Here is a 57,671-nt window from a genome sequence, read left to right on the forward strand (position 1 = left end):
CCACCATCTCCCGGGCCCCGTGGGCGAACCCCCCCCCCCGGTGATGGGGCCCGCCCCCGCGCACCACGGGCAAGCGGACGCGACCCCGGATGGTTTCTCACCGACATGGGGCTCGCCGGTGAAACCCGGCGAGCCCCTGTCGGTTCGGTGTCGAACGATCAGCTCTTGAAGGCGTCGACCAGCTTCTTGTAGAGGTCGGTGAAGCGCTTGCGCGCGGCCTTCTGCTCCGGGTTGAGGCCATCGGACGCCTCGGGGGAGTAGATCACCAGGTGGGCCTCATCGGTCGGATCGTCGGGCATCAGGTCGATGATCTGGGTGCCGCGGTTGTCGCCCGCCGGCATCCCGAAGTCGGTGTCCTTCAGCGCGTTGATCTCCTCGCGCGCGGCCGAGATCACGTCGGCGGCAACCTTTCCGGTCACCTGCTTGGGCGCGGTCTCGGGTTTACGGTCCTTGCTCACCGCGTCGGGCATGTGCACGGCCTTGCCGTCGGCGAACACCTGCAGGACCGGACGCAGGTCGGTGCGCTGTGACCAGCCGTCGGGGATCGTGGTCAGGCTCACCAACGGTAGTGGCGCCGGATCGGCATGGGCGAGTGCGCTCGCGCCGCTCAGGGCGAGAGCGCAGACGAGCAGTCCGGTCATGGTCGGGCGCATGGGTTCCCCTCGATCGAAAGACAGTGCCTGGTATCGCGTTCGAGGCGTCAGCGTATCCCGGGCGGGTTGTCGAGGTCACGCGCGGAATAGGTGTCGCACGCCTGCACCGACCCGGTCCGGTAGCCGACGAGGAACCACTTCTGTCGCTGTTCGGAGGATCCGTGGGTCCACGACTCGGGATTGACGCCGCGACCGGCCGAGCGCTGGATACGGTCGTCACCCACGGCATTGGCCGCCGACAGCGCGTCGCGAATGTCGTTGTCGGACAGGGGCTTCAGGAAGGGCTGTCCGCCGCCCGGTGAGGGCTGCTTGTCGGCGAAGTTGGCCCAGATACCGGCGTAGCAGTCGGCCTGCAGCTCGGTGCGGACCGCGCCCGAGGTCGCACCCTGCGGATCGCGCTGAGCCTTGCCGATATCGCCGAGCTGGTTCTGGATGTGGTGGCCGACCTCGTGCGCGACCACGTACTCCTGCGCCAGCGGTCCCGCGCTCGCGCCGAAGCGGTCGGTGAGTTCCTGGAAGAAGGCGGTGTCGAAATAGGCGGTCTGGTCGGCGGGGCAGTAGAACGGGCCGACATCACTGGTGGCGTTGCCGCAGCCGGTGCTCACGCCGCCGGTGAACAGCACCAGCTCGGGCTCCACGTACTGCTTGCCGGTCTGCTTGGGCAGCTGCACCGACCACACCGCGTCCAGGCTCTGCGCGGTGGCCACCACCCGGCAGTCGACGTACTTGTTCGCATCGGCGCCGGTCTTGCAGTGGGTCGGCGTTCCCGCGGTCCCCGGCTGTGCCTGCTGCCCGCTCTGCGCGCCGGTGAAGTTGCCGAGCACCGTCCCCGGATCGCCGCCGAGGAGCAACGTGATCACCAGCAGGATCAGACCGCCCGCGCCGCCGCCGAGGGCGAGTTTGCCGCCCATGCCGGGTCCGCCGCCCGACGAAGCCCGGCCGGGATCGATCTGCATACCTTCGTTGAAGGTCATCGCGGTACTCGCCTTCGCTCGGTTGTCCAGCTGTCTCACAGCGCGATTCACCGTCGGCGGGAGCGGCGACGGCGGACAGGTGTCACAAGCTTGACACGGTGAGGAAGATATCGGTTTTCATCCGGGCACCGTGTCTCACTACGATGGCAGTGCACGCGGTCATCTGCGCCGGTGCGACAAGTCCGTGAAAGTCTGTCGAAAGGAATACCGTGCTGCGCACCCACTTGGCTGGTTCGCTGCGAGGCGAGCACGCCGGTCAGACCGTCACCCTCACCGGCTGGGTGGCGAGGCGTCGTGACCACGGTGGTGTGACCTTCATCGATCTGCGCGACGCCTCGGGCGTCTCGCAGGTGGTCTTCCGCGAGGGCGAGGCGGCCGAGCAGGCCCACAAGCTGCGCGCGGAATACTGTGTGCAGGTCACCGGTGTGGTGGAACGGCGTCCCGACGGCAACGAGAACCCGGAGCTGCCGACCGGGCAGATCGAGGTCGACGCCAAGGAACTGGTCGTGCTCAACGAGAGCGCGCCGCTGCCGTTCCAGCTCGACGAGACCCCCGGCGACGAGGCCCGCCTCAAGTACCGCTACCTGGACCTGCGCCGCGAAGGCCCCGGCCACGCCATCCGCCTGCGCTCCAAGGTCAACGCCGCGGCTCGCGACGTGCTGGCCAACCATGACTTCGTCGAGGTCGAGACCCCGACGCTCACCCGCTCGACTCCCGAGGGCGCCCGCGACTTCCTGGTTCCCGCGCGCTTGCAGCCGGGTAGCTTCTACGCCCTGCCGCAGAGCCCGCAGCTGTTCAAGCAGCTGCTGATGGTCGGCGGCATCGAGCGGTACTACCAGATCGCGCGCTGCTACCGCGACGAGGACTTCCGCGCCGACCGTCAGCCCGAGTTCACCCAGCTCGACATCGAGATGAGCTTCGTGCGCCAGGAAGACGTGATCCTGCTGGCCGAGGACATCCTGACCTCGCTGTGGAAGCTGGTCGGCCACGAGATCGTCACCCCGATCCCGCACATGACCTACGCCGAGGCGATGCGGCGCTACGGCTCCGACAAGCCCGACCTGCGCTTCGGCGTGGAGATCACCGAGCTCACCGACTACTTCAAGGACACCACATTCCGCGTGTTCCAGTCGGAGTACGTCGGCGCGGTCGTGATGCCCGGTGGCGCGAGCCAGCCGCGACGTCAGCTCGACGCCTGGCAGGACTGGGCCAAGCAGCGCGGCGCCAAGGGCCTGGCCTACATCCTGATCAACGAAGACGGCACCCTGGGTGGCCCGGTCGCCAAGAACCTGACCGACGCCGAGCGCGACGGCTTGGCCAAGCAGGTCGGTGCCGAGCCGGGTGACTGCGTGTTCTTCGCGGCCGGTGCGGTGAAGTCGAGCCGTGCCTTGCTCGGTGCCGCCCGCGGCGAGATCGCCCGCAAGTGCGACCTCATCGACCCGAACGCCTGGGCCTTCGTCTGGATCGTCGACGCCCCGATGTTCGAGCCCACCGCCGACGCCACCGCCAGCGGCGACGTGGCCCTCGGCTACTCGGCCTGGACCGCGGTGCACCACGCCTTCACCTCGCCGAAGCCGGAGTCGATCGACACCTTCGACACCGACCCCGGTGCGGCGCTGGCCTACGCCTACGACATCGTCTGCAACGGCAACGAGATCGGCGGCGGTTCCATCCGTATCCACCGCCGCGACGTGCAGGAACGCGTGTTCAAGGTGATGGGCATCGACCACGCCGAGGCCCAGGAGAAGTTCGGCTTCCTGCTCGATGCCTTCTCCTTCGGCGCCCCGCCCATGGGCGGCATCGCCTTCGGCTGGGACCGCATCACCGCGCTGCTGGCGGGCGAGGACTCGATTCGCGAGGTGATCGCGTTCCCGAAGACCGGTGGCGGCGTCGACCCGCTCACCGACGCACCCGCGCAGATCACCGCGCAGCAGCGCAAGGAAGCGGGCATCGACGCCAAGCCCGAGGCCAAGGGCAAGGGCGACGCCGCCGACGCGCCGAAAGTTGTTGCGGCCGAGAAATAGCGGCCATCGGAGGTAGCCCGGTACCTTCTGGTCAGTTCCCGATCGCGACGGCGGGACCGATCAGGAGGACACCGGGTGCTACATCTGCGAGTGATCAGCCCGCCCGAGCAGACCGACGCCCTGGTGCGGGTGCTCGAACACGACGCCGGTGTCACTCATCTGACGGTGGCGCGCGGGATCGCCCTCGACCCGCCGGGCGATCTGGTCCAGGCCGATGTGGCGCGCGAGGCGGGCAACAAGGTCCTCGCCGATGTGAAGGCGCTCGGCATCGTTCACACCGGCGGGATCACGCTGGAACCGATCACGGCGGTGCTGTCCGACGCCGCCGATCGCGCGGTCCACGCCGCGCCGGGCGACCCGAGCGACGCGGTCGTCTGGGAGCAGCTGCTCAAGGAGACGCACGAGGAGTCCTCGCTCAACGCCACCTTTGTCGCGTTTCTGACGATCGCCTGTCTGCTGGCCTCGATCGGTGTGGCGACCAACTCGCCGGTCACCATTGTCGGCGCGATGGTGGTGGGTCCGGAGTTCGGGCCGCTGGCAGCGCTGTCGGTCGCGCTGGTACGCCGTAACTGGCGGCTGGCCCGGCGTTCAGTACTCGCGCTCGCCGTGGCCTTCCCGGTGGCGATGGTGATCACGCTCGGCGCGACCCTGGTGTGGCAGCAGCTGGGCTGGATCACCACCAAGGGTGTCATCGACGCGCACAATGTCGACTTCATCTACGAGGTGGGGCCGTTCTCGCTGGTCGTGGCGCTGCTCGCCGGTGCGGCAGGGATGCTGTCGCTGGTCACCGCGAAGTCGGCGGCCCTGATCGGGGTGTTCATCTCGGTCACCACCGTGCCTGCCGCGGGCTACGCGGTGGTGGCGGCGACGATCGGTCAGTGGCATCGCGCGTTCGAATCGGTCGGTCAGCTCGCGGTGAACCTGCTCGGCATCGTCGTGGCCGGGGTGATCGTCCTCGAGTTGCGACCCCGGGCGGGGGACACCGACGGTCCGGTCGGGCGATTCAAGCGGGCCATCGGCATGCGGTCCGCACTCGACCGCTGACCTCAGACGCGGGCGACCGGTCCTGCCGTCAGCATCCGGTAGGAGTAGGTGACCGCGATGACGCACACCGGCCCCGCGACGAACAGGCCGAGCCCGCACAGTATCGCGCCGACGAGGGTGACCAGCGTGATGGTGAGCGCCAGCAGCAGCGCCGCCCACAGGTTCGCCAGCACCAGTTGCGCGCTCGCCTTGATCGCTTCCACCGGACCGTAGTCCTGATCGATCACGAAGTGCATCGAGAACATGCACAGGAACCCGGCGACGATGCCGGGCAGCAGGCACAGCGTCGACGCGAGCAGCGTGACGGTGAAAGCGAGCAGCGAGGTGAGCAGGACATTGCCCGCGTTCACGAACCGGAAGTACGACCCGAAAGCCGGTGGGTATCCGTCGGTTTCGTAGAGCGCGCCGCGCACCATCGCCGCCTGCAGCAGCCACAGTGCGACGATCACCATCAGGAACAGCAACAGCACGCTGAACGGCGATGTCGGTTCGACGATCTGGACCACGGCGACGAAGCCGAGATAGATCAGCACGCCCACCGCGGTGACGCCGAGCCACGGACCCGGATTGGCTCGGAATCGTTCCCAGCCGTAGCTCAGCGAACGGCCGATATCGAGGGCTTGTGCTCCCGAATGGTAGTAACCGGGCGTCTGCCCGCCACCGCCCTGCGACACGCCGGATGCGGGGTATACCGGATTCTCCGGTTTCGCCTGGGGGACCGCGTAACCGGAGCCCGTGCCCGCGGGCCCGTACTGCGGTGTGGGCCCGCCGCGTCCGGCAATCGGTGGCGGCGGCTCGACCGGCTCCTGCCCGTACTGGGCGGCGCCGGGCCCCTCGAATTGCGGATAGCCTGCGCCACCGGCCATTCCGTGCCTGCTCGGCCCCGGACCGGGAGCCGGTGGCTGCCCGGTGCCCTCATGTCGGCCCGTCGGGCCGGCGAACTGTCCGCCACCGCCCGGAACAGGCGACCCGCCCGGCGAATCGCTCGATGCGGCGTACGGAGTGTCGGTCACTGTGATAGACCTTTCGACTCAACCGGTTTGCGGTGTGGCGCACAGCAGTTCACGATGAGAAAACCCGAAGACCGGCTGATGTGTCAAGCGAACAGGCACACACGCGCAACCTCGGCGCCAACACGCCGAGCGACGCGGAAAGGTTGTCCAACCGCTCGCTAGAAGTGACCGGGTACGAGTAGCTTGAGAGGCGATGACCGCACTATTGGCCGAACGCGCCGCCGACGTCGTGTCCGCAGCACAACAGTTGCTCACAAAGCGAATGGGTGCTCCGGTAAAGCTGAGTGATCCGATGGAGCTCAGCGGCAGTGGTAGGACGACAGTCCTACGCGTGCGTGTTGCGGAAAACGCATTTTCGTTGCCGCGCACCCTGATCGTGAAGCAGGTGCGCGGTTCCAGTCCTGACCGCCGCACCGGTGGTCTGGCGCCCGGCGTCGCCAGCATCGACGCCGCGTTCCTGCGCGAGGCGGTGTCCTACCAGTTCACCACCGCGCTGAGTCGCGAACAGCGCCCCGGAGCCTTCCTGATCGCCCACAGCGTTCCCGACCGGCTCCTCGTGCTGTCGGACCTCGGCGAGAACGCCTTACTCACCTCGGTGCTGCAGGCACGTGTCGAGCCGGGCACCCGCAACTCGCTGATGGCGTTCGCGCAGGCGCTCGGCCGGATGCACGCCGCGACCGTCGGCCGCGAACCCGACTTCGTCGCCCTGATGCGCCGGGTCGACTCGGCGCATCGTGTCGACGGGATCGCCCAGCAGGCGCAGGCCGCCATCGCCGAGGTCCCGGGTCTGCTCGAAGCCGAGTTCGGCATCGAGGTGCCCGGGGAGATCGCCGAACGCATCGTGCACGGCAACCGCCTGTTCACCGGCGGCCGCTATCGCGCGTTCAGCCCGTCGGACCTGTGCCCCGACAACGTGATCATGAACGAGGAAGGCGCGCGGTTCCTCGACTACGAATGGGGCGGTTTCCGCGACGCCACCCTCGACATCGCCTACGCGCTGGTCTCCTTCCCCGGCTGCCTGTGCGATTTCGAACTCTCGCGCAGCCGTGCCAAGGAGATGGTCGAGGCCTGGCGTTCGGCCGTGGTCGGTGTGTGGCCGTCGCTGGCCGACGACACCGTTCTGGCCGAACGAATCCTCGAGGCCCGGCTGATCTGGGTCTGGCTGTCGACGTACTGGTTCCTGCCCGCCGACCACGCCCGCATCGCCACCGCGCGTGAGCACGGGCTGTCGGTGCCGCGCTCGGAGGCACTGATCAACCGGTGGTCGGCGCTGGCCGAGGACGCGAGGATGACCGGCGACGACGCGGTCGGCGACTTCGCCGAACAGGTCTCGGCGATGCTCGAAGAGCGCTGGTCGGAGTAGCGCCGCCGAGCGGGCTCCCCATTTCCCGGCGCGACACGAGTACCGTCGGCAGGGATCTGAGGAGTTGGGAGCAGCCGTGCCGATACCGGTCACCGTCACAGTCGTCCGCAAGCAGTGGTTGACCCCGCACCTGGTGCGGGTGGTCGGCACGGTCTCGGACGGATTCAGCCCTAACGGGTTCACCGATGCCTACGTGAAGTTGATCTTTCCGGCGCCGGGCGTCGACTACCCCGAGCCGTTCGATCTCGACACCGTGCGCGCGACGCTGGGCCCGGAGAGCCAGCCCGTGCTGCGCACCTACACCGTGCGGTCCTTCGATCCGCAACGGCGCGAGATCAGCATCGACTTCGTGGTGCACGGCGACGAAGGCATCGCCGGGCCTTGGGCGCGCTCGGTGGAGCCGGGCGCGCGGTTCTGGTTGAACGGACCCGGCGGTGCGTTCGCGCCCGACCCGGCGGCCGACTGGTACCTGTTCGCCGGCGACGAGTCGGCGCTGCCCGCCATCGCGGCCGCGGTCGAGGCACTACCCGCCGGTGTGCCCGCCCTGGTGTTCGTCGAGGTGGGCGGCACCGAAGACGAGATCGCCCTCGACTCGCCCGCCGACCTGCGCCTGCACTGGGTGCATCGCGGGGTGTCCTCGGACCGGATCACCGACGACCTCGCCGGGGCGCACTCGCCACTGGTGGCCGCGGTGCGCGCGGCCGAGTGGCTGCCGGGTCAGGTTCAGGCGTTCGTGCACGGGGAGGCCGAGGCCGTGATGCGGCAGCTGCGCCCCTACCTGCGTAAGGAACGTGACGTCGCGCCGAAATGGCTCTCGATCTCGGGGTATTGGCGGCGCGGCCGCACCGAGGAGGGCTTCCGCGAGTGGAAGCGGGAGCTGGCGGCCGAAGGCGCCTGACCCGGAGTTGCCCTGTGCCGGTCAGCTCGTCAGCGCGACGAGTTTGCCACGCAGATGGGCGCGTTCGACCGCGTTGTCGGTGAGCAGCAACGCCGACTCGTAGGCGGCGATCGCCTCCTCGGTGCGCCCGAGATCGGTGAGGAAAGCGGCGCGGGCGGCGTCGAGATAGCCGTAGGTCGCCAGCGCCGGTTCCGCGCCGAGCGGATCCAGTAGGGCCAGCGCCTGTGCCGGATCGCCGGCGAGGCCGACCGCGATGGCGTGATTGAGCAGCGCGACCGGCGACGCCGAATCGCGCAGCAACAGCCGATACAGGCCGATGATCTCTCGCCAGTCGGTGTCGGCCCACGTGGGCGCCTCGTCGTGGACGGCGGCGATCGCGGCCTGCAAGGTATACCGGTCGGTATGTGGCAGAGCGTGTTTCACCAGCGCGATGCCCTCGACGATGGCCGCGCGGTCCCAGCGCTCGCGGTCCTGGTATTCGAGCGTGCACAGATTGCCGTCGTCGTCGACGCGCGCTGCCCGGCGGGCGTCGGTCAGCAGGATCAGCGCCAGCAGCCCGGTCACGGACGGGTCGTCGGGGACCAGCGCGTGCATCATCCTGGCCAGCTGCAGCGACCGGTCGACGAGATCGGCACGGACCAGCACCTCACCCGCCGGCGCGGTATGGCCGGTGGTGAACAGCAGATGGATCACCGCGCAGATGGAATCGAGGCGCTGCGGCAGTTCCCGCACCGAGGGCACCCGATACGGGATGGCCGCGACCGCGACCTTCTTCTTGGCTCGGGTGATGCGCGCGGCCATCGTCGACTCGCTCACCAGGAACGCGCGAGCCACCTCGGCGGTGGTGACACCGCAGACCAGCCGCAGGGTCAGCGCGACCTGGGCCTGTGGTGCGAGCGCGGGGTGACAGCAGGTGCTGATCAGCCGCAACCGGTCGTCGGGGATCGCAGGGTCGTCCAGGTCGGCCAGCGCCAGATCGGCGGTGTCGGCGACCGGCTCGTCGACGACGAGCTGGGGCAGCGCCCGCCGGAACGTGCTGTCGCGGCGTAGCAGGTCGAGGCCCCGGCGTCGCGCCACCGTCGTCAGCCAGGCGCCGGGCTTGGCCGGGACACCGTCGCTCGCCCACACGGTGAGGGCCGTCGCGTAGGCATCCTGGACGCATTCTTCGGCGAGGTCGAAATCGCGGACCAGCCGCACCGTCGCGGCGAGCACGAAGGCCCATTCACGACGGTGCGCCTGCTCGACGGCCGCGGCCGCCACCGTGGTCACGACTGTGGGTAGACCTGGATCGGGCGAACCTCGACGCCACCGGTGGGGGCAGGCACCTGCGCGGCGATCGCGATCGCGGCATCCAGGTCGGGCGCCTCCAGCAAGTAGTAGCCGCCGAGCGCTTCCTTCGCCTCGGCGAACGGCCCGTCGGTGATGACGACCTCGCCGTTGGCGTCGTGGCGGATCGTGGTGGCGGTCGCGGTGGGCTGCAACGCCTGCCCACCGAGATTGGCGTCACCGGCGATCTGCTGGAAGGTGCGATGCGCGGCGAGCATGTCGTCGAACTCGGCGGGGGAGTACGCGGCGTAGGCGGCTTCGTCGCCGTAGATCAGGACCAGGTACTGGCTCATGATGTGCTCCTTCGGGTGTGGGCTGCCCGCTCGTCGGGTGCCGTACTCACTCGACGAGCGGCCACGGGTGTAATCGACAACCCTGTCCGAAGAATTGTGCGCCGATTTCCGCGGCGTCGCGGCGAACCCCGGTCAGGGCATCGGAGCCGGCCGCGGTTCGAGCCGACCGCCCGCCGGAACGGCGAACGACGCGCCGTGGCGCACGCCCGTCGCGGGATCGGTGACATCGGCGACGTAGAACCAGTCCATCTGCGTCTGCGTCGCGGTCACCTCGAGCACGCCGAAACCGTGTGAGTCGAGCTCGACGTAACGCAGGTGGTGGTTGGCCGCCTTGATGGCCTCTTCCGCCGGTACCGACGCGGTCCGGGCGGGCATCTTGAGCAGGTCGCCGACACTCGAGGAGGTGACCGACGGGATCACGAACTCCGCGCCGACAGTCGGTCCGCCCGGGTAGTTCGCGGCGTTCACCGGCAGGTCGGCGGCCCAGGAGGTGTGGATGTCGCCGGTGAGGAACACGACGTCGCCCACTTCGTTGTCGGCGATCGCCCGGAACAGCGTGGTGCGGTCGGCGGTGTAGCCGTCCCACTGGTCGCCGTTGACGGTGATGCCGCCCTGCGGAATGCCGAGTGCCTCGGTGATCGCCTGGGTGGTGGCCGCTTCCAGCGGCGGGAACACCAGCGGCGCGACCATCACCGAATTGCCGACCAGCTTCCAGCGGGTGGGGGAGGAGGTGAGTCCCGCGGTGAGCCACTCCATCTGGGCGCGGCCGGTGATGGTGCGCGACGGGTCGTCGGCGTGCCGCCAGCCCCCACCCGGCCCCGCCTCCTCGTCACGGTAGGTGCGCAGATCCAGCATCGACAGTTCCGCCAGCGTGCCGAATCGCAGGCGGCGGTAGATCTGCACCTGGCCGTCGGCGCGCGTGGCGCGCACCGGCATCCACTCCAGGTAGGCGCGGGTGGACGCGGCCTTACGGTCGGCCCAGGGGCCTTCGGTGGCGGGGTCGTGGTTCTCCGCGCCCTCGCGCCAGGAGTTGTCGGCCGACTCGTGGTCGTCCCAGGTGCAGATGAACGGCACTCCCGCGTGCAGGGCCATCAGGTCGGGATCGGTCTTGTACTGGCCGTGGCGGGTGCGGTAGTCGGTGAGGGTGACGATCTCGTTCGCCGGGTCGTGTGCGCGGACCGCGCCGTTGCGGCCGGTGTACTTGCCACGGCCGTACTCGTAGATGTAGTCGCCGAGGTGCACGATCGCGTCGAGATCGGTGCGCGCGGCCAGGTGCCGGTAGGAGCCGAACCAGCCTGCTTCCCAGTTGGCGCAGGAGACCAGGCCGAGGCGGAGGCGGTCGACCTCGCTGTCCGGTGCGGGCGCTGTTCTGGTGCGGCCGACGGGTGAGGTCTCGCCGAGCGCGGTGAAACGGTAGAAGTAGTCCTGACCGGGGGTGAGGCCGGTCGCGTCGACCTTGACGGTGTGGTCGGTGTCGGCCGAGGCGGTGACGGTGCCGGATGCGGCGAGCGTGCCGAAGCCGGCGTCGGTGGCGATCTCCCAGCGCACCGCTGCCGCGTCGCCGAGGCCGGAACCGGGAGCGGCGTCCTCGGCGACCGTGACCCGGGTCCACAGGATGACCGCGCTCGGTAGCGGATCGCCGGACGCGACGCCGTGCCGGAAGACAGCACCCGCGGCGTGCGCGGGCGCCGCGGTGCCCAGCACCGCGACCGCCGCGACCGCCGTGGAACCGGCGAACAGGGTGCGGCGGGCGAACCCGACCGGCTGGGAGGTTACGGCGCTGTTGTTTTCGACCACGATCAGCGATCACAGCCCACGAAACGCTCCGGCGCAAGTCGACCCGAGGATTGTTGGTCAACTGTCCATCTGCGTGGAAGGTCCTGGTCGATCTGCGGGGGTCGGTTGGTGCGCTTCGCAGTACATGTCCGAGGGCCTCGGTACCCTGCACAACGTGAGCGACAGCCTTTTCGACGTGCCCGGTGGCGAACACGCGTCCGCCGACTCCGGCGCCGACGCGGCGTTCCGGCGCGACTCCGGCGCGCCGCTCGCCGTTCGCATGCGCCCGGCGAACCTGGACGAGGTGATCGGCCAGACGCATCTGCTCGGTCCCGGGTCTCCGCTGCGCCGGCTCGTCGAAGGGTCCGGTGCGGCATCGGTGCTGCTCTACGGGCCGCCCGGCACCGGAAAGACCACGCTGGCCTCGTTGCTCTCGCAAGCCACCGGCCGTCGATTCGAAGCGCTGTCGGCGCTGTCGGCCGGCGTGAAGGAGGTGCGGGCGGTGATCGACCTCGCCCGGCGCAGGCTCGCCGCGGGCGAGCAGACCGTGCTGTTCATCGACGAGATCCATCGCTTCTCCAAGACCCAGCAGGACGCGCTGCTGGCCGCCGTCGAGAACCGGGTCGTGTTGCTGGTCGGCGCGACCACCGAGAACCCCTCGTTCTCCGTCGTGTCCCCGTTGCTGTCGCGCTCGCTCGTCCTGCAACTGCAACCGCTCACTCCCGACGACATCCGCGCGGTCCTCGCCCGCGCGATCAGCGACCCGCGCGGTCTCGCCGACGCCTACACCGTCAGCGACGAGGCGATCGAGCACATCGTGCGGATCGCGGGCGGCGACGCTCGCCGCGCGCTCACCGCCTTGGAGGCGTCGGCCGAGTCGGCGACCGAGGGCGCCGTCGACCTGGAAACGGTCGAGGCGACCGTCGACAAGGCCGCCGTCCGCTACGACCGCGCGGGCGACCAGCACTACGACGTGATCAGCGCGTTCATCAAGTCCATTCGCGGCTCCGATGTCGACGCCGCCGTGCACTATCTGGCGCGCATGCTCGCCGCGGGCGAGGACCCCCGCTTCATCGCGCGCCGCTTGATGATCCACGCGAGCGAGGACATCGGCATGGCCGACCCGATGGCCCTGCAGACCGCGACCGCGGCCGCCCAGGTCGTCCAGCAGGTCGGCCTCCCCGAATGCAAACTCGCCCTGGCGCAGGCCACCATCCATCTCGCGACCGCCCCGAAATCCGGTGCGGTGACCACCGCGATCGGCACGGCGATGGCCGATGTCTCGCGCGGCAAGGCCGGTGCCGTGCCGCCGTACCTGCGCGACGGTCACTACGCGGGCGCCGCCCTGCTGGGCAACGCCCAGGGCTACAAGTTCCCGCACAAGTACCGCGAGGGCGTCGTGGCCCAGCAGTACCCACCCGACGAACTGGTCGGCACCGACTACTACCTGCCCACCGACCACGGCAACGAACGCACGATCGCCCCGCGTCTGGAAAAGTTGCGCCGCATCATCCGCGGCAAGTGAGGCGGGGTGCGGTCAGTCGAGCGTGAACGGAGCGGCGCCACCGACCGACCACACCCTGCGCAGTCGCCCGCCGACCGCTTCGAAGATGTCGATCCCGCCGTGCGCGGGAATGTCGTCGTGCGCTGAATGCCAACGGACGGCGAATGTTCCGGTGCCGGTGGCATCGAGACCGCCGGCCGCGTCGGAATCGACGACGAACCCGACGTCCGGTCGCTGTGCCCGATATTCGGTGACGAACGAGGCGAACGCCGCGGGCCCGCGCAGCGCGTCGGTGATGTCGCGGGTCGGCGAGGCGAACCGGATGCTGAAGTCGTCGGTGAGCAACGCCGTCGCGACTGCGGTGCTGCCGTTCCACAGCTCGGTCCAGGTCGCGGCGAGCTGATCGGCGGTGACGGTCGTGGTTGTCATGGACTGCTCCTTCGAGTCGGGCCGCGGCGGGTGCGGCGGCCTGCGCCATCCAGAATTCAGTCGTTGCGCGACAACGGTGTGTCGGTGATCGCGGTCACATCGATGAGCGTGCCGAAGCCCGTCGGGATCGTCGACAGGTCCACCTCGCGTTCGGGACTCGCCTCGTCCAGTACGTACGCGGCGAGCACCCGATCGAGTCGAAATCCCCGCAGTCCCGTCCGCATCCGGCACCAGGCGTACAGAAACCACTCGTCGCCCGCCAGGAAGGCCAGCGGTTCCACTTCCCGCGAAGTGGTCACGCCCTCGCGGTCGGCGTAGTCCAAGCGCAGCACCCGCCGCCGGATCACCGCGTCGAGAATCGCGGGCGAGACCGCTCTCGCCGGATCCACCGGCAGCAACCGGATCCGCTCCACCAGTGCGGTAGCGCGCACCCGGTCCTGTTCGGGCAGCACCGCCACGATCTTGTGTACCGCCGAAGCCGCCGCCGCGGCGAACGGCGTACCGGCCAACCGTGGCAACGCCACCGCGAGGGCAGTGGCCTCGGCCGTCGTCAGACTCACCGGAGCGAGCGTCCGATGCCGATCGAGCGCGTACCCGCCCGCGCGCCCGGGCACGGTCATGATCGGCACCCCGGCCTGGGCCAATGCGGCAAGATCGCGTTCGATCGTGCGGGTCGACACCTCGAAGCGGGCCGCGAGTTGCCGGGCGGTCCGCGGCCGCGGGCTGTAGGCCCGCAGTTCCTCGGCGAGTGCGTAGAGCCGCTCGGTTTTCGTCACGGCGCGATTGTCGTCGATCCGCCGTCTCAGCGGCGTGGCGTGGACCACCCCGGTCGATTCAAAACAACGCGCACCGGCCCGGTAGGCTGGGTATTTGTGCAGACCCACGAGATTCGACGACGGTTCCTGGACCATTTCGTCCGTGCCGGACACACCGAGGTCCCCAGTGCTTCGCTGATCCTGGCCGACCCCAACCTGTTGTTCGTCAACGCAGGCATGGTCCAGTTCGTTCCGTATTTCCTCGGTCAGCAGACCCCGCCGTACGCCACCGCGACCAGCGTGCAGAAGTGCGTGCGCACCCTCGACATCGAGAACGTCGGCATCACCACCCGCCACAACACGTTCTTCCAGATGGCGGGCAACTTCAGCTTCGGCGACTACTTCAAGCGTGAAGCCATCACGCTGGCCTGGACGTTGCTCACCGACAGCGTCGAGGACGGCGGCTACGGTTTCGATCCCGAGCGCCTATGGGTCACCGTCTACCTCGACGACGACGAGGCCGAGCGGATGTGGCTCGAGATGGGCGTGCCCGCCGACCGCATCCAGCGTCGCGGCATGGCCGACAACTACTGGTCGATGGGCATCCCCGGCCCGTGTGGCCCGTGTTCGGAGATCTACTACGACCGCGGCCCCGAATACGGCGTCGAGGGCGGCCCCGAGGCCGACGAGGACCGCTACATCGAGATCTGGAATCTCGTGTTCATGCAGAACGAGCGCGGCGCCGGCATCTCCAAGGACAACTTCGAGATCCTCGGCCCGCTGCCCAAGCAGAACATCGACACCGGCATGGGCGTCGAGCGGGTCGCGTTCCTGCTCCAGGGCGTGGACAACGTCTACGAGACCGACCTGATGCGCCCGATCATCGACAAGGCCGAGGAACTCACCGGCCGCTCCTACGGCGTCGACCACACCGACGACGTGCGCTTCCGTGTGATCGCCGACCACGCCCGTACCGCCGCGATGCTCATCGCCGACGGCGTGAACCCCGGCAACGACGGCCGCGGGTATGTGCTGCGCCGCCTGCTGCGCCGCATCGTGCGTTCGGCACGCCTGCTCGGCGCCGAGAAGCCGGTGATGGCCGAGCTGATCAAGGTCGTCACCGACCTGATGGCGCCGTCCTACCCCGAGCTGGCCACCGACTTCTCGCGCATCGAGACCGTGTCGGTCGGCGAGGAGATGGCGTTCCTCAAGACCCTCAACACCGGCGAGACCCTGTTCGACAACGCCGCCACCGCGGTGAAGTCCAAGGGCGGCAAGCAGATCACCGGCTCCGACGCGTTCGCCCTGCACGACACCTACGGCTTCCCGATCGACCTCACTCTCGAAATGGCCGCCGAGGCGGGCCTGTCCGTGGACGAGGACGGTTTCCGCTCGCTCATGGCCGAGCAGCGCAAGCGCGCCAAGGACGACGCCCAGGCTCGCAAGCACGCCCACGCCGACCTCACCGTCTACAAGGAACTGGTCGACCGTGGCGCCACCGAGTTCACCGGGTTCGACGAGCTGACCTCCGAGGCCACTGTGCTGGCCCTGATCGCCGACGGCGTGCGCGTCCCGGTGGCCACGGCAGGCCAGGACATCGAGGTCATCCTCGATCGCAGCCCGATGTACGCCGAGTCCGGCGGTCAGATCGCCGACCGCGGCACCATCACCGCCTCGGGTCTGAAGCTGCAGGTCAACGACGTGCAGAAGATCGCCAAGAAGGTCTGGGTGCACAAGGCCACCGTCGAGTCGGGCCAGCTCACCGAGGGCGATGTCGTGCTCGCGCAAGCGGATCCGGCCTGGCGTCGCGGCGCCACCCAGGGCCACTCCGGCACGCACATGGTGCACGCCGCGCTGCGCCAGATCCTCGGCCCCAACGCCGTGCAGGCGGGTTCGCTGAACAAGCCGGGCTACCTGCGGTTCGACTTCAACTGGCAGGGCGCGCTGTCGGAGCAGCAGAAGGCCGATATCGAGGCCGTCTCCAATGACGCTGTCGGCGCGAACTTCCCGGTGAACACCTTCGTCACCGATCTGCCCAACGCCAAGAAGATGGGCGCGATGGCGCTGTTCGGCGAGAACTACGGCGACGAGGTGCGCGTCGTGGAGATCGGCGGGCCGTTCTCGATGGAGCTGTGCGGCGGCACCCACGTGGAGCACTCCTCGCAGATCGGCCCGATCACCCTGCTGGGTGAGGCCTCGGTCGGTTCCGGGGTGCGTCGCATCGAGGCCTTCGTCGGCCTCGACTCCTACAGGTACCTGGCCAAGGAGCGGGCGCTGCTGGCCGGTGTCGCGTCGTCGCTGAAGGTGCCCTCCGACGAGGTGCCAGGGCGCGTGGAGCAGCTCGTGGAGCGGCTCAAGGTGGCCGAGAAGGAACTGGAGCGCACCAAGATCGCCGCGGTGCTGTCGTCGGCGGGCACATTCGCCGAGCAGGCCGAGCGGGTCGGGTCGGTGCGTCTGGTGGCCGCCGCGGCGCCCGAGGGCGTGTCGGCCGGTGACCTGCGGACGCTGGCCACCGATATCCGTGGCCGTCTCGGCAGCGAGGCCGCCGTGGTCGTGCTGCTCGGCAACGTCGAGGGCAAGGCGCCGTTCGTGGTGACCGTGAACAAGGCCGCCCAGGATCTCGGCTTCAAGTCCGGCGATCTGGTCGCGGCCTTCGGGCCGAGTATCGCCGGGCGTGGTGGCGGCAAGCCGGAGATGGCGCAGGGCGCGGGCTCGGATCCGTCGGGCATCCCGGCCGGTTTGACCGCGGTCCGTGCCCGGGTGGCCGAACTCGCCGGCTGATGACCACCCCTGGTTCGTCCAGCGAGGAATCCGCCGACCGCCCCGACCCGGAGACCGACCCGGGCCGGGGCCGCCGGATCGCGATCGACGTCGGTAGCGTGCGCATCGGCGTCGCCTCGAGCGACCCGGACGGCATCCTCGCCACCCCCGTCGAGACCGTCGCGCGCGCCAAATCCGGTGGGCGAGCGGGCCCACCCGCCGATATCGCAAGAATTGCCGACATTGTGCGGGAATACGAAGCGGTCGAGGTGATCATCGGTCTGCCACGCACGTTGCGCGGCGAAAACGGCACCGCCGCCGCCATCGCGCGTAAGTTTGCCAAGCAGTTGCGCCGGGTGATCGACCCGATTCCGATACGCCTTTCCGACGAACGTTTGACTACGGTGTCTGCTGCACGTGCGCTGCGCGACAGTGGAGTTCGCGCACGTGGCCAGCGGCAGATGATCGATCAGGCGGCAGCCGTGTCGATTCTGCAAGGATGGTTGGACGAGCGGAGTTCGGTGTTGAAGGACGCAGCAGATACGGCGAGGGTCGGAGACGATGCATGACCGACCGATGGACCAGAGCCGAGGAACGCTACCGGGCACGGGAAGCTGATCGGCGCTACCCCCGCCGCGACGACTGGGGGCTCGATCCCCGCACCGTGCGCGAGGACGCGGCGCCGGATCGCGGCGAGTGGGACGAGGACGGCACCGACGTCATCCCGCGCTACGAGGACGAGGTCTACGACGACCAGATCCTGGACGACGTTCTCGAACCGGAACCCGAGCCGGAGCCGGTCGTTGCGCCGCGTCGCGTCGGGCAGCGCGCCCCGACGGCCGAGCGTGGCCGTCCTCGCGCGGGGTCCGGCCGGAACAAGCCGCCCGGCCGGAACAAGCCGTCGGGACGCGCCAAATCACGGATCGCCTCGCGGAAGGCGGCCGAGCGCAAGAAGCGCCGCCGCAATATGTGGGTGATCGCGGCCGTGTTCGTCGTGCTGGTCGTCTCCGCCGCCGGTTTCGCCGGGTACAAACTGATGGGCAGTCTCGCGCCCGCCGAGGATTTCGCGGGCCCGCCCGGCGAACTCGTGGTGGTCCAGGTGCATTCCGGTGACACCGCCACTCAGATCGCCGACACCATGAAGGAAAAGGGTGTCGTCGCCAGTTCGGAAGCGTTCTACGAAGCGGCCGTGCGCAATTCGAACATGAACAGCGTGCAGCCCGGGTATTACGCGGTCCAGAAGAACAGCCCCGCCGCACACGCGGTGACCTCGCTGGTGTCGAAGGGCTCGCGCGTCGGCAACGTCGTGATCTCGGAGGGGCGTCAGCTGCACAACCGGCGCGACGTCCACACCGGCGCCCCCACGGAAGGCATCTACACCAAGATCGCCGCCGCCAGTTGCCTCGGCGCCGGTTCCGCCGCCAAGTGCGTCACCTACGAGCAACTCGATGCCGCCGGCGCCAGTGCCGACCTGGCCGCTCTCGGCGTGCCCGACTGGGCCAAGGCGTCGGTCGCGGCCGCCCCCGACCGGCGCAGGCAGCTCGACGGGCTGATCTCCGCGGGCACCCTGGATTTCGATCCCAGCGGCGGGGCGGTGCAGATCCTGCGTCAGCTGATCACCGCGAGCGCGGCGCTCTACGAATCCACCGGGTTGTTGCGTTCGGGCGCCGAAACCCAGCTCAATCCTTATCAGACGTTGATCGCGGCGTCGTTGGTCGAACGCGAAGCGCTGGCGCCGGACATGCCGAAGGTCGCGCGGGTCATCGTCAACCGGTTGCGGATCGACCAGCCGTTGCAGTTCGACTCGACGGTGAACTATTCGCTGGAGGAGACCGAGGTCGCCACCACCGACTCCGACCGCAACACCGTCACGCCGTGGAACACCTACGCGATGTCGGGCCTGCCCGCCAATCCGATCTCCGCACCCTCGCTCAAAGCCCTGCAGGCGATGGAGAATCCGGAGCCGGGGAAGTGGCTGTACTTCGTCACGATCGACAAGAAGGGCACCACCCTGTTCACCGAGAGCTACTCCGAGCACCTGCGCAATATCGTGAAGGCCGAGCAGAGCGGCATTCTCGACAGTGGGCGCTGAGATGGGTCGCAAGGCCGCTGTCCTCGGTCAGCCGATCGCGCATTCGCGCTCGCCCCAGCTGCACCTGGCCGCTTACCGCGCGCTGGGCCTCGACTGGAGTTACGAGCGGATCGAATGCGACGCCGCGCGGCTGCCCGGGCTGGTCGGTGAGCTGGGCCCGGAATGGGTCGGGCTGTCGGTGACGATGCCGGGCAAGGAAGCGGCGCTGGCGGTGGCCGCCGAGCGCACCGAGCGCGCGGTGCTGGTCGGCTCGGCCAATACCCTCGTGCGCGTCGATGCCGGGTGGTCGGCGGACTGCACCGATGTCGACGGCGTACTCGGTGCGCTGCGCGGTGGTGGTGTCTCGACGATCGACGAGGCTGTCGTGCTCGGTGCCGGCGGAACGGCCAGGCCCGCGTTGCTTGCCCTGTCCGAACTCGGGGCGAAGAAGGTCACGGTGATCGCCCGTGATGCCGGACGGGCGCGCAGCGCACTGGAATTGGCGGACCGTCTCGGCCTGCGGGCCACGGTCGTGCCGCTGGACGGGGAGCAGGTGCGCGCGGTGTGCGCGTCGGCCGGAGCGGTGGTGAGCACGGTGCCCGCCGAGGCGGCCGCAGTGATCGCATCAGATGTAGCCGTGGCACCGGTCGTGCTCGACGCGATCTACAACCCGTGGCCGACCCCCCTCGCAACGGCGGTCGAGGCCGCCGGGCACACGGTGGTCAGCGGCCTGCAGATGTTGCTGAATCAGGCATATGGACAGGTCGAACTGTTCACCGGTCAGCCTGCGCCGCGCGCGGCGATGGCCGCGGCGCTGGAAGCGTCCCTTCCCCAGCAGTAGGCGACGGCTCCGGTGGCTGGCGCCGAGTGCGTGCTGGATCCTCGACGTCACCGACCGATCCGTCGAATTGACACCGGTTCTAGTTTTGGCCCGCTAAGGTGTTCTTCATGACCGCTTGGGTGTTACGAGCCACCGTCCTCGGCGCGCTGGTCGTCGCCCTGCGCGTTTTGCTCGGCCTCGCCATGGCCTCCTGGCCCACGTACGGGACCTTCTGGCGCGCGGCCTGCCTGCTCGCCATCGTCGCAGTGGTTGTCGTCTGGGGCGTGCGCGACGGCCGCACGCGCGCCGACGGACTCACCGTCCGCTGGTTGGCTGCCGGGTTCGGCGCGGGCCTGGCCAGCTCGGCCGTGTGCTGGGTCCTCGATCAGGTGCCCGGAATCGAACTCGGCGACGCCGGGATCCTCTACGAACTGACCTCCGCGGCCTCGTTCATCCTGCTGCTGATCTTCCTGCCCGCGCTGGCGGGTATCGCCTTCGGCTACGCACGGTCGCGCCGTTCGAGCGAATCCGCCACCGGCGCCGCGGAACCCGAATTCGCCACCGCGAACTGAGCGGAGTCGTTCTCTCCGGAACGGCACCGGCCGGGAGGCAGACCCTCCGCCCCTGTTCGCGCCCCACCATGGTGTCGGGGCGCGAACAGGGGCCAGAGTTCGGATCTCAGAGCATGATCGGCGACGTGCCCGGGGTGGTGTCGCGGGCGATGGCCGAGTAGGCGGCGGCCAGCAGCGACGGATCAGGGCCCTCGAGTCGGCCGGGCTTGGCCAGACCGTCCAGGATCACGAAACGCAGCACACCGGATCGGGTCTTCTTGTCGGTTTGCATCGCGTCCATCAGGTGGGGGAGCGCATCGCCGTCGTAGGAGACGGGCAGGCCGACGCTTTCCAGGATGGTGCGGTGCCGATCGGCGGTGGCGTCGTCGAGACGGCCGGCCAGTCGGCCGAGTTCGGCGGCGAAGACCAAGCCGACGGACACCGCGGCGCCGTGACGCCAGCGGTAGCGCTCGCGGCGCTCCACAGCGTGGCCGAGGGTGTGGCCGTAGTTCAGGATCTCGCGCAGGCTCGATTCCTTGAGGTCGGCGGCGACCACGTCGGCCTTGACCTGGATGGCGCGGCGGATCAGTTCGGGCAGCACATCGCCGGTGGGGTCGAGGGCAGCCTCGGGATCGGCCTCGATGAGATCGAGGATCACCGGGTCGGCGATGAAACCGGCCTTGATGATCTCGGCCATGCCCGCCACGATCTCGTTGCGCGGCACCGTTTCCAGGGTCGCGAGGTCGACCAGCACGGCGCTGGGCTCGTGGAAGCTGCCCACGAGGTTCTTGCCCGCCTCGGTGTTGATGCCGGTCTTGCCGCCGACCGCGGCGTCGACCATCGCCAGCAGCGTGGTCGGCACGTGCACGATGCGCACCCCGCGCATCCAGGTGGCGGCGACGAAGCCTGCCAGGTCGGTGGCGGCGCCGCCACCGAGACTCACGATGGCGTCGTTACGGGTCAGGCCGATCCGGCCGAGCACCTCCCAGCAGAACCCGGCCACGGCCAGTTCCTTGCCGTCCTCGGCGTCGGGGATCTCGATGCGATGCGCGTCGATCCCGGTGTCGGCCAGTGCTTTACGCACCGCCTCGGCGGTTTCGGCCAGCGGCGGCTGATGGAAGATCGCCACGGTCCGCACGGCGTTGCCCGCGTTGACCGCTTCGACGAGATCGCCGAGCAGCCCGCGGCCGATGATCACCGGGTACGGGTCGGCGGTGCGAACCTGGATGATGTTCGGCTCTGTCACGTGCGCTGCTCCGATTCTTTCTGGTCATTGTTATTGCGTCGCCCGCCGCGTCGTCGCGGTTGCCCGCGTCGTCGACGTTCGTTGGCGGCGGTCCCACGATCCGCGTCACCGGATGGTCCGGCCCGCTGCACCTGTTGTGGTGCCCCGGTCCGGCTTTCCGCCGAAGGATCTGCGGTGGTCGTACTCGACGGTCCGGCCGACTCGCCACCGCGCTGGCCGGCCCGCGTCGGGGCACCTGCCTCGCGGCTCGCCGCCCGCCTGCCGCGACCGGCATTGCGACCGGCCGCCTGGCTTCCCGCGACCGAGCTGCGGCCGCCTACTCGACTACCCGGCGTGCTGCGGTTGCCCGCCCGACCCCCGGCGCCGGCAGCGCGGTTGCCTGGCTGGCTTGCGTCGGTAGTGCGGTTGCCCGGCGGGCTTTCGGCTGTACCCGCGCGGCCCTCTGATTTCGAGCTCGCGCGGCTCTCCGGGCCCTCGGCCACCGTGCCGCCGGTTTCCCGGGTGGCAACGGTGGTTGCCGGCCGGATCCGCGCACCGCCTCGGCGCGACCTGCTACGCCGGGACCGTCGACCGGCGGTCGTGCGTGACTCACTCTGCGCCGCACCCGTTGTGCGGGTGGCGCCGGTGGTGTCGTCGACTGCCGTCCGATCGGTCGCGGATTGTGTTGCCCCCGAACGGTTCCGATCATCCGGGGCGTCGCGGCGTTCGACGGCCGCCACACCCGTCTGGTCGGCACCGCTTCGGCGCGCGGCGGCGGCGCGCGCCCTGGCACGTCGCCGGTTCTTGGACCGATTGCTGCCCGTTCCGGGCCTGCCGGTGACCGAACCCGAAGCGGGCGAGGTGTTTCCGGCGTTCACACGGGGAGACGGCAGATCGGTGCGCACCGATTCGAGACCGAGCTTGGTCAGGATCATCCGCACCACCCGACCAGGACTCCGCCCGTCGGTCCGCACACGCACGGAGGCGATCTCGCGGTAGAGCGGGCGACGCTCGCGCATCAGATCCCGATACTTGGCTGCGGGGTCGACTCCGTTGAGCAGTGGACGGGTACTGCTGGCGCCGGTGCGCCGAACCCCTTCGGACACACTGATTTCCAGGTAGACCACGAGAGCGTCCCGCAGCAGGTCCCTGGTCCGTTCGGACAGCACCGAACCGCCGCCGAGGGAAACCACGCCGTCGTGCTCGAGCACGGCGCGGCGCACCACCTGTTCCTCGATCCGGCGGAACTCCGTCTCACCGTCGGTGGCGAAGATATCGGGAATCGTGCGGCCGGTATCGGCCTCGATGCCCGCGTCGGTGTCGTAGAGCTCCACCCCGAGTTCCCTGGCCAGCTTGCGCCCGATGGTCGACTTCCCCGAGCCGGGCAACCCGACCAGTACCACGCGTGCCGCCGGCGCGGTCCGGTCGTCACCGCCGGTGTCAGGAGCTCCGGGCTCGACGATCGCCGGTGAGGGGCCCGCGTCGCTCTCCGGCGCGGTCCCCTCCTGCCCCTGCTCGGTCACGGGATACGGCTGTCCGCGGGCACGTGTGGGCGGCTACCGATCCGCTTGACGTAACTGGTGATGTTGTCGACGGTCTCGGCCAGCGAGTCGCCGCCGAACTTCTCCAGCGCGGCCTGCGCCAGCACCAGGGCCACCATCGACTCCGCGACCACGGCCGCCGCGGGCACCGCGCACACGTCCGAGCGCTGGTGGATGGCGACGGCTTCCTCCCCGCTGGACATGTCGACCGTCGACAGCGCGCGCGGCACGGTCGAGATCGGTTTCATGGCGGCGCGCACCCGCAGTGCCTCGCCGTTGGTCATGCCGCCTTCGAGGCCACCCGCGCGGTTGGTCGAGCGCAGGACGCCGTCGGGGCCGGGACGCATCTCGTCGTGGGCCTGGCTGCCGCGTCGGCGCGCGGTCTCGAACCCGTCGCCCACCTCGACACCCTTGATCGCCTGGATACCCATGAGGGCGGCGGCCAGGCGCGAATCCAGACGCTGCTCACCGCTGACGAACGAGCCGAGCCCGATGGGCAGGCCGTCCACGATCACCTCGACGACGCCGCCGAGGGTGTCGCCGTCCTTCTTGGCCGCTTCGATCTCGGCGATCATGGCCGCCTCGGCGTCGGCGTCGAACGCCCGCACGGGGCTGGCGTCGATCGCGTCGAGATCGGCCGGGCCCGGCGTGATACCGGTGGTGTTGGCGGCGGTGCCGATCGACACCACATGCGAGATGACCTCGACACCGAAGGCCTGACGCAGGAAGTTGCGCGCGAGTGTGCCGGCTGCGACCCGAGCCGCGGTCTCCCGGGCGCTGGCCCGCTCGAGCACCGGACGGGCATCGTCGAAGCCGTACTTGAGCATCCCGGAGTAATCGGCGTGACCGGGGCGCGGGCGGGTGAGCGGCGCGTTACGCGCCATTCCCGCGAGTTCGGTCTCGTCGATCGGATCGGCCGACATCACTTCGGTCCACTTGGGCCACTCGGAGTTGGCGATCTCGATCGCGATCGGTCCACCCATGGTGCGGCCGTGGCGAACGCCACCGACCAGGGTGACCTTGTCGGCCTCGAATTTCATCCGGGCGCCGCGCCCGTAACCGAGCCGGCGGCGGGCGAGCTGTGCGGAGACATCGTCCGATGTCACCTCGACTCCGGCGACCATCCCTTCCAGGAGGGCGACGAGAGCGGGACCATGGGATTCTCCGGCAGTTATCCAGCGCAACACGCCGACTATCTTCCCATGTCGACACGTGTAGTCGGGAACGCGGGCCGACGTGACGAGCGGCACGTCGGCGCCGAGCCGGGCCGCGCGGTGGCGGCCGCCGCCCTGATCCGGCCGAACCGGCCTGTTCCGGACCGCCGGCAACACCCCGTGCCCGGGATCGTCTCGGCGCGTCGCGCCGCCGGTCATGCCAGTGCCATCGCGGTGACGGTGGCCAGGCACATCGCGGGGCCGTGTGGCACCAGCCGTCGTGCCGGTGCCGCGCGCACCTGCCGCGGACCACGACCCAGCACCGTACGCAGCCGATCACCGCCGAGCAGCACCACCGCGGCCGCGGCGGTGAGCAGTGGTGCGGCCAGCGCGGCCCACACCCAGGCGGGTGGTCCGGCGATCGCCGCGGCAGCTCCGAGCGACACCGCGAGCTTCACATCACCCGCGCCGAGTGCGGCCGGGGAGAGCAGGTGGGTGATCAGATACGGCATCGTCAACAGTGCGGCCCCGATCACCGCGGTCTCCAATTCCCCTGTCGAGAAGGCGAACAGGAACACCGCGGCCGCACCCACGCCGGTCAGCGCGTTGGGAAGGCGACGGACATGGATGTCGATGACACCCAGCAGCAGGCACCAGGCGATGAGGCAACAGAACGCGGCAGTGGTCATGGGATCGATCGTGCTGGGCCGCGACCGCCGAAAGTGGGCCGTACCCGAGAATGTGGATAACGTCCGCGCATGTGAACAATGCCGTATCCACCTCGCCCACCGACACGAAATCCTGGGCATCGCGTGCCGACGTGTCGGCCGTCGGGCGGTAGCGTTGACCCATGTGTGCTGACTACACGGCTCCCGATTACGCGGCCCGGCGCGGTGCCCTGCGGAGCCTGCTGGTGGAAAACGGTGTCGACGCGTTGCTGGTGACCGATCTGGTCAACATCCGGTACCTGACCGGCTTCACCGGATCCAATGCCGTTGTGCTGGTGCATTCGTGGGATATGCGCGGAGCCGAGGACCGCACCGTCATCGGTACCGACGGCCGGTACTCCGCTCAGGTCGCCGAACAGGTCCCCGATCTGCAGGCCGAGATCTGCCGGGCCACCGCGCGCCGCGTTCTCGAGCTGACCGGGGAATGGCAGCTCGGTCGCGTCGGCTTCGAGAGCCACGTGGTGACCGTCGATCAGCACACCTCGTTCCAGGAACTGCGCACCGGGCTGCAACTCGTCCCCACCTCGGGTCTGGTCGAACAGCTGCGCATGGTCAAGGATCCCTACGAGGTCGACCAGCTCGGCGCGGCGTGCACGGCAGCCGACAAGGCGCTGGCCACTCTGCTCGAGCGGGGCCTGCTGCGTCCGGGCCGCACCGAGAGGCAGGTCGCCCGCGACCTCGAATGGGCGATGTTCGAGCACGGTGCCGACGCGATCTCGTTCGAGACGATCGTCGCCGCGGGCGCCCATTCGGCCATCCCGCACCACCGGCCGACCGGCGCCGTCCTGGCCACCGGCGACTTCGTGAAGTTCGATTTCGGCGCGGTGGTCAACGGCTACCACTCCGACATGACCCGCACCCTGGTCCTGGGGCCCCCCGCCGACTGGCAGCGGGAGATCTACGAACTGGTCGCCCGCTCGCAACGCGCGGGCACCGAGGCGCTCAAACCCGGCGCGCAGACCAGCGAGGTCGACGCGGCGGCCCGGATGATCATCGAAGAAGCGGGGTACGGCCCGCAGTTCGTGCACGGTCTCGGTCACGGCGTCGGGCTGCAGATCCATGAAGCACCCGGAGTGGCGAAAACGAGTACCGGTACACTTTTGGCTGGTGTGGCGGTGACCGTCGAACCTGGTGTATACCTTCCCGGCCGCGGCGGGGTCCGGATCGAGGACACGCTCGTGGTGCGCGAAGCGGGCCCGGAACTGCTCACCCGCACCAGCAAGGACTTGATCGTCGTCGACTGACGTCGGCGCGCAGAACGCAGTAACCCCCAGTACGCAGTAATACGAACGAGGAGATCCGAGGACAGTGGCGGACACCAGCGACTTCAAGAACGGCCTTGTGCTGAAGATCGACGGTCAGCTCCAGCAGATCATCGAATTCCAGCACGTGAAGCCGGGCAAAGGCCCCGCGTTCGTGCGGACCAAGCTGAAGAACGTCGTGTCCGGCAAGGTTGTCGACAAGACCTTCAACGCGGGTGTCAAGGTCGAGACCGCGACCGTCGACCGTCGCGACATGACCTACCTGTACCACGACGGCACCGACTACATCTTCATGGACGGTGACACCTACGACCAGATCTCCATCCCGGAGGCCACCATCGGTGACGGTGCCCGCTTCCTGCTGGAGAACATGGGCGTGCAGGTCGCCGTGCACGAGGACGCGCCGCTGTTCGTGGAGCTTCCCGTCACCATCGAGCTGGTCGTGCAGCACACCGACATCGGCCTGCAGGGCGACCGCTCCACCGGCGGCACCAAGCCCGCCACCCTGGAGACCGGCGCCGAGGTTGCCGTTCCGCTGTTCATCAACACCGGTGACAAGCTGAAAATCGACTCGCGCGACGGCAGCTACCTCGGCCGCGTCAACGGCTGATCGTGACCGACTCCCCGGCAGACAAGAAGGGCTCGTTCAAGAAGCTCGGCGCGCGCCACAAGGCGCGCCGCCGGGCCGTGGACCTGCTGTTCGAAGCGGAGGCGCGCGATGTCGACGTCTCCGTGCTGCTCTCGGATCGCGCTGAGCTGGCGACCCGCGACCAGAGCGTGGCCCCCGTGCACGCCTACACCACCACCCTCGTCGAGGGCGTCGCCGACGATCTCGACCGGGTCGACGGCACCATCGAGGGCTACCTCCAGGACTGGACCCTGCAGCGGCTGCCCGCGGTCGACCGGGCCATTCTGCGGATCGCGGTGTGGGAACTGTTCCACGCCACCGATGTGCCCCCGGTCGTCGCGGTCGACGAGGCAGTCGAGCTGGCCAAGGAACTGTCCACCGACGACTCCCCGTCGTTCGTGAACGGCGTGCTCGGCCAGGTCGTGCAGGTGGCGCCGCAGGTCCGCGCCGCCGCGGCCGCGACGGCCGCCACGAAGGCCGCGCGCGGCGAGTCGGAGTCCTGAGGCGTGGCGCGCAAGTACCTCGTGATGGCCGAACGCACCCCGGCGTTCGACGCCTCGGTGATCGAACCGCACCGCAGCTTCCTGCAGGAACTGCTCGCTGAGGGTCAGCTCCAGGAAAGCGGCGGCTTCACCGACGGCACCGGCGGCGCCTATGTCATCCTGGCCGAAAGTCTCACCGCCGCAACGACAATCGCCCACTCCGACCCGCTGCACACCACCGGCGCCTCGGACCTGACGATCCACGAATGGGAAATCACCGTTTCGGCGTGAATCCCGTTCGCGCAGCCGCACGTTCCGAGTGAACGTGCGGCTGTTGTCGTCTTACCGCCGCGGATCTCGCACACCACCCGACGGGGCGGGACGCGACGATCGCGGGGCGGCAGTTTCGTGATCGGGGGTGCGAATCACGGTGTCGTGCAGGAGGATGCGTAGTGAGATAGTCGCGGCTGCGTACGGCCGCTGCAGTGGGGGAGAAGATGGGCGACAACCAGGCGCTGAGCAGCCGGCACATGACGAGGGCGCAATATCTCTGGGCCGCACTGGGTCTTGTGATGATCGGCGTCAGCTTGATTTCGGCACGGGGGAACATCGGCCACGTCTTCAAGGCGGAACCGGATTTCCTGCTCGGTCTGTCCTTGTCGATCAGCACGATCTTCTTCACCAAGGCGTTCTCTCGTTCGGGGATCGCGTCGGCAGTCCACCACATCCACGAACCGAGCGACCCCAATGTCGCTGCGGCACTGGATATCGCAGTCGGTCAGCGACTGCACGCCATGGGGCTGCACGAGAACATCGCACTGCTCAGCCGCGACATCGCGGTGGCGGGCAAGCGGATCAACGAGTTCTACGATCTGCAGGCGATGGATCCACGGTTTCACGCGACCGCGCCTCTGCTGCGTGTGGCGCTCACCGATATCGACGACGCGCTGGCGATTGTGAGCCGGGTCGCCGAGCGAATCGGAACAGCCGAGGTCAATCAGGTCTATCGCATTCCGGACGCGATGAAATCGCACCTCAACGATGCGCTGCGCGACGTCAGAGAAGCCTCGGCACGCCGCAACGAATCGTACGAGTCGCTGCGTGCTCAGATCGCGGGTGTGGCGGTCGACGACCTCTGGGGCGTCTTCGCGGTGCTCACCTCCGACACCCTCAAGGCGCAGCGCGATCTGGAATCGCTGGCGAGCAGGACTGTTCAGACAGTGCCCGCCGATCGGATCGCCGTCCTGCAGGGTTATCTCGATGCCTCATTGCTGCGTCTGGACAACGTGACCGAACTGATCCGTGAGCGCGGCCTCGCGGAGCCGCACACCCTGCAGATCGTGGGCCAGGACCTGCGGCGAGCTCAGGTGAAACTCGCTCGCGCACTGCAACTCGGCACCGATGAGCACGCGACCGGCGAGCAGCCTGCCGGTGAGTCGGCATCCAGCGAGCAGCCGACCACAGAACCGGGCCCCGCGGCACCGTAGAGGTGACACCCGGGAAGAGTCCGACGGCCTCCGCCGGTGGGTGTACGAGGAAACCGGCGGAGGCGCGACCGTCGCTGGGTAGGCGCGGTGTCGGGTTGTGCTCGGGGCACGAGGTGAATCCTGCTACCTCGAGTGCGCTCGAGGTCAAGCGGTTCAGCGGGGGGCGTGGACCAGTGGGGCGAGGAAGCCGGTGAGCTGGGCTGTCGAGGGTTGGCCGAGGCGGCGGCCGAGGTAGTCGGGGGCGTCGGCGGCTGCCCGGCAGCGGTCCTGGTCGGTGTTGGCCGGGTTGTCGGAATAGCGTTCGCCGAGCATGGTGGCCTTGGCGACCTCGCGTCCGGTGTGGAGTTCGTAGACGACGATCTCGTAGGTGGCGCGGAAGAGGTTGACGGTGCGCCCCACCGGTGCGCCGGGGGAGGGGCCGTACTGGCAGGTCTGCACGAGGTCGCGCAGTTCCAGCTGCTTCATGCAGGCGATGAGCTGCACGGTCGACGGGTCGTCCGGGTTCCACGCGGTCGGATCGTCCGGGTGGACCATGGTCGTGAGGTCACCGGACAGATAGATCGGGCGCGCGCCGTCGCGCTCATAGGGCGCGGCGTTCGGGAACGGCTTCTTGTCCTCGCCACACATCCGGTCGTAGTCCGACATCTCGAATCGGCTCGCCTGCACTGCCGCGATCGCGAAGAACCCGGCTCCGAACAGCGCGATGAACAGCAGCAAGGCGACACCGGGCCCGACCCGCAGGCCCCGCCTGGGCGTACTCCGCTCCCGAACGGGACGGTTGTGCCACCGCTCGCGCAGTGATGGGCCGTTCCCGCGCCGCCACGACCGCCACCTGTCCGAGAGGGTCGGCTGTCGCGTCGTTCGGTCGTGTTCGACCCAATCGGACCAGTGCTCCGGGTGTTGCTGGGGAGCTGGGGTTTCCGGGGAACGATACGACGGTGCGACGGCGGGGGTGTACGCCTGTGCAGGGGTACTCCGCGATTCGGCCTCGCGGGTCGACCCGGCGGCACCGACCATGGCAGCAGCGCCCAACGCGGCCGCTGTACCGACCGCGGGAACCGACTCGGCAGTCGGGCTTTCGTCGGCACCAGCAGGTGCGCCCGCAGGGGCCACCTCGCCCCCGGGCGTGGGTTCGTGGCGTTCGATGGTCGGTGGATCGTCGATCGCACCCGATTCATTGCCGGCGACGGATTTGCTCAGCGAGACAGTGCTTTCGGACTGACCGTCCGATGATTCGGCTACTTCGCCGGGTGCGGGCTCGTCCAGGTCGATCGTGTCGTCGTCGAAAGTCTCAGCGCGTGTGGCGCTTTCGCTCTCCGGAGCAGTGCCCTCGGCGGTTGGCTCACGCTCAGGGGTGTCGTCCCGGGACGAGTCCAGTTCGGCACTGTCGGGGGGCGAAGTCTCGTCAGTCACCTGTTCGGCGGGTTCGGCGTCGGTTGTCGGCTCGTCGGGTGGTCCGATCGCTGTGGCCGATAACGCCGCGTCGTCGGACTCGTCGACCTGCGCGCTGGTGAAACCGTCACTCGAAGAGGGGGATTCCGTTTCGCCTTCAGCGCGGGCCGACGTCGGATCCTCGGGGCGAACCGCCGTAGGGGGACGATGGGCGAGTCTGTCGATCGCGGCGAGAAATGCGGGTGTAGATGCGCGAGCCGAACCGGTCGACGCCGCAGGGGAACTCGGTGCGGTGCCGGAATCAGCTGCCCCCGAGGGGGAGCCGAGCTCCACAGCGGTCGGGGCGATGGGCCGGGAAGTGGCCGCCGGGTCGAGAGCAGCCGGAAAGCCCTGTGCTGTCAGTTCATCGGGGGAAGGCAACAGATGGCCCAGGTTCAACGCACCGAATACCCGGGTGACGTCATCGATGCTGAGCCGGACCGTGCGCCCGCTCTCGGCCTGGAAATAGTCGTGCAGCGCGCCGGCGTCGTCGCGATCGATCAGCACCGCGCGGTACCCGTCGGCGATCCTGGTTTCCTCGATGGTGATCTCGGCGCCGGGCTGGGCGACCAGCGCGATCACCGCGTTCACCCAGCCGAAGATTCCGGATTGCTGCAGCAGGCTCTTGGCCGCGAACACCTGTCGGCGCACCTGGACGAACGGGTTCGGCACCCGGACGGCGTGATAGAGCGCGGCCGGTTCGCCGTCGATGGTCCACGGCCCGTTCGGTGGGGTGGCGAGGGTGCCTTCCTGGCGGGCGGTGAATCCCTTCACCTCCACGATGGTCACGCTCTGCGGCGTGCACACCAACGCGTCGACCTCGACCGACCCGCCCCGGCTCTCCGGTACGTGACAGCGGAACACGGCGACGCCACCCGCCCGAAACGCCTGGTCACGGAGTGCCGCGCCGACGATCTGTTCCGCGCCTTCGAGTTCGCTCTCGTCCGCGACAACGACGATCACCACGACCCCCTGTGCACCTGACTGCGGACTGCTACCAGGATACGGCCTCCACTAGCCGTATCGAAACCGAATCCTGTTGCTGAGCAACGGCTTCGGCAATGTCGATTACCGATCTCACCACGGCGGCCCCGGGTTTCGTCTGCCCGCCGGTTCCGCACCGACCGGCCGAACCCATTCCACCGGCGGCTTCGTGATCTGACCTGCGACCAAGACGAGGCCGGTCGGCCGGTCTACCGCGATGAATCCGAAGGGGCGGTCGATGTTCACCGATGTGATCGTCGACCATGTCTTCTGCGGAATGCTGCCGAGGCGCATTGCCACGGCCGTGACGGCAGCCGCTTCGAAGCCTTCGGCGTCGAAGCGTGCGATGACGTCCTGACCCGCGGCATCCAGCGCCAGCGGATCCGCTGTGAGTCCGGCGAAATGGGAACCGGGAACGTTCATCGAGGCGGACAGGCCGAACATCGCAGCATGGCAGGCGAGGTCGTGCTTGTTCGCCACTTCGAACGGTGGCAATTTCAGCACCACGGAGTCGCCACCGCCGAAGGTCTCCCGTCGACTCACCGACAGGCAGGGTGCCGTCGTGCCGACAGGCAGATCTGTCCGCACGTCGACGGTCCCGTCCAGAGCTGCGAGGCCAATGGCCAGACCGTGCCGCGGATTCGCGCCGATCAGCAGGTGCACGTCGAGTTCGCCCTTGCCGGTGACGATCACCCGGGTCACTTCGTCGTCGAGTACCGACACGCTGCCGTCGGGATGGCTCGTGCGGTACAGGCCGGGTCCCCGATGTCCTTGCCACGGACCGGTTTCCGGTGTGTAGAGGATCTCGTCGAACGCCTGCACCCAGCGGGTGCGTGCCATCAGCGCGGTCGCCAGCGCGAGCGCCGTGTCCGAGGTGATCGGCACCGGAAATTTCTTGATCAACCCCCGGGTCTGCTCGTTCGCCCACGCATCGAGTGCTGCCGGATCGCCCAGCTCCCCGACCGTCCCGGCGGGCATACTGCGAACCCACTCCTCGCGCAGGGTCAGCCCCGGCCGAACCCACGCCCCGATCGCTGTCGATACCTCCCGCGAAGTATCCAGCGATTTCAGCATGTCCAGCCCCGCCGAATGGGCCTGCTCCGCCGGAACCCCCACCGCCGCGGCGAGCTCATCCCTCGCCTGTCCGGAAGCAGCCCCCGCCAACACGGCGAGTAGTGGCCACAATCCGGCCCCCGACACCACCGCGTCCCCGCTCCCGAATGTTTCGCACCACCGCCCCGTCAGCGCATTCGATGCCCGCACATGCGGCAGAAGTGAACTCCCCATCCCCGGATCCTACGACCAGCCACCGACAATCCGCCACGTCGCCGAATTCCGTCAGCCCCGGACGATCCCCAGCCAGACATAGTCCCTGGCCCGCGTGACCGCGACGAACTGCTGGCGCATGATCAAATCCTGACGCTCCCGTTCGGCGTCGGTACCCGGCGGCGCCGGCTCGACGAACGGATGGATCACCGCGCGGAAATCCAACCCCTTCGCGCGATAGACCGTGCCGACCTTGACGCCGCTGTCGGTGTCGGCGCAGCGGTACTCGACGAGCTCCTGCGCGGCGATTCCCCAGCGGCGCAATAGGCGGAGCACGGCTTCCGCTTCGGCGTTGGTGATGGTGATGATCGCGGTGTCCGACAGCGAGATGCCCTGGGCGACAATATTGTCCAGCTGGCGACGAATGTGACTGTGCAGCTCGGCCTGCGCGCAGTACTGCCGTCCGGCGTAGCCGTCGGGAAGGGCGGCGTCGGTGAGATCGAGGCTCTGCCGTTCGCTGGTATCGAGGTCCTCGACGGGTCGTGCGCCCGGCAGGCTCGCCGCGAGTCGCAGGACCTCCCGGCGGTTGCGGTAGTTCTTGGTGAGCTTCTCGCTGCGCCCGACGATATTGACTTCGGCATCGACGAATCGCCAGCCGCCCGCGTAGATCTGCTGCTGGCGGTCGCCGACGAACAGCAGAGAGTTGGGTTCGTCGCCGGTCAGCGCGTGAACCAGCCGCACGCTCTGCACGGTCATGTCCTGCATTTCGTCGACGACGACCATCGCGTACGGCTGCCGGAGGGGACGCGCGCGCAGTTCGTCGAGCGCTGCGGTGATGACATCGTTTCCGTCGAAGCATCCCCACTCGGTCCGGTACGCCTCATAGGCCTGGTACAGCTCCCACACGTGTCGGCGCTGACCGGTACGCAACGACACTCGGCGACCACGCCGATCCACCTCGGCATAGGCGGTGAACCCGGCGTCGTCGCAGGCGAGTCCACGCCCCTTGATCACCCGATCGACTTCCTCGCGCCAGTAGGGGAGCGCGGGCGAGATCTCCGCCAGTGGGCCCGCCCTGCCGACTCGCCCCCACGCGAGGTTGAAGGCTGTGTCGGCCCGCTTGAGTTCCATTCTCATCGGAATCCCGCGCTCGGTCAGGAACGCCTGCGCCCACGCGTGCAGGTTCGTGAACTCCGCCCGCCCGGCCGCATCGGGCAGCAACCGCGCGAACGCCGACTCCTGGCACGGCGGCAGGTTCTTCACCAACGTGGTGAACAGCAGCGGCCCGGTGCTGCGGCGGGCACGATGTGCCATCCGGTGTAGCGCCAGTACTGTTTTCCCCGACCCCGCCGGACCCACGATCCGTGCCGGACCGTTGTGATTGCGGGTTACCAACGCGAGCTGGGCGGGATCGAGGAAAGCCAGCCAGGTCGGGAACGGCTTGGCCAGCGCACCGGCAAGGTGGTCGGTATGTAGCGTTTCCACCTCCAGCAGGCCGTCTGTCTCGGCGGGCGGCTGCGCGGGGGCGAGCCGGGCGATCGGACGATAGTCGCGATGGCGCTGGGCGGTGTGCTCGGCGAGGTCGCCGGCCAACCGTGCGGGCATCACCGATCGCCGGCCCATCAGTGTGCGCACCGTCGCGTCGGTGACGACCACGAACCGGCCATCGCCGCCGGCACGTCGGCCCGGCGGCAGAACGAACACCAACTCGACTGTCTCCCGGACGAACTCATGGCGATTCGGTCCGATCGACACACCGGCAAACAGCTGTTCGGCCTGTGCGCGCAGCCGCCGCACCTGGTCGTCGTCCGGCAGCTCGTCGACCACGGCGAGCGCGAACACTCCACCGGGCCCGATGAGCAGCGCGTCACACCGACCAGTCGGAGCGGGCTGGGTCCGGTACACCGACAGCCGCCATCGCTGTCTACCCGCCAACAGCAACGCTGTGTAGACGCCACGCAAACGCCCGGTCAGCCCGACGACGCTCTGCGCGAGCGCCTCTTCCGCGCGCAGACGCAGGAATTCCTCATCATTACCGGACGTCATCTCGGCCACCCCCGCTTGGTCCGTAAAACTCCGTTCTTTCGAGTATCGGTGAATTACCAAGCAACAGAAAGTGTTTCGACCGAATCAGTCCAACGGACGTGGTCGGGTCACCGGACCCCGCGGGGGCGGAACTGGATGCTGATGCGGGGTCCGACGGGGCGTGCGGTCTTGGGGACCGCGTGTTCCCAGGTGCGCTGACATGCCCCGCCCATCACCAGGAGATCCCCGTGCCCGGCCGTGAACCGTACGCTCGCGCCACCGCCGCGCGGGCGTAGCAGCAGAGAGCGCGGCGCTCCGACCGAGACGATCGCGACCATCGTGTCGTGGGTGGCGCCGCGGCCGATCGTGTCGCCGTGCCAGGCGACGCTGTCGCGTCCGTCGCGGTAGAAACACAGCCCGGCCGTGCGGAACGGTTCACCGAGTTCCGCCGCGTAATGCGCGGTCAATGCCGCCCGCGCATCGACCAGAATGTGATCGGGGAGCGGGTCGTTCTCCCCGAAGAACGACACCAGCCGTGGCACGTCCACGACCCGGTCGTACATCGGCCTGCGTTCGGCGTGCCAGGGGACGCGTTCGGCCAGTCGATCGAACAGCCGGCTCGCGCCGCTCAGCCAGCCTGGCAGCACATCGACCCAGCTGGTCGCGTCGAGTGGGGTGCGCCGGATCGCCTCGATGGAACCCAGGGCAATCGCATCACCGTCGAACAGTGAACCTTGCAGGGGCAGCGACATGAGCGCCAGTCTACAACGTGTTCGAATGTATGTTCGATAGACGGCTCGTGGTGAGAGTGTCGTTCAGCGGAGTTCTTCGACCAGCCCGATGAGGACGCCGTCGGGGCCGCGCACGTAGGCGTAGCGGCAGATGTCTTCGTAGCGGGCGACCGTGCCCACGAGTTCGGCGCCGCGGGCGCGCAGGCGGTCGAGGACGTTCTCGACATCGTCGACGACGAATGTCAGGCGTGGGATGCCGGGGATGTTCACCGGCGCGTTCGGTGCGGCCAGGGTGGTCGTCGGCGAGCGGAAGGTCGAGAGCTCGACCCGGCTGTGGCCGTCGGGTGTCCGAACGACGGCCATGTCGGCTCGGACGCCCGTCAATCCGAGCAGGTCGTCTGCCCATTGCCCCCCGACTGTCGCTTCGCCCTCCAGCTCCAGGCCCAGTTCTACGAAGAACGCGACAGCAGCCGCGAGATCTTCGACCACGATGCCGACATGATCCATCCGGTGGACCGTCATGATGTTCTCCTCGGGTTCGTTGCGGCTCATTCTGGCCGGATCGTATTTTCGGACGCGCTGACGCTCGTCGTCTCGAGGCCCGTTCGGCTCTCGTATCCCTGGGACGGAGCCGCCCGAGCATTCTCGACATCCCCGGCGCATGAAGTGTCAGATCTTTCGCACAGAGCATCACGACGGCTCGGAAGCCCGGTCGACCGAGTCCGCCGAGGGCACTGTCGGCCGCCAGGTGTCGATCCCGGCAGCGGGCTCAGTCCTGCCAGCCGCTCGTGTCGAGAACCGTGTCCCACGTGTACGGCACCAATTCCGGATGACGCAGCCGGAGGATCTCGCCCGGCAGCGAGCCCGGCGGTGCCTTGCGCGGGTCGCCGACCGCCTGACGTTCGATGATGTCGGTGAGGGCCCGTGTACCGCCGAGGCGTGGATAGGAGGCGTGGACCAGGTCCGCGAATCCCGGGGGCAGATCATCGGGGCCGCCGCCGACGTCGAGGCCGATGCCGGTGACCGCGATCCAGATGGCGGCGGGTCGACGACGGCGGTACACGGGTGAGTCGCTGAGACCGGTCGTGTGCGCGGCGATGGCGTCCCAGATGATGTCGACGCGCTCATCGTCGATGCCCTGCGCTTCGAGGAACTCGGCCGCGAAATCCGCGCCGTCGATCTCGAATCGCTGTGTGCCATCGGCACGTTCGGACAGGCCGATGTCGTGCAGCGCGCAGATGAGGTACATGAGCTCCTCGTCGTAGTCCGCGCCGGGCCGCAGGCCGTGCTCGGCGGCGTGGGCGCGTCCGAACAGGAACCCGCGAATGCTGTGATGGCACACCGATGTTTCGAGGGCCTCCTTGATCAGTCGGTGGGTGTCGATCGCGAGTGGTGTGGACGGTAGTGCCAGCGAGTCGATGCCGAATGTGGTCTGTGACATGAGGTTTGCTCCTATCGGCGTGCCCGGGTTGCGTGATGCCCATCAACCTTCAGGTTGGTTGAAGCATACGCTGAGTTTCAAGGAGGCTGAAGGTTCATGGCCGCAACAGCACGGTGCCGAAAGCGGTCCTGTCCTCCAGCATTCGGTGCGCCCGCGCGGCGTCGGCGAGGGGGAGGATCGCGTCGATCACGGGTGTCAGCAGGCCCTGTGCTGTCGCCGTGAGTGCTGCCGATCGCTGCCGGGCGACTTCGCCGAGCCAGGCGGTGCCCGCGCAGCCGGTGAGCGTGAGTCCGCGCAGGATCAGCTCGGTGGCACCCAGCTGTGCGGGTGCGCCGTCGAGCCAGCCGTAGCTGAGGATTCGGCCACCCAGTGGCGTGATCAGGTCGAGCAGCGGCGTCAGCGATGCGCCCCCGATGGAATCGAACACGACGTCGACCGTGCCGTCCGCGAGGAGATCGGCCAGCTGATCCGCCCAGTCGGGCGCGGTGTGATCGAGCACCTCGTGCGCGCCGCTGTCGCGCGCGAGCCGGGCCTTCTGTTCCCCGCCCGCGGTACCGATGACGCGCACGCCCGCGGCGGCGCACAGCTGAGTGAGGCAGCTGCCGACACCGGTGGCCGTCGCTTCGACCAGGACGGTCTCGCCCGCTGCGACACCCGCCGTCCGCATCAGCGCCAGTGCCACCGACCCCGGCATGAGGATCGCGGCAGCGTGCTCGGTGGTCAGGTCGGCAGGGATCGGTGTCACCGAATCGGCGTCGGCGACAACGAGTTCGGCGTAGGCGCCGAACCCGCTGGTCGACGCGACCACCCGGGCGCCCAGCAATTCCCGATCGACGCCCGCGCCGATATCGATCACCGTGCCCGCCGCCTGGAACCCGAAGACCTCGGGCAGCGGTGCGGGAAATGGAAACGCGCCAGCGCGAACCTTGGTCTCCGGGTAGAGCACCGGCACCACCTCGGTCCGGAGGACGACCTGCCCGTCGCCCGGGCGAGGGTCGCCGACCTCGCGCACCACCAGAACGTCGGGTGTGCCGGTCCGGGTCATTACGATTGCCTGCATCAGAACTCCATAAGTTGACTGTCGGTCCAGATATTTCGAACGATATGGACCGTCGGTCAACTTGTCAACGGATCGGCGGGTGCCGAGAAAGCGGGTGCGATGACCGACCGACGTCCCACCGAACGCGCCGACGCCGCGCGCAACCGTCGAGCGATCCTCGATGCCACCGCCGCGCTGCTGGCCGAACACGGCGCGGCCGGGGTGACGATGGATCGGGTGGCCGCGGCGGCGGGCGTCGGAAAGGGCACCATCTTCCACCGGTTCGGCAGCCGCGCGGGCCTGCTCTACGAGCTCGTCGCCGAGGGCGCCGTCGCGTTGATGGCGGCGGTGTCGAGCGGCCCACCGCCACTGGGACCGGGCGCACCGGCGACCGACCGGCTACTCGCGTTCTTCGACGCGATGACGTGCATGGTCACCGACGACGTGGAACTGATCGCGGCCTATCAGGCGATGCCGCCACATCCGCGCAGCGCCGAATTCCACACGTTCTGGGCGCAGCACATCGGCACGCTCCTGCGCGAGGTCCGTCCCGATATCGACGCCGACACCGTGGGCGCGCTGTTGTTGTCGACGGTCGGCGGGGAACTCGCACAGCAACTGGCCAGGGCGGGCGAGGTCGACCGTTTGCGTGCGGCGGTCGCGGAATTGGTGCGTTCGGTGCTGCGCACCTCCTGAACGCCCCGTGCCGGAGCCGTCACCGCCGTGCTGCCGGCGGTAGTGGCCGACGCGGAAGCTGCACGGTGACGCGCAGTCCGCCGGCCGGACGCGGATCGAGTGCGAGGGTTCCACCGTGTGCTGCGGTGATGCTGTTGACGATCGCCAGGCCCAGGCCGATGCCCGCGTGGTCGGCGCGAACGCGTTCGGTGCCGCGCTGAAACGGCTCGACCAGTGTGGAAACCACCATGGGGTGCAGGACCGGGCCCGTGTTCTCGACGGTGAGCACCACCGTCTCGGGGCGCAGTCCGGTCGTGACCCACACGATGCCGCCTGCGGGCAGATTGTGGACGATCGCGTTGTGCACGAGATTCGTCGTCAGCTGCAACAGCAGGGCGTGGGAGCCGATGGTGGGGGTCACCTCGCCCGAGGTCTCCAGGATCACGCCATGTTCTTCGGCGAGGGCGAGCAGCGTTTCGGCGGCTTGTTCCGCGAGCAGGGAAAGGTCGACGTGTTCCCGGGTGAAAGACCGCTGATCGGCGCGGCTGAGCAGCAGCAATGCCTCGGTGAGGTCGATCGCCCGGGAGTTGACGGCGTGGAGGCGGTCGACCAGTTCGCCGGTGTCGTGGGTGCGGTCGTCGCGGGCCACGTCGAGCAGGGTCTGGGTGATCGCCAGCGGCGTGCGCAGTTCGTGGGAGGCGTTGGCGGCGAAGCGGCGCTGTTCGTTGACGTGTGCTTCCAGCCGGGCGAACATCACGTCGAAGGCGTCGGCGAGTTCGCGGAACTCGTCGCTGCGGCCCGGCAGCCGGATTCGGTGGGCGAGTGAGCCATTCGCGGCCGTCCGGGTGGCGGCGGTGATGCGGGTCAGCGGGGTGAGCATCCAACCGGCGAGAAACCATCCGCCCACCAGGCCGATCGCCAGCAGGAATGCCATCACGATGGTCACGAACGGCGCGAAGGAGCGCAGCAGCATGCCGCGATCGATCCAGAAATCGCCGCTGCTGGTGTAGATCCAGCCCTCGGGCAGGTACCACAGGTAATAGACACCCACGGCGGCGATGAGCAGCGAACCCACGACCATGATGAAGCCGGCGTAGCTGAGGGTGAGTTTGAGGCGAACACTCAATCCGGGCGCCCTACCCACGGTCTCGCCCGTCGCTGATGCGGTACCCGACACCGGCCACGGTGGCGATGACCCACGGTTCGCCCAGGCGTTTGCGTAGCGCGGAGACGGTGATACGCACCGCGTTGGTGAACGGGTCCGCGTTCTCGTCCCACGCCCGTTCCAGGAGTTCCTCGGCGCTCACGACACCGCCTTCGGCGGCGATGAGCACTTCGAGCACCGCGAACTGCTTCCGGGTCAGAGCGATGTAGCGGCCGTCGCGGTAGACCTCCCGGCGGAACGCGTCCAGACGCAGCCCGGCGATCTCGCGCACTGGTGGCCGGTTGTGCGCGCGCCTGCGGTCGAGCGCTCTGAGCCGGAGGACGAGTTCGCGGAGTTCGAACGGCTTGGTGAGGTAGTCGTCGGCGCCGAGCCCGAAACCGCTCGCCTTGTCGTCGAGCCGATCGGCGGCGGTGAGCATCAGGATCGGCAGACCGCTACCGGAGGCGACGATGTGTTCGGCGATCTCGTCACCGGAGGGACCCGGGATGTCACGGTCCAGGACGGCGATGTCGTAGGTGTTGACGCTCAGCAGCTCCAGCGCGGCATCGCCGTCACCCGCGATGTCGGCGGCGATCGCGTCCAGGCGCAGGCCATCGCGAATGGCGTCCGCCAGATAGGGTTCGTCCTCGACGATCAGTACACGCATAGACGCTCGATTCTCCCAGCCGGGGGATATCGTCGGCGTATCCGAAAGCGCATACGCGTCGGCAACACCATGCTGCCTTGACTGAGGGGCATGAACCACCGTGAACCGGCGATCCGCCGTCTCCGATCGACCGCCCTCGCCGCCGTTGTCATCGTCAGTGCGGCGTCTGTCGGTGTCCTCGTCTACCAGTCGTTGCCGACCATGTCCACGGTCGCACGATCCATCGACACCTTGGTCGGCGGCCACCGCGGTCCGCCCGGCGCGACGCTCTTCGACGACGGGAATCCGTCCGTGGGCAACCTCGACTCCGATCTGCTCGCCGCCCTGCGCGCCGCTGCCGCCGATGCCGCGGACGACGGGGTCGAGCTCGTCGTCAACAGTGGCTGGCGGTCGCCGGAATACCAGGAACAGCTGCTGCGCGAGGCAGTCTCGAAATACGGCTCGGAAACCGAAGCCGCTCGGTGGGTGGCAACCCCTTCCACGTCCGCTCACGTAGCGGGCGAGGCGGTCGATATCGGGCCGACCGACGGCGCGGCGTGGCTGTCCGCGCACGGCGCCGCCTACGGGTTGTGCCAGATCTACGCGAACGAACCCTGGCATTACGAACTTCGCTCCGACGCGGGGGAACTCGGCTGTCCGCCCCTGTACGCCGACCCGACCCACGATCCGAGGATGCAGCAGTGATCACGACAGCGTCGGCCCCCGTCGCAGCACGGGCCGGTCGGCCTGTGCCGACCCAGATCGTCCTCCGATTCTCCATCATCTATTTCGGCCTGCTCTGCCTGCTCCTGACCTATATCCCGTTCGCGCTGCTCGGCATCCTCGGCCGGTGGATTCGCGAATACCCGGGGCCGTGGAACATGCCCATCACCGACCCCGTCACCGGGCCGGTCGGTCGAGCGGTCTTCGGGGTCGACGCTGAGTTACACCAGGACTCCGGAGCGGGCGACCAGACCGCCGTCTGGGTACTGGTGTTCTGTCTGCTGGTCGTCGCGGCGACGGGCGCCGCGGTATGGACAGCCGTCGACCGTCGTCCCGTACCCGCCCGCGCGCTCGCCTGGTTCTCGCAGTTCCTGCGGCTGGCTCTGGGCGGGCAGATGATCGGGTTCGGGTTCGCCAAACTGATCCCTACCCAGATGCCGGCCCCCGGACTGGCTCAGCTGTTGCGGCCGTACGGCGAGATGAGCCCCGCCTCGGTGTTGTGGCTGCAGGTCGGCAGCTCGTATCCGTACGAGATGGCTCTCGGCGGGGTGGAAGTGGTGGCGGGGCTGCTGCTGTTCGTGTCCAGGACCGCAGTGCTCGGCGCCGCGTTGACACTGGCGAGTACCGCGCAGATTCTCCTGCTGAACATGACGTTCGACATACCGGAGAAACTGCTCGCCGCGCACCTGCTGCTGATCAGCGTGTTCCTGCTCGCTCCGTACCTGCGGCGCCTGACTGATGTCTTCGTGCGGGAACGCGCATGCGCGCCACTGACCCAGCCCGCGCTGTTCACCGACGCCAGGAAGAACCGACTCGCGATCTGGGCGGTGGCGGCGTTGGGCCTGTGGGTCGCGCTGGGAAGCGGCTACGACCGCTGGGTGGTCTGGCACGAACAATCCGGTGCCGCGAGCCCCAAATCCGCGCTGTACGGAATCTGGGAGGTGCGGGATTTCACCGTCGACGGGCTGCCGATCCCGCCGCTGACCACCGACGAGACACGGTGGCAGCGACTGGTTTTCGATGACCCGCAGCAAGCCGCTTACCAGCGGATGAACGGCGAACTGGTACCCGCGCACGCCCACTTCCGCCCCGACGGACACGTGGAGCTCACCTCGATGAACGCCATGGGCACGGTCGACCCCGGACCACCGTTCGCGACACTGTCCTGCGAGAAACCCACCCCGGACCGACTGCTGCTACGCGGAATACTGCACGACCGCCCGATCACGATCACCCTGGACCGCAAGGACCCCGACACCTTCACCTTGCGCAGCCGCGGATTCCACTGGGTCCAGGACTATGTGTACTTCCGCTAACGGGACAGGCTGTCCCCGTGCGGCTTTCGCTAGAATACGTCGCGGCCCTGCGATGCCGGACCCGTGGCGCGTGGGTGTTCGCGCCGAGGCGGCCGACGATCGGCGCACTCGGGGGAGGGGGTGAGACAGTGCGGCAATTCGTCAGCGGTGCCATCGGTCTACTGATGGTCGGCGCGTTACTGGTCTTCTTCCTCGGCTTCGTCCCGATAGTCGTCGGGGTGATCAAGTTGCTCGAGGACCCGGCCGCGGCTCCGATGTGCGGTGACAGGCCGATGGAACGAGGGACCGTCTGCATCGAGTCCTCCCGCACCGGCACCAGCAGCACGCCATACCGGGAGGTGCTGCGCCAACAGCGTGACAGCCACGAGATCGGGATCGGTCTGGTGAAGGGCGGCGGCGCGATGATCGGCGGAAGCCTCGTCGTCGTCTTCGCCGGCGCCTACGTGGGCGGTGTGCTGGACGCCAGATGGGCTGCCACGCAGTCGTCCCGGCGGCGTCCCCGAGCTGAAACCTTTCGACGCATACCGGCGCCGACCTCGTCGGCTGCGATCGTCGACCCAGCTGCCGAGGAGCCGAGCCCCACCCCCGCCGATTCCCGCCGGGGCGACACCATGGCGGAATTCGGACGACAGTGTGAGCGTCGAGGTGACGTCACCGAGGCTGAGAGCTGGTATCGCCAAGGCGCCGGCCTCGGCAGTGCTTCGGCCATGAACAGGCTGGGTCGCCTGCTGCACGATCGCAACGCCGCGCAGCGTTTGTTCTCGCGCTTGCTGCACCGTACTGCCACCGCGAACCGCGCAGCCGAAGCCCTGCACTGGTTCCTCGAAGCCGCCGAGGCTGGCGACACCGACGCGATGGCCGCACTCGGCGCGCTGTTCGACGAGGACGGACAGCACGAGGAGGCCGAGCGGTGGTATCGCCGAGCCATCGACGCCGGTGACCGCAGCACCATGAACAACCTCGGGATGCTGCTCTTCGACCGAGGTGACTACGCGGAAGCCGAACGCTGGTGGCGGCGTGCCGCCGCCGCGGGCAGCGCGGCGGCGCGGCAAAACCTGCAGCGGTTACCGCACCGGACCCTCGCCCCGGCCGACCGCCGCGCGTCCCCACCCACGCGGACTGCCACGCCCCGACCCACTCCCGTGCTGCCGGACAACTACCAGACACTGCTCGCCATGGTGATGGGCGATCACGCCTCCGCCGAGGGTCTGATCGAATTCGAACAGCGACAACTGCCTGATGCGAACCGCGAGAGCTGGATTCGGCAGGCCATCACACGACTGCGGCATGACCGTCAGCGCTGAGGTCGTCGAGGCCGTTCGCAGCGGATCATCGGAGTCGGGATCTCCTTGCCCCTTCTAACTTATAGCTCACCCTGGGGCTTGCGGCAAGGCCCCGGTGGTGCTGCAGAATCGCTGGGCAATGCAGGGACCAGCCACATTCGGGAGTGACCAGATGCAAGAGATGACCACCGACGTGATCGTTGTCGGGGCTGGGCCGGCCGGGTTGATGCTCGCGGGGGAATTGGGGCGGGCCGGGGTGCGTCCGCTGGTGCTCGAACGTCGTGAACAGCCGGGCACCGCGCAGAAGGCCAGTGGTCTCGGCGGGCGGATTCTGGACGTGCTGCGCTATCGAGGACTGCTCGACCGGATGACGGCGGTCAGCGGCGACCCGAGTCCGAAACCGATCTTCCCCTTCGGCGGGGTGTACCTGGACTTCACCGGCCTCGACGAAACTCCGATGCACGCCATGGCGATTCCGCAGGCGCGGGTCGAGGAACTGCTCGCCGAGGACGCCGTCGACCTAGGTGCCGAGATCCGGCGCGGACACGAAGTGGTCGCGGTGGCCCAGGACGACGACGCGGTGATCGCGGAAGTGAACGGGCCGGACGGACCGTACCGGGTGCGCGCCCGCTACCTGGTCGGCTGCGATGGCGGCCGCAGCCGGATTCGCGAACTGGCGGGAATCGGGTTCCCCGGCAGCACCTATCCGGAGGTCAACCGGCTGGCCGTGGTCGCCGTGCACGAGTCAGTGACCGTGCTCGACGACGGCGGCCTCGAGGTGCCCGGTTTCGGCCGGATCGATCCGGGCTTCACCCACACCGACACCGGGGTGTTCGCGCTGGGACGGGTCAGCTCCGAGGACCGCGTGATGTTCTTCCAGACCACCGAGAACGACGACGCCGAATACGACAACGACGAACCACTGACCATGGCCGAACTCGGCCACAGCGTCCGGCGTGTGCTGGGCGCGGAGGTTCCGCTCGGCGCGCCGACTCGCTTGTCGCGCTACCAGTTCCAGGACCGCCAGGCCGAAAACTACCGTGTGGGTAGGGTTTTCCTGGCCGGTGACGCGGCCCACCTGCTGCCCGCCACCGGTGCCGCGATGAATCTCGGCATGACCGATTCGGTGAACCTGGCCTGGAAGCTGGCCGCGGACATCCACGGTTGGGCACCGGCCGGCCTGCTCGACACCTACCACGACGAACGCCACTTCGCCGGTGGTCGCGCACTGCTGCAGACCCGCGCCCAGGCGGCACTTCGCCAGGGTCAGGACCCTGCCGCCGAGGCGCTGCGCACGGTATTCCAGGAACTGCTCTCCGACGAACCCGCGCTGCGCCGTATGGGAGCCCTCGTCGCGGGCACCGATCTGCGCTACCCGGTACCCGGAACCCCTTCGCTTACTGGCACTTTCGCTCCCGACCTGAGCCTGCACACCGACCAGGGCACCACCGCCGTCGCCGAGATCATGCGCGCCGCGCGACCGGTCTTCCTCGACCTGGCCGACCGTGCCGACCTGCGGGAGATCGTCGGGGAGTGGGCGCAGCGCGTCGACATCCACAGGGCCAAGACCGGCGATCGTCCCGCCGACGCACTCCTGATCCGCCCCGACGGTCACATCGCCTGGGCGGCGACGATCGACGAGGCGCCGGACACCGCCGCAGCTGATCTGCGCGCGGCGCTGACCAGGTGGTTCGGCGTCCGGTAGTCGCGCGAACGCGAAACTCCGCAGCTGCCGGTGTCGACTTTCCGGCAGCCACGTGACCGGTATTGCGAACCGGCCCTCGATCATTCGATCCTGGGCCGGTTCGCGTTGAAATCCGTGCCCGTCTGTGGATTACTCCTGGGATGAATGCGATCTCGACAACCGACCAGCCGGCGACGCGCGCGCTGCCCGGCTGGTCGGTGCCGATGGTGTTCATCATCGCGGCGACCTCGCAATATGTGGGTGCGGCACTCGGCGTCTTCCTGTTCGACACCACTGAGCCGTCCACTGTCGCCTGGTTGCGGGCCGCGGCGGCGGGGGTCGCGTTGCTGGCCTGGCGGCGGCCGTGGCGAACCCGCTGGACACGGCGGGGCATCGCGACGGCCGCCGGCTTCGGCATCGTCACCGTATCGATGAACATCGTGTTCTACGAGGCCATCGCGCGTATCCCGCTCGGCACCGCCGTCGCCATCGAATTCCTCGGTCCGGTCGCCGTCGCGACGCTCGGGTCGCGGCGGGCGCGCGACCTGATCGCCGTGGCGCTGGTGGCGGTCGGTGTGGTGTTGCTGGCCGGCGTGCAGTTCGACGTCGAGCCGGTCGGAGTGGGGTTCGCTCTCGCCTCGGCGGTCCTGTGGGCGGCGTACATCCTGGTCGGCAAGCGCGTCGCCGACACCGGTGACGGCCAGGATTCCCTCGCTGTCGGTATGGCGGCCGCGGCGGTGCTGCTGGCGCCGTTCGTGCTGATTCCGCAGCTGACGATCGATGCCGCGGTATTCGCCGACCCGAGGACCTGGCTGCTCGGTCTCGGCGTCGGCGTGCTGTCGAGTGCCGTGCCCTACGCGCTGGATCAGGTGGTGCTGACCGCGGTGGGACGCGCCCGATTCGCCTTGCTGCTCGCGTTGCTCCCGGCGACCGCGACCGTCGTCGGCGCGATCGCCCTCGCGCAACGCCCCACCCTGCTGGAACTCGCGGGCATCGCACTGGTCATGCTGGCATTGACGATCAGCGCCCTGCCCACCCGCCAGGCCGCGCCGGAACCGCCCGCACCGCTGTGACCGTCCGTCCCGATCATGCTCGAAACGCCGGCTCCGGGATGTGCTCCGCCAGGTGGAGTGAAGCTACGGATCCTGCCCGACACTTCATCGGAAAACACGCCGGGCGAGCTCTCGACGCGGAACTCGCACGGGGCATGTGTCAGTTTCCCTGCGCCAGGTAGTTGTAGATTTCGTGGACTTCGATGGTGGGCTGGTTGGGCATGCCTACTTCCATGCCGATGGGGCCGAGGGTGGACTCGGCGAAGCTCTGGAACTGCTCGGGGGTTTCCCACACGTCGGTGACGTGGAATCCGGTGTCGGTCTTCCTGACGAGGTGGAACAGGAGGCCGGGGCCGCCGGAGCCGCCGTGCACGAAGCCCATCTTCTCGAGGGCCTGGTCGTACTGTTCGAGGGTCGAGCCGGTGAATTCGAGTTCGACGGCAACCGCCATGACGGTCATCTCCTTGCGCGGTCGAGCGGGGTTGGAGTGACTTCGGGCCCGGCCCGACGAGCGGGGGGTCGCGATCGAACACCGTGACCCGGCGCTCCGATCGGATCACGATCGCTCTGGGCGACGGTGCGAACCCGTCGTCGCGATGTGGTGCGCGTCATAGTCTAGTCCGGGGGTCATCGAGCGACAAGCGATCTCCTCAGCCCGCCCGAGGGTCCTCGACGGTCGACCAGACCATGCCGATGCCGGAGTCGGCGGGCGCTGTGCGCGCGCGTGGTGCAGTGCTGACCAGCTCGTATCCGAGCCGCCGAGGAACAGCCGCGCTGCGGACGTTGGCCGCGTCGCAATGGACTTCGACGCGACCGATGTGGGGGAGGGCGAGCGCGACGGTGGTCAGGGCATGAGCGGCGCGCGTGATGATTCCCCGTCCGGTGTGGGCGATATGGCACCAGTAACCGATCTCCAGTGCGGCCGGGTCGATCCTGTCGTGGAGTCCGATGCCACCCGCCACCTCGCCTCTCGCGGTGAAGATCCCGTAGAGGTAGCCGCCGTCGGGCGTCGGCCAGTGTGCGGCCGAGATCTGCAGGGAACGACGTTGCCCGGCGAGCGTCGGCGGCTGCCCGGCCCATGACATCCACGGGTGCAAGTGTGCGTGCGAGGCGCTCAGCGCGGTGAACTGGCGGGTCAGATCACTGGGGCGCCACCGGCGCAGCAGCAGATCGCCCAGATCGATCCGCTGCGGGGGAGTCGACCCGGGCTGAGCGCTGGTGCTGATGGTCATGGTCGATGATTGCGGACGCAGGGGCTCGCGGGCAACGCATTTCCGGCGCTCGACGACGTGCGGTCAGTGGATCCTGGCGAGGATATCGATCGCGATATCCGTTGCGGCGGTGTGCATCTGGTCGTCGGTCAGGTCGAGATCGCCCATCATCGACAGGCTCCAGCTGATCGCGAGCAGCGCTTGCCGTGCGTGATAGACGTCCAGCGCGGCGGCGTCGGGCGCGGTCATGAGGTCGGCGAGCACGCGGAACTGGTAGCGCAGACCCGCGCCGAAACCGAGGTCGCGGAACGCGGGCTGGTTCTCGTGCCAGAACCGCACCATGTCACGGCCGAGACTGTGCAGCAGCGCGCTGTAGCGGCGCAGGATCTGCTCGGCGCGTTCGGAACCCGGCGGTGCCTGTTCGGCCCAGGTGACGATGTCGTCGATGCCACGGCGCAGATCGTCGGACAGGCTGACGACGATGTCTTCCTTGGTCCGGAAGTGGTAGTACAGCGCGGCTTTGGTCACACCGAGCCGCTCGGCGATCTCGCGCAGCGAGGTCTTCTCGTACCCGCGCTCGGAGAACAGTTCCATCGCCACCGTGCGAATGCGTTCCCTGGTGTCACTACGACGTCCGTCCACGAGGCTTTCCTTTGCTTGACGACCGGCTAGGGGGAGCCTACCGTCGGATCATGACCGAGATCACTAGCCGGTCGGCAAGTTAGTTTGAAGGAGGGGCAGATGACACACGTGAACGCACCTACCGCAGGGGTGGCGCTGACAGCGATCGGCGTCGCGCTGATCCGTGAGCGGGAGTCGCGCAGGCCGGATCGGCTCTACGCCGACCCGCTCGCTACGGAGTTCGTCGACGCGGCGCGGCGTGACTTCACCCGCACCGGGGAAGGCGCCGCGAAATGGGAGCGAGTCGAGGCCGTGGCCGAACAGTTCTTCGCGGGAAGATCCGTCGGGGTCCGTCTGGTCGACGACCGGGTGACCGAGGCCGTCGCCGCCGGATGCAGGCAGATCGTTCTGCTCGGCGCCGGTCTGGACACCCGCGCGTTCCGGATGGGTCTGCCCGCCGACGTCACCGTCTACGAACTGGACCTGCCCGAGCTGTTCGCCTTCAAGGAGCCGGTACTGCGCGCAGCGCGAGCCACGCCGACCACGCAACGACACGTCCTGTCGATCGACCTGCGCACCGACTGGGCTGTTCCGCTGCGCGAGCGGGGATTTCGGCCCGAGCTGCCGACTCACTGGATCGACGAGGGCGCGCTCCCGTACCTCCCACCCGAGGATCATCTCCGCACGGTGGCGACGCTGACGACGCTGTCCGCGCCCGGCAGCCGATTCGGTCTCAGCCGGTTCGCGGTCGATCCCGAGGCTCCGCCCTACGCAGAATTGCGTCGACTCGTCGGCGGTGACGACGCCGGTATGCCGCCGCTGGACGCCGGGCGCCCGGGGGAGCAGTGGCTCCTCGGGCACGGCTGGCACACCCGGTTCCGCGCTTGGGACGACATGATCGTTCCCCTCGGCAGAGACGTGGCGGTGAACGACCCGAAGGTCGGCGTCGTGCTCGCCGAGCGGGTGTGACGGAAGGCAACCATGTCGCGTCGGGGCGGCGGTGGTTGTGGAGGTCGCTCCGGCGACGTGAACACCATCACCGACCGCCCGCCTCGGGGCGGTCACCGCGAGCCCGCGTGAGGGTGAAACATACGCGCTCGCTGCACTTTCGGCGTGCCTGTGAGCACGGACACGGCAGCGGTCGCCCACCGGCGCTCCGTGGTCGCGCTCACAGGTGGGCCTACCTGGTCAAAGGCACCTCGCGGCGCTGATAGGCTGACGGGCGAGTTAGGCATCCTTTAACGGACCGTCCGGTGAGGCGGGGAAGGAGGTCGGCATGGCTGTGCCCGAACGGGCGGCCAAAACCGGCGCGGGCGAAACATCGCAGCGGCACACCCCCGAGTGGGTGGCGGCCGGACGCGAGCTGTTGTCGCCATCGGACGTCACCAGGACCGTAGCGCGTATCGCGCATCAGATCATCGAGAAGACCGCCTTGGATTCCGGCGACGCCGACGCACCGCGGGTGGTTCTCATGGGAATCCCGACGCGCGGCACCACCCTGGCCAACCGGCTGGCGGACAAGATCGAGGAATTCTCCGGTGTGCGTCCCGCCCTCGGCTCCCTCGACATCACGCTGTACCGCGACGACCTGCGCAGTCGCCCGCACCGCCCGCTCGAACGCACCTCGGTGCCCGACGGCGGTATCGAGAACTCCCTGGTGGTTCTCGTCGACGACGTGCTGTTCTCCGGCAGGACGGTCCGCTCCGCCCTCGACGGCCTGCGCGACCTCGGCCGCCCCCGCGCCGTGCAGCTGGCCGTGCTCATCGACCGCGGCCACCGCGAACTGCCGATCCGCGCCGACTACGTGGGCAAGAACGTGCCGACCTCGCGCGCCGAGGACATCTCGGTGCTGATGGTCGAGCACGACGGTCGCGACGGTGTGTATCTGCATCAGGAAGGTCAAGAGCAGTGAGGGAGCGTAGCGACCGAACCATGAACACAGCCATCCAATGGTTCACGCCGGAGCCGAGCGTCAGCGAGGTGGGGGCGTGAAGCATTTGCTGACGGTTGCCGACCTGGATCGCGGCACCGCCACCGAACTCCTCGACGAGGCCGAGCGCTTCGAACAGGCCCTGCTCGGCCGCGAGGTGAAGAAGCTGCCGACCCTGCGCGGGCGCACCGTGATGACGGTGTTCTACGAGAACTCCACCCGGACCCGCGTGTCCTTCGAGGTCGCGGGCAAGTGGATGAGCGCCGATGTGATCAACGTGAGTGCGTCGAGTTCCTCTGTGTCCAAGGGTGAATCGCTGCGCGACACCGCCCTCACCCTGCACGCGGCGGGCGCCGACGCGCTGATCGTGCGCCACCCGGCCTCGGGTGCCGCGCACCAGATCGCGCGCTGGATGGAGCAGTGGGCGCGCGAGGAGAACCGCGTCGCCCCGTCGATCATCAACGCGGGCGACGGCACCCACCAGCACCCCACCCAGGCCCTGCTCGACGCCCTCACCCTGCGCCAGCGCCTCGGCGACGTCGAGGGCAAGCGGATCGTGCTGGTCGGCGACATCCTGCACAGCCGGGTCGCCCGCTCGAACGTCTCCCTGCTCAACACCCTCGGTGCCGAAGTGGTCCTGGTGGCGCCGCGCACGCTGCTGCCGGTCGGCGTGGAGGCCTGGCCCTGCCGGGTCTCGTCCTCGCTGGACGCGGAACTGCCCGGCGCCGACGCGGTGATGATGCTGCGGGTGCAGGCGGAGCGGATGAACGGCGGGTTCTTCCCGTCGGCCCGCGAATATTCGATCAATTACGGACTGTCCGAGCGCAGGCTCGCCCTGCTCGGCGACGACGCGGTGGTCCTGCACCCCGGCCCGATGCTGCGCGGTATGGAAATCGCCTTCGCGGTCGCGGATTCGCCGAAGTCCGCTGTGCTGCAGCAGGTCTCGAACGGAGTGCACATGCGGATGGCCGTGTTGTTCCGGCTGCTCGTCGGTCAGGAGGAAACGGTATGAGTGAGCTGCTGATCAAGAACGTCAAGCCCTACGGTGAAGGCGACCCCGTCGACGTCCTGGTGCGCGACACCCGCATCGCCGATATCGGCACCGGTCTGACGGCGTCCGACGATGCCGAGGTGATCGAGGGCAACGGCCAGATCCTGCTGCCCGGCTTCGTCGACCTGCACACGCACCTGCGGGAACCCGGCCGCGAAGACACCGAGACCATCGAAACCGGTTCCGCCGCCGCCGCACTGGGCGGTTACACCGCGGTGTTCGCGATGGCCAACACCAGCCCGGTCGCCGACTCGGTCGTCATCACCGACCACGTGTGGCGCCGCGGCCAGGAAGTCGGCCTCGTCGACGTGTTTCCGGTCGGTGCCGTCACGGTCGGCCTCCAGGGCAAACAGCTCGCCGAGATGGGCACCATGGCCGCCGGTATCGGCCAGGTCAGGATGTTCTCCGACGACGGCCACTGCGTCGACGACCCGCTGATCATGCGTCGCGCCCTCGAATACGCGAACTCGCTGGGAGTGCTCATCGCCCAGCATGCCGAGGAACCGCGCCTGACCAAGAACGCCATCGCGCACGAAGGCCCCAACGCCGCGCGCCTCGGACTGCACGGCTGGCCGCGCGCCGCCGAGGAGTCGATCGTCGCGCGTGACGCACTGCTGGCCCGCGACGCGAACGCCCGCGTGCACATCTGCCACGCCTCCACCGCGGGCACCGTCGAACTGGTGAAATGGGCCAAGTCCCAGGGCATCTCGATCACCGCCGAGGTCACCCCGCACCACCTGCTGCTCGATGATTCGCGCCTGGAGACCTACGACGCGGTCAACAAGGTGAACCCGCCGCTGCGCGAATCCACCGACGTGGCAGCCCTGCGCCAGGCCCTGGCCGACGGCATCATCGACTGTGTCGCCACCGATCACGCTCCGCACGCCGAACAGGACAAGTGCTGCGAATTCGCGGCCGCCCGCCCCGGCATGCTCGGCCTCGAGACGGCGCTGTCGATCATCGTGCAGACGATGGTCGAGCCCGGCCTGCTGGACTGGCGCGGCGTCGCGAAGGTGATGAGCGAGAAGCCGGCCGCGATCGTCGGCCTCGACGACCACGGCCGCCCGATCGCGGTCGGCGAGCCGGCCAACCTCACGCTGATCGACCCCGACGCCGAGTGGACGGTGCGCGGCGCCGAGCTGGCGAGTATCTCGAACAACACACCGTTCGAGGACATGACGTTCCCGGCCGAGGTCACAGCCACTGTGCTGCGCGGCCGGGTAACTGCCCGCGAGGGCAAGGCGGTCGGGATCTAGGGAGGCCAGGACGTGGAGAGAACGCTGTGGGTAGTCGGGCTGCTGGCATTTTTCATTGTGTGCCTGTGGCTGATGTACCGGGCTTGGCAGAAGAAGGCCACGCGACAGCAGGCACGGATCGGCGAACTGCCGACGGTGCCGGCCGAACTGGGCGCACAACTACTGGAACCGACCACCGGCATGTACCTGGGCAGCACCATCGCGCCCAGCTGGCAGGACCGGATCGCGGTCGGTGACCTGGGATTCCGGGCGACCGCCGAACTGACGCGGTTCGAACGCGGAATTCTGCTCGAACGCGACGGCGCCACGGTGATCTGGATTCCGCAGGAATCGGTGACAGCCGTGCGTACCGAACGCGGCCACGCGGGCAAAGTGATGACGGAAAATGGTGTGCTGGTAATTCGCTGGACACTGCCGACCGGAACCGAGATAGATACCGGATTCCGGGGCGACGACAAGACGGTGTACCCGGCCTGGACAGCCGGGGCCGCGGATTCGACCAGGGTGACGACGGGAGACGATGAATGAGCACAGTAAAGGCAGCCTTGGTGCTCGAGGACGGCCGCGTATTCCGCGGTACCGCCTTCGGCGCCGAGGGACAGACACTCGGTGAGGCCGTGTTCTGCACGGCGATGACCGGGTACCAGGAAACTCTGACCGATCCCAGCTACGCCCGCCAGATCGTGGTGGCCACGGCCCCGCAGATCGGCAACACCGGCTGGAACGACGAGGACGACGAGTCCGCCAAGATCTGGGTCGCCGGCTACGCCGTGCGCGACCCCTCGCGGGTCTCCTCCAACTGGCGCGCCACCGGCACGCTGACCGACGAGCTCGACCGCCAGGACGTCGTCGGCATCGCCGGCATCGACACCCGCGCGGTGGTCCGCCACCTGCGCAGCCGCGGTTCGATGAAGGCGGGCATCTTCTCCGGCGCCGCGCTGGCCGCCGACGAGGAACTCCTCGCGCGGGTCAACGGCCAGGCCTCGATGCTGGGCGCCGACCTCGCCGAAGAGGTCAGCACCGACGCGATGTACACGATCGAACCGGTGGGCGACCACAGGTTCACCGTCGTCGCGGTCGACCTCGGCATCAAGACCAACACCCCGCGTATGTTCGCCGAGCGCGGCGTGCGCACCCACGTGGTGCCGTCGAACACCTCCCTCGACGACATCCTCGCGCTGAACCCCAACGGCGTGTTCCTGTCGAACGGCCCCGGCGACCCGGCCACCCAGGTCGGCGCGATCGCGCTCACCCAGGGTGTCCTGGAACGTGGAATCCCGCTGTTCGGCATCTGCTTCGGCAACCAGATCCTGGGCCGGGCGCTGGGCCGCAGCACCTACAAGATGAAGTTCGGCCACCGCGGCATCAACATCCCGGTGATCGAAGAGGGCACGGGCCGCGTGTCCATCACCGCCCAGAACCACGGCTTCGCCCTCGAAGGCGAGCGCGGCGAGGTGTTCGACACCCCGTTCGGCAAGGCCGAGGTCTCCCACATCTGCGCCAACGACGGCACCGTCGAAGGGGTCCGGCTGATCGACGGCCGCGCCTTCTCGGTGCAGTACCACCCCGAGGCCGCCGCAGGCCCGCACGACGCCGCATATCTGTTCGACCGTTTCGCCGGTCTCATGGAAGGAGCCTGATGCCTCGCCGCGAGGATCTGAAGCACATCCTGGTGATCGGCTCTGGCCCGATCGTGATCGGCCAGGCGTGCGAATTCGACTACTCCGGTACCCAGGCGTGCCGGGTGCTGCGGTCCGAGGGACTGCGCGTTTCGCTGGTGAACTCCAACCCGGCGACCATCATGACCGACCCGGAGTTCGCCGACGCCACCTACGTCGAGCCGATCACCCCGGAGTTCGTCGAGAAGGTCATCGAGAAGGAACGCCCCGACGCCATCCTGGCCACCCTCGGTGGGCAGACCGCGCTCAACACTGCCGTCGCGCTGCACGAGAACGGTGTGCTGCAGAAGTACAACGTCGAGCTGATCGGCGCCGACTTCGACGCCATCCAGCGCGGTGAGGACCGGCAGAAGTTCAAGGACATCGTCGCCAAGGTCGGCGGCGAGAGTGCCCGCAGCGCTGTCTGTTACACCATGGACGAGGTGCGCGAGACCGTCGCCGACCTCGGCTACCCCGTGGTCGTGCGTCCCTCGTTCACCATGGGTGGCCTCGGCTCGGGCATGGCCTACAACGAGGAAGACCTCGACCGCATCGCCGGTGGCGGCCTGTCCGCCTCGCCGACCGCGAACGTCCTGATCGAGGAATCCATCCTCGGCTGGAAGGAGTTCGAGCTCGAGCTCATGCGCGACCGCAACGACAATGTGGTCATCGTCTGCTCGATCGAGAACGTCGACCCGATGGGTGTGCACACCGGTGACTCGGTCACCGTCGCCCCCGCGATGACCCTCACCGACCGCGAGTACCAGAAGATGCGCGATCTCGGCATCGCGATCCTGCGCGAGGTCGGCGTCGACACCGGCGGCTGCAACATCCAGTTCGCGGTGGACCCGGCCGACGGTCGCCTGATCGTCATCGAGATGAACCCGCGCGTCTCGCGCTCCTCGGCGCTGGCGTCGAAGGCCACCGGCTTCCCGATCGCCAAGATCGCCGCCAAGCTGGCCATCGGCTACACCCTCGACGAGATCGTCAACGACATCACCGGCGAGACCCCGGCATCGTTCGAGCCGACCCTCGACTACGTCGTGGTGAAGGCGCCGCGGTTCGCGTTCGAGAAGTTCCCCGGCGCCGACGCCACGCTGACCACCACCATGAAGTCGGTGGGCGAGGCGATGTCGATGGGCCGCAACTTCTCCGAGGCCCTCGGCAAGGTACTGCGCTCGCTCGAGACCAAGGCCGCCAGCTTCTGGACCACCGACGACGGCCAGTGGGCCCCGGCCGATCCCAGCGATCCGGCCTCGGTGCGCGAGGCGATCGAAGCCATCCTCGCCGACCTGCGCGTGCCCACCGAAGGTCGCATCTACCAGGTCGAACGCGCACTGCGCTACGGCGCGAGCGTCGAAGAGGTCGCGCTGGCCTCCGGTGTCGATCCGTGGTTCGTCGCCGAGGTGCTCGGCCTGGTCGAGCTGCGTCTGGAAGTTCTCGACGCGCCCGTCCTCGACGAGGATCTGCTGCGTCGCGCCAAGCACTACGGCCTGTCGGACCGTCAGCTGGCGGCACTGCGCCCCGAGCTGGCGGGCGAGGCGGGCGTGCGCTCGCTGCGTCACCGCCTCCAGGTGCGCCCGGTCTACAAGACCGTCGACACCTGCGCCGCGGAGTTCGAGGCCAAGACCCCGTATCACTACAGCACCTACGAGCTGGATCCTGGTGCGGAGTCCGAGGTCGCGCCGCAGCGTGAGCGCGAGAAGGTCATCATCCTGGGTTCGGGCCCGAACCGTATCGGTCAGGGCATCGAGTTCGACTACTCGTGTGTGCACGCGGCACAGACCCTGTCGGCCGCCGGGTACGAGACCGTGATGGTCAACTGCAACCCCGAGACCGTCTCCACCGACTACGACACCGCCGATCGCCTCTACTTCGAGCCGCTCACCTTCGAGGACGTCCTCGAGGTGTACAACGCCGAAGCCGAGTCGGGCACCGTCGCCGGTGTGATCGTGCAGCTCGGCGGCCAGACCCCGCTGGGTCTGGCGCAGCGGCTCACCGACGCCGGCGTGCCGGTGGTCGGTACCTCCGCGGTCGCGATCGACCTGGCCGAGGACCGTGGCGAATTCGGTGACGTGCTCGTCGCCGCCGGACTGCCCGCGCCCAAGTACGGCACCGCCACCACGGTGGCCCAGGCCAAGAAGATCGCAGGCGAGATCGGCTACCCGGTGCTGGTCCGCCCGTCCTACGTGCTGGGCGGGCGTGGCATGGAGATCGTCTACGACGAGCAGTCTCTCGAGGGCTACATCTCCCGCGCCACCGAGCTCAACCCGGATCACCCGGTGCTGGTCGACCGCTTCCTCGAAGACGCCATCGAGATCGACGTCGACGCGCTGTGCGACGGCGACGAGGTCTACCTCGGCGGCGTGATGGAACACATCGAGGAAGCCGGTATCCACTCCGGTGACTCCGCCTGCGCGCTGCCCCCGATCACGTTGGGCCGCAGCGACATCGAGGCCGTGCGCCGCTCCACCATCGCGCTGGCCAAGGGCATCGGCGTCAAGGGCCTGCTCAACGTGCAGTACGCCCTCAAGGACGACGTGCTCTACGTCCTGGAAGCCAATCCCCGGGCGAGCCGGACGGTTCCGTTCGTCTCCAAGGCCACCGCGGTTCCGCTGGCCAAGGCCTGCGCGCGCGTGATGCTCGGCGCCACCATCGCCGACCTGCGCAAGGAAGGCATGCTGCCGCCCGAGGGCGACGGCGGCCACGTGCCGCTGGACGCGCCGGTCGCGGTGAAGGAAGCAGTGCTGCCCTTCCACCGGTTCCGTCGCGCCGACGGCTCCGGCATCGACTCGCTGCTCTCGCCGGAGATGAAGTCCACCGGTGAGGTCATGGGCATCGACGCCGACTTCGGCACCGCCTTCGCCAAGAGCCAGGCCGCCGCCTACGGCTCGCTGCCGACCGAGGGCACCGTGTTCGTCTCGATCGCCAACCGCGACAAGCGCGCCATGGTGTTCCCGATCAAGCGCCTGCACGACCTGGGCTTCCGCATCCTCGCCACCGAGGGAACCGCGGAAACCCTGCGCCGCAACGGCATTCCGTGCGAACAGGCACGCAAGCACTCGGATCCGGAATCCACCGATCCGGCCACCGGCATGCCGGAGGCCTCGATCGTGGAGCAGATCCGCGACGGCGAGATCGACATCGTGTTCAACACCCCCTACGGCAACTCGGGCCCCCGCGTGGACGGCTACGAGATCCGCACCGCCGCCGTGGGCGCGAACATCCCGTGCATCACCACCGTGCAGGGCGCTGCCGCGGCGGTGCAGGGCATCGAGGCCGGCATCAACGGCGGTATCGGGGTGCGCTCGCTGCAGGAACTGCACTCGAAACTGCGTGGCTGACATGAGCTTCGGTCACCGGTTGCAGCACGCCATGCGGCAGTTCGGACCAGTGTGCGTCGGCATCGACCCCCACCCCGCGCTGCTGCGGGCGTGGGGGCTCACCGAAGACGTCGACGGGCTCGAGGCATTCGCCGAGATCTGCGTCGAGGCCTTCGACGGGCGGGTCGCCCTGGTGAAGCCGCAGGTCGCGTTCTTCGAGACCTACGGGTCCGGCGGCATCGCGGTGCTCGAGCGCACCATCTCGGTGCTACGGGCCTCGGGCACCTTGGTGCTGGCCGATGCCAAGCGTGGCGACATCGGCTCCACCATGGATGCCTACGCCCATGCCTGGCTCGGCGACGGACCGCTGGGTTCGGACGCTGTGACGGTGTCGCCGTACCTCGGCTTCGGCTCCCTCGA

Annotated in this window: 52 protein-coding genes and 1 pseudogene (1 of these 53 cut by a window edge); 29 read left to right on the forward strand and 24 right to left on the reverse strand. The window is 68.6% G+C overall.

The genetic code is table 11. The annotated features are described in order from the left end of the window. Positions 1 to 158: 158 nt before the first annotated feature. Entirely contained in the window at positions 159 to 653 is a 495-nt protein-coding gene (locus ACFTS5_RS02985) for a hypothetical protein (RefSeq protein ID WP_378626956.1), read from the reverse strand. A gap of 47 nt (positions 654 to 700) precedes the next feature. Next, positions 701 to 1,627, reverse strand: a complete 927-nt coding sequence (locus tag ACFTS5_RS02990) for a neutral zinc metallopeptidase (RefSeq protein WP_378626957.1) — start codon at positions 1,625 to 1,627, stop codon at positions 701 to 703. A 209-nt stretch (positions 1,628 to 1,836) separates the two neighbouring features. Between ACFTS5_RS02990 and aspS the strand changes: the two genes are divergently transcribed. Together aspS and ACFTS5_RS03000 are read left to right on the forward strand one after the other, a co-directional pair. Then, positions 1,837 to 3,651 (forward strand): aspartate--tRNA ligase, encoded by a 1,815-nt coding sequence (gene aspS / locus ACFTS5_RS02995; RefSeq protein WP_378626959.1) that lies wholly within the window; start codon positions 1,837 to 1,839, stop codon positions 3,649 to 3,651. A gap of 75 nt (positions 3,652 to 3,726) precedes the next feature. Next, positions 3,727 to 4,695, forward strand: coding sequence for a DUF389 domain-containing protein (locus ACFTS5_RS03000; RefSeq protein ID WP_378626960.1), 969 nt, complete (start codon positions 3,727 to 3,729; stop codon positions 4,693 to 4,695). Positions 4,696 to 4,697: 2 nt separating this feature from the next. Here the strand turns inward: ACFTS5_RS03000 and ACFTS5_RS03005 are convergent, their stop codons facing one another. Further along, positions 4,698 to 5,708, reverse strand: coding sequence for a hypothetical protein (locus tag ACFTS5_RS03005; RefSeq protein WP_378626961.1), 1,011 nt, complete (start codon positions 5,706 to 5,708; stop codon positions 4,698 to 4,700). A 193-nt stretch (positions 5,709 to 5,901) separates the two neighbouring features. Here ACFTS5_RS03005 and ACFTS5_RS03010 point away from each other — a divergent pair, with 193 nt between their 5' ends. Both ACFTS5_RS03010 and ACFTS5_RS03015 read left to right on the forward strand, forming a co-directional pair. Beyond that, on the forward strand, positions 5,902 to 7,071 hold the full coding sequence (locus ACFTS5_RS03010) for a phosphotransferase family protein (RefSeq protein WP_378626962.1): 1,170 nt from the start codon (positions 5,902 to 5,904) through the stop codon (positions 7,069 to 7,071). 76 nt (positions 7,072 to 7,147) lie between these two features. Further along, complete coding sequence (locus ACFTS5_RS03015) at positions 7,148 to 7,969, forward strand: siderophore-interacting protein (RefSeq protein ID WP_378626963.1); 822 nt, start codon at positions 7,148 to 7,150, stop codon at positions 7,967 to 7,969. A 21-nt stretch (positions 7,970 to 7,990) separates the two neighbouring features. Here ACFTS5_RS03015 and ACFTS5_RS03020 read toward each other — a convergent pair whose 3' ends face one another. The 3 genes from ACFTS5_RS03020 to ACFTS5_RS03030 form a co-directional block, all read right to left on the reverse strand. Then, positions 7,991 to 9,238: an RNA polymerase sigma factor gene (locus ACFTS5_RS03020; protein WP_378626964.1), complete on the reverse strand. Its 1,248-nt coding sequence runs from the start codon at positions 9,236 to 9,238 to the stop codon at positions 7,991 to 7,993. Continuing rightward, positions 9,235 to 9,588: a YciI family protein gene (locus ACFTS5_RS03025; protein ID WP_378626966.1), complete on the reverse strand. Its 354-nt coding sequence runs from the start codon at positions 9,586 to 9,588 to the stop codon at positions 9,235 to 9,237. Before ACFTS5_RS03025 ends, ACFTS5_RS03020 begins: the two co-directional genes overlap by 4 nt. Positions 9,589 to 9,720: 132 nt before the next feature. Then, positions 9,721 to 11,385 carry an alkaline phosphatase D family protein gene (locus ACFTS5_RS03030; RefSeq protein ID WP_378626967.1) on the reverse strand — a complete coding sequence of 555 codons (1,665 nt, stop codon included), beginning with the start codon at positions 11,383 to 11,385 and terminating at the stop codon, positions 9,721 to 9,723. A 154-nt stretch (positions 11,386 to 11,539) separates the two neighbouring features. On the opposite strand from ACFTS5_RS03030, the gene ACFTS5_RS03035 reads away from it, so the two are divergent. After that, positions 11,540 to 12,889, forward strand: coding sequence for a replication-associated recombination protein A (locus ACFTS5_RS03035; protein WP_378626969.1), 1,350 nt, complete (start codon positions 11,540 to 11,542; stop codon positions 12,887 to 12,889). 12 nt (positions 12,890 to 12,901) lie between these two features. Here the strand turns inward: ACFTS5_RS03035 and ACFTS5_RS03040 are convergent, their stop codons facing one another. Both ACFTS5_RS03040 and ACFTS5_RS03045 read right to left on the reverse strand, forming a co-directional pair. Beyond that, entirely contained in the window at positions 12,902 to 13,297 is a 396-nt protein-coding gene (locus ACFTS5_RS03040) for a hypothetical protein (protein WP_378626970.1), read from the reverse strand. A gap of 56 nt (positions 13,298 to 13,353) precedes the next feature. Then, positions 13,354 to 14,073, reverse strand: coding sequence for a helix-turn-helix transcriptional regulator (locus ACFTS5_RS03045; protein ID WP_378626971.1), 720 nt, complete (start codon positions 14,071 to 14,073; stop codon positions 13,354 to 13,356). A 96-nt stretch (positions 14,074 to 14,169) separates the two neighbouring features. Between ACFTS5_RS03045 and alaS the strand changes: the two genes are divergently transcribed. The 5 genes from alaS to ACFTS5_RS03070 all read left to right on the forward strand — a co-directional run bounded on the left by alaS (position 14,170) and on the right by ACFTS5_RS03070 (position 20,275). Continuing rightward, positions 14,170 to 16,833 (forward strand): alanine--tRNA ligase, encoded by a 2,664-nt coding sequence (gene alaS / locus ACFTS5_RS03050; RefSeq protein WP_378626972.1) that lies wholly within the window; start codon positions 14,170 to 14,172, stop codon positions 16,831 to 16,833. Further along, positions 16,833 to 17,381, forward strand: coding sequence for a Holliday junction resolvase RuvX (gene ruvX, locus ACFTS5_RS03055; protein ID WP_378626973.1), 549 nt, complete (start codon positions 16,833 to 16,835; stop codon positions 17,379 to 17,381). The genes alaS and ruvX overlap by 1 nt, the downstream gene beginning before the upstream one ends. Continuing rightward, positions 17,378 to 18,904 (forward strand): endolytic transglycosylase MltG, encoded by a 1,527-nt coding sequence (gene mltG, locus ACFTS5_RS03060; protein WP_378626974.1) that lies wholly within the window; start codon positions 17,378 to 17,380, stop codon positions 18,902 to 18,904. Before ruvX ends, mltG begins: the two co-directional genes overlap by 4 nt. A 1-nt stretch (position 18,905) precedes the next feature. Continuing rightward, complete coding sequence (locus ACFTS5_RS03065; protein ID WP_378626975.1) at positions 18,906 to 19,724, forward strand: shikimate dehydrogenase; 819 nt, start codon at positions 18,906 to 18,908, stop codon at positions 19,722 to 19,724. A gap of 107 nt (positions 19,725 to 19,831) precedes the next feature. Further along, on the forward strand, positions 19,832 to 20,275 hold the full coding sequence (locus tag ACFTS5_RS03070; RefSeq protein WP_378626976.1) for a B-4DMT family transporter: 444 nt from the start codon (positions 19,832 to 19,834) through the stop codon (positions 20,273 to 20,275). 106 nt (positions 20,276 to 20,381) lie between these two features. Here ACFTS5_RS03070 and aroB read toward each other — a convergent pair whose 3' ends face one another. The 4 genes and pseudogenes from aroB to ACFTS5_RS03090 form a co-directional block, all read right to left on the reverse strand. Continuing rightward, on the reverse strand, positions 20,382 to 21,500 hold the full coding sequence (gene aroB, locus ACFTS5_RS03075; protein ID WP_101467074.1) for a 3-dehydroquinate synthase: 1,119 nt from the start codon (positions 21,498 to 21,500) through the stop codon (positions 20,382 to 20,384). Positions 21,501 to 22,384: 884 nt separating this feature from the next. Continuing rightward, positions 22,385 to 22,882 (reverse strand): annotated as a pseudogene (locus ACFTS5_RS03080) (shikimate kinase); the annotation flags it as partial. Between the two features lie 116 nt (positions 22,883 to 22,998). Then, positions 22,999 to 24,207, reverse strand: a complete 1,209-nt coding sequence (gene aroC / locus ACFTS5_RS03085; RefSeq protein ID WP_378626977.1) for a chorismate synthase — start codon at positions 24,205 to 24,207, stop codon at positions 22,999 to 23,001. A gap of 182 nt (positions 24,208 to 24,389) precedes the next feature. Then, a complete protein-coding gene (locus ACFTS5_RS03090) occupies positions 24,390 to 24,863 on the reverse strand; it encodes a prepilin peptidase (protein ID WP_378626978.1) in 474 nt (157 codons plus the stop codon). Positions 24,864 to 25,024: 161 nt separating this feature from the next. Here ACFTS5_RS03090 and ACFTS5_RS03095 point away from each other — a divergent pair, with 161 nt between their 5' ends. From ACFTS5_RS03095 to ACFTS5_RS03115, 5 genes are all read left to right on the forward strand, one after another. After that, positions 25,025 to 26,146 (forward strand): M24 family metallopeptidase, encoded by a 1,122-nt coding sequence (locus tag ACFTS5_RS03095; RefSeq protein ID WP_378626980.1) that lies wholly within the window; start codon positions 25,025 to 25,027, stop codon positions 26,144 to 26,146. A gap of 64 nt (positions 26,147 to 26,210) precedes the next feature. Further along, positions 26,211 to 26,774, forward strand: a complete 564-nt coding sequence (gene efp, locus ACFTS5_RS03100) for an elongation factor P (RefSeq protein ID WP_067452307.1) — start codon at positions 26,211 to 26,213, stop codon at positions 26,772 to 26,774. A 2-nt stretch (positions 26,775 to 26,776) separates the two neighbouring features. Further along, positions 26,777 to 27,295, forward strand: a complete 519-nt coding sequence (nusB, locus tag ACFTS5_RS03105) for a transcription antitermination factor NusB (protein WP_378626982.1) — start codon at positions 26,777 to 26,779, stop codon at positions 27,293 to 27,295. 3 nt (positions 27,296 to 27,298) lie between these two features. Continuing rightward, entirely contained in the window at positions 27,299 to 27,565 is a 267-nt protein-coding gene (locus ACFTS5_RS03110) for a YciI family protein (RefSeq protein ID WP_378626984.1), read from the forward strand. 206 nt (positions 27,566 to 27,771) lie between these two features. After that, positions 27,772 to 28,761 carry a hypothetical protein gene (locus tag ACFTS5_RS03115; protein ID WP_378626986.1) on the forward strand — a complete coding sequence of 330 codons (990 nt, stop codon included), beginning with the start codon at positions 27,772 to 27,774 and terminating at the stop codon, positions 28,759 to 28,761. A gap of 153 nt (positions 28,762 to 28,914) precedes the next feature. On the opposite strand, the gene ACFTS5_RS03120 is transcribed toward ACFTS5_RS03115, so the two are convergent. From ACFTS5_RS03120 to ACFTS5_RS03150, 7 genes are all read right to left on the reverse strand, one after another. After that, the gene (locus ACFTS5_RS03120) at positions 28,915 to 31,158 is read right to left on the reverse strand and encodes an NERD domain-containing protein (protein WP_378626987.1); all 2,244 of its coding nucleotides are present in this window, start codon (positions 31,156 to 31,158) and stop codon (positions 28,915 to 28,917) included. Positions 31,159 to 31,269: 111 nt separating this feature from the next. Beyond that, on the reverse strand, positions 31,270 to 32,463 hold the full coding sequence (locus ACFTS5_RS03125) for a serpin family protein (RefSeq protein WP_378626988.1): 1,194 nt from the start codon (positions 32,461 to 32,463) through the stop codon (positions 31,270 to 31,272). A gap of 51 nt (positions 32,464 to 32,514) precedes the next feature. Continuing rightward, positions 32,515 to 34,488 carry a UvrD-helicase domain-containing protein gene (locus tag ACFTS5_RS03130; protein ID WP_378626990.1) on the reverse strand — a complete coding sequence of 658 codons (1,974 nt, stop codon included), beginning with the start codon at positions 34,486 to 34,488 and terminating at the stop codon, positions 32,515 to 32,517. A 107-nt stretch (positions 34,489 to 34,595) separates the two neighbouring features. Next, on the reverse strand, positions 34,596 to 35,219 hold the full coding sequence (locus ACFTS5_RS03135; protein ID WP_378626992.1) for an alpha-ketoglutarate-dependent dioxygenase AlkB: 624 nt from the start codon (positions 35,217 to 35,219) through the stop codon (positions 34,596 to 34,598). Between the two features lie 63 nt (positions 35,220 to 35,282). Beyond that, positions 35,283 to 35,720, reverse strand: coding sequence for a VOC family protein (locus tag ACFTS5_RS03140; protein ID WP_378628308.1), 438 nt, complete (start codon positions 35,718 to 35,720; stop codon positions 35,283 to 35,285). Positions 35,721 to 35,967: 247 nt separating this feature from the next. Then, entirely contained in the window at positions 35,968 to 36,639 is a 672-nt protein-coding gene (locus ACFTS5_RS03145; protein WP_378626993.1) for an HD domain-containing protein, read from the reverse strand. A 94-nt stretch (positions 36,640 to 36,733) separates the two neighbouring features. Next, positions 36,734 to 37,699 (reverse strand): zinc-binding alcohol dehydrogenase family protein, encoded by a 966-nt coding sequence (locus tag ACFTS5_RS03150; RefSeq protein ID WP_378626994.1) that lies wholly within the window; start codon positions 37,697 to 37,699, stop codon positions 36,734 to 36,736. 99 nt (positions 37,700 to 37,798) lie between these two features. On the opposite strand from ACFTS5_RS03150, the gene ACFTS5_RS03155 reads away from it, so the two are divergent. Beyond that, positions 37,799 to 38,374, forward strand: coding sequence for a TetR/AcrR family transcriptional regulator (locus tag ACFTS5_RS03155; protein ID WP_378626995.1), 576 nt, complete (start codon positions 37,799 to 37,801; stop codon positions 38,372 to 38,374). 19 nt (positions 38,375 to 38,393) lie between these two features. Here the strand turns inward: ACFTS5_RS03155 and ACFTS5_RS03160 are convergent, their stop codons facing one another. Both ACFTS5_RS03160 and ACFTS5_RS03165 read right to left on the reverse strand, forming a co-directional pair. Continuing rightward, the gene (locus ACFTS5_RS03160) at positions 38,394 to 39,479 is read right to left on the reverse strand and encodes a sensor histidine kinase (RefSeq protein WP_378626997.1); all 1,086 of its coding nucleotides are present in this window, start codon (positions 39,477 to 39,479) and stop codon (positions 38,394 to 38,396) included. 10 nt (positions 39,480 to 39,489) lie between these two features. Then, entirely contained in the window at positions 39,490 to 40,164 is a 675-nt protein-coding gene (locus ACFTS5_RS03165) for a response regulator transcription factor (RefSeq protein WP_378626999.1), read from the reverse strand. 90 nt (positions 40,165 to 40,254) lie between these two features. On the opposite strand from ACFTS5_RS03165, the gene ACFTS5_RS03170 reads away from it, so the two are divergent. The 5 genes from ACFTS5_RS03170 to ACFTS5_RS03190 all read left to right on the forward strand — a co-directional run bounded on the left by ACFTS5_RS03170 (position 40,255) and on the right by ACFTS5_RS03190 (position 46,222). Then, positions 40,255 to 40,848, forward strand: a complete 594-nt coding sequence (locus tag ACFTS5_RS03170) for a M15 family metallopeptidase (protein ID WP_378627001.1) — start codon at positions 40,255 to 40,257, stop codon at positions 40,846 to 40,848. Beyond that, positions 40,848 to 42,182, forward strand: coding sequence for a DoxX family protein (locus tag ACFTS5_RS03175; RefSeq protein WP_378628309.1), 1,335 nt, complete (start codon positions 40,848 to 40,850; stop codon positions 42,180 to 42,182). Before ACFTS5_RS03170 ends, ACFTS5_RS03175 begins: the two co-directional genes overlap by 1 nt. Before the next feature lie 128 nt (positions 42,183 to 42,310). Further along, positions 42,311 to 43,486: a tetratricopeptide repeat protein gene (locus ACFTS5_RS03180; protein ID WP_378627003.1), complete on the forward strand. Its 1,176-nt coding sequence runs from the start codon at positions 42,311 to 42,313 to the stop codon at positions 43,484 to 43,486. Positions 43,487 to 43,637: 151 nt separating this feature from the next. Further along, a complete protein-coding gene (locus ACFTS5_RS03185; protein WP_378627005.1) occupies positions 43,638 to 45,170 on the forward strand; it encodes an FAD-dependent monooxygenase in 1,533 nt (510 codons plus the stop codon). A gap of 140 nt (positions 45,171 to 45,310) precedes the next feature. Further along, the gene (locus tag ACFTS5_RS03190; RefSeq protein ID WP_378627007.1) at positions 45,311 to 46,222 is read left to right on the forward strand and encodes a DMT family transporter; all 912 of its coding nucleotides are present in this window, start codon (positions 45,311 to 45,313) and stop codon (positions 46,220 to 46,222) included. Positions 46,223 to 46,361: 139 nt separating this feature from the next. Here ACFTS5_RS03190 and ACFTS5_RS03195 read toward each other — a convergent pair whose 3' ends face one another. From ACFTS5_RS03195 to ACFTS5_RS03205, 3 genes are all read right to left on the reverse strand, one after another. After that, the gene (locus ACFTS5_RS03195; RefSeq protein WP_378627009.1) at positions 46,362 to 46,652 is read right to left on the reverse strand and encodes a hypothetical protein; all 291 of its coding nucleotides are present in this window, start codon (positions 46,650 to 46,652) and stop codon (positions 46,362 to 46,364) included. Positions 46,653 to 46,851: 199 nt separating this feature from the next. After that, positions 46,852 to 47,433 (reverse strand): GNAT family N-acetyltransferase, encoded by a 582-nt coding sequence (locus ACFTS5_RS03200; RefSeq protein ID WP_378627011.1) that lies wholly within the window; start codon positions 47,431 to 47,433, stop codon positions 46,852 to 46,854. A 63-nt stretch (positions 47,434 to 47,496) separates the two neighbouring features. Further along, on the reverse strand, positions 47,497 to 48,054 hold the full coding sequence (locus ACFTS5_RS03205; RefSeq protein WP_378627013.1) for a TetR/AcrR family transcriptional regulator: 558 nt from the start codon (positions 48,052 to 48,054) through the stop codon (positions 47,497 to 47,499). Between the two features lie 99 nt (positions 48,055 to 48,153). Between ACFTS5_RS03205 and ACFTS5_RS03210 the strand changes: the two genes are divergently transcribed. From ACFTS5_RS03210 to pyrF, 8 genes are all read left to right on the forward strand, one after another. After that, positions 48,154 to 49,002: an SAM-dependent methyltransferase gene (locus ACFTS5_RS03210; protein WP_378627015.1), complete on the forward strand. Its 849-nt coding sequence runs from the start codon at positions 48,154 to 48,156 to the stop codon at positions 49,000 to 49,002. Between the two features lie 307 nt (positions 49,003 to 49,309). Next, entirely contained in the window at positions 49,310 to 49,945 is a 636-nt protein-coding gene (gene pyrR / locus ACFTS5_RS03215; protein WP_378627016.1) for a bifunctional pyr operon transcriptional regulator/uracil phosphoribosyltransferase PyrR, read from the forward strand. Positions 49,946 to 50,021: 76 nt separating this feature from the next. Then, the gene (locus ACFTS5_RS03220) at positions 50,022 to 50,975 is read left to right on the forward strand and encodes an aspartate carbamoyltransferase catalytic subunit (RefSeq protein ID WP_378627017.1); all 954 of its coding nucleotides are present in this window, start codon (positions 50,022 to 50,024) and stop codon (positions 50,973 to 50,975) included. After that, on the forward strand, positions 50,972 to 52,270 hold the full coding sequence (locus ACFTS5_RS03225) for a dihydroorotase (RefSeq protein ID WP_378627019.1): 1,299 nt from the start codon (positions 50,972 to 50,974) through the stop codon (positions 52,268 to 52,270). Before ACFTS5_RS03220 ends, ACFTS5_RS03225 begins: the two co-directional genes overlap by 4 nt. A 12-nt stretch (positions 52,271 to 52,282) precedes the next feature. Beyond that, positions 52,283 to 52,798 carry a transporter gene (locus ACFTS5_RS03230; protein ID WP_358111552.1) on the forward strand — a complete coding sequence of 172 codons (516 nt, stop codon included), beginning with the start codon at positions 52,283 to 52,285 and terminating at the stop codon, positions 52,796 to 52,798. Continuing rightward, positions 52,795 to 53,910, forward strand: coding sequence for a glutamine-hydrolyzing carbamoyl-phosphate synthase small subunit (gene carA / locus ACFTS5_RS03235; protein ID WP_378627021.1), 1,116 nt, complete (start codon positions 52,795 to 52,797; stop codon positions 53,908 to 53,910). The genes ACFTS5_RS03230 and carA overlap by 4 nt, the downstream gene beginning before the upstream one ends. Next, a complete protein-coding gene (gene carB, locus ACFTS5_RS03240) occupies positions 53,910 to 57,272 on the forward strand; it encodes a carbamoyl-phosphate synthase large subunit (protein WP_378627022.1) in 3,363 nt (1,120 codons plus the stop codon). Before carA ends, carB begins: the two co-directional genes overlap by 1 nt. 1 nt (position 57,273) lies before the next feature. Then, positions 57,274 to 57,671, forward strand: partial view of an orotidine-5'-phosphate decarboxylase gene (pyrF, locus tag ACFTS5_RS03245; protein WP_378628310.1) — the beginning only. It continues 424 nt past the right edge of the window; only the first 398 of its 822 coding nucleotides appear in the window; the start codon lies at positions 57,274 to 57,276; its stop codon lies off the right edge, out of view.

Origin of the sequence: Nocardia sp. NPDC056952 (genome assembly GCF_042674185.1) — a bacterium.
Classification (GTDB): domain Bacteria; phylum Actinomycetota; class Actinomycetes; order Mycobacteriales; family Mycobacteriaceae; genus Nocardia.

Bases quoted from the DNA above. Each gene is read 5' to 3' on its own strand.
- ACFTS5_RS03090 (WP_378626978.1), bottom strand. From the start codon at position 24,863: ATGACCACTGCCGCGTTCTGTTGCCTCATCGCCTGGTGCCTGCTGCTG.
- ACFTS5_RS03135 (WP_378626992.1), bottom strand. From the start codon at position 35,219: ATGTCGCTGCCCCTGCAAGGTTCACTGTTCGACGGTGATGCGATTGCC.
- ACFTS5_RS03150 (WP_378626994.1), bottom strand. From the start codon at position 37,699: ATGCAGGCAATCGTAATGACCCGGACCGGCACACCCGACGTTCTGGTG.
- ACFTS5_RS03025 (WP_378626966.1), bottom strand. From the start codon at position 9,588: ATGAGCCAGTACCTGGTCCTGATCTACGGCGACGAAGCCGCCTACGCC.
- ACFTS5_RS03095 (WP_378626980.1), top strand. From the start codon at position 25,025: ATGTGTGCTGACTACACGGCTCCCGATTACGCGGCCCGGCGCGGTGCC.
- ACFTS5_RS03225 (WP_378627019.1), top strand. From the start codon at position 50,972: ATGAGTGAGCTGCTGATCAAGAACGTCAAGCCCTACGGTGAAGGCGAC.
- ACFTS5_RS03165 (WP_378626999.1), bottom strand. From the start codon at position 40,164: ATGCGTGTACTGATCGTCGAGGACGAACCCTATCTGGCGGACGCCATT.
- ACFTS5_RS03125 (WP_378626988.1), bottom strand. From the start codon at position 32,463: ATGGGGAGTTCACTTCTGCCGCATGTGCGGGCATCGAATGCGCTGACG.
- ACFTS5_RS03115 (WP_378626986.1), top strand. From the start codon at position 27,772: ATGGGCGACAACCAGGCGCTGAGCAGCCGGCACATGACGAGGGCGCAA.
- ACFTS5_RS03040 (WP_378626970.1), bottom strand. From the start codon at position 13,297: ATGACAACCACGACCGTCACCGCCGATCAGCTCGCCGCGACCTGGACC.
- ACFTS5_RS03070 (WP_378626976.1), top strand. From the start codon at position 19,832: ATGACCGCTTGGGTGTTACGAGCCACCGTCCTCGGCGCGCTGGTCGTC.
- ACFTS5_RS03140 (WP_378628308.1), bottom strand. From the start codon at position 35,720: ATGACGGTCCACCGGATGGATCATGTCGGCATCGTGGTCGAAGATCTC.
- ACFTS5_RS02985 (WP_378626956.1), bottom strand. From the start codon at position 653: ATGCGCCCGACCATGACCGGACTGCTCGTCTGCGCTCTCGCCCTGAGC.
- ACFTS5_RS03065 (WP_378626975.1), top strand. From the start codon at position 18,906: ATGGGTCGCAAGGCCGCTGTCCTCGGTCAGCCGATCGCGCATTCGCGC.
- ACFTS5_RS03155 (WP_378626995.1), top strand. From the start codon at position 37,799: ATGACCGACCGACGTCCCACCGAACGCGCCGACGCCGCGCGCAACCGT.
- ACFTS5_RS03190 (WP_378627007.1), top strand. From the start codon at position 45,311: ATGAATGCGATCTCGACAACCGACCAGCCGGCGACGCGCGCGCTGCCC.
- ACFTS5_RS03010 (WP_378626962.1), top strand. From the start codon at position 5,902: ATGACCGCACTATTGGCCGAACGCGCCGCCGACGTCGTGTCCGCAGCA.
- ACFTS5_RS03195 (WP_378627009.1), bottom strand. From the start codon at position 46,652: ATGGCGGTTGCCGTCGAACTCGAATTCACCGGCTCGACCCTCGAACAG.
- mltG (WP_378626974.1), top strand. From the start codon at position 17,378: ATGACCGACCGATGGACCAGAGCCGAGGAACGCTACCGGGCACGGGAA.
- ACFTS5_RS03210 (WP_378627015.1), top strand. From the start codon at position 48,154: ATGACACACGTGAACGCACCTACCGCAGGGGTGGCGCTGACAGCGATC.
- ACFTS5_RS03130 (WP_378626990.1), bottom strand. From the start codon at position 34,488: ATGACGTCCGGTAATGATGAGGAATTCCTGCGTCTGCGCGCGGAAGAG.
- ACFTS5_RS03145 (WP_378626993.1), bottom strand. From the start codon at position 36,639: ATGTCACAGACCACATTCGGCATCGACTCGCTGGCACTACCGTCCACA.
- ruvX (WP_378626973.1), top strand. From the start codon at position 16,833: ATGACCACCCCTGGTTCGTCCAGCGAGGAATCCGCCGACCGCCCCGAC.
- ACFTS5_RS03170 (WP_378627001.1), top strand. From the start codon at position 40,255: ATGAACCACCGTGAACCGGCGATCCGCCGTCTCCGATCGACCGCCCTC.
- carA (WP_378627021.1), top strand. From the start codon at position 52,795: ATGAGCACAGTAAAGGCAGCCTTGGTGCTCGAGGACGGCCGCGTATTC.
- ACFTS5_RS03185 (WP_378627005.1), top strand. From the start codon at position 43,638: ATGCAAGAGATGACCACCGACGTGATCGTTGTCGGGGCTGGGCCGGCC.
- ACFTS5_RS02990 (WP_378626957.1), bottom strand. From the start codon at position 1,627: ATGACCTTCAACGAAGGTATGCAGATCGATCCCGGCCGGGCTTCGTCG.
- pyrR (WP_378627016.1), top strand. From the start codon at position 49,310: ATGGCTGTGCCCGAACGGGCGGCCAAAACCGGCGCGGGCGAAACATCG.
- carB (WP_378627022.1), top strand. From the start codon at position 53,910: ATGCCTCGCCGCGAGGATCTGAAGCACATCCTGGTGATCGGCTCTGGC.
- ACFTS5_RS03200 (WP_378627011.1), bottom strand. From the start codon at position 47,433: ATGACCATCAGCACCAGCGCTCAGCCCGGGTCGACTCCCCCGCAGCGG.